This window comes from Variovorax sp. M-6, assembly GCF_052114385.1.
GTDB lineage: Bacteria > Pseudomonadota > Gammaproteobacteria > Burkholderiales > Burkholderiaceae_C > Variovorax.
In genome coordinates, this window is sequence record NZ_JBFREQ010000016.1 from 112390 (window position 1) to 166419 (window position 54030).

General features: G+C 64.6%; 59 protein-coding genes and 2 pseudogenes (2 of these 61 cut by a window edge). 23 read left to right on the forward strand and 38 right to left on the reverse strand.

Translation table 11 applies throughout. From position 1 onward, the window contains the following. The 4 genes from AB4Z46_RS18875 to AB4Z46_RS18890 form a co-directional block, all read left to right on the forward strand. Window positions 1–138 carry the 3' portion of an AAA family ATPase gene (locus AB4Z46_RS18875; protein ID WP_442285060.1) on the forward strand. It extends 1161 nt beyond the left edge of the window, so the window shows 138 of its 1299 coding nt (coding positions 1162–1299); the start codon falls outside the window, past its left edge; the stop codon is at window positions 136–138. A 40-nt stretch (window positions 139–178) separates the two neighbouring features. Beyond that, on the forward strand, window positions 179–1021 hold the full coding sequence (locus AB4Z46_RS18880) for a metallophosphoesterase (protein ID WP_442285061.1): 843 nt from the start codon (window positions 179–181) through the stop codon (window positions 1019–1021). After that, entirely contained in the window at window positions 1018–1428 is a 411-nt protein-coding gene (locus AB4Z46_RS18885; protein ID WP_442285062.1) for a hypothetical protein, read from the forward strand. The genes AB4Z46_RS18880 and AB4Z46_RS18885 overlap by 4 nt, the downstream gene beginning before the upstream one ends. 430 nt (window positions 1429–1858) lie before the next feature. After that, window positions 1859–2134 carry an OB-fold nucleic acid binding domain-containing protein gene (locus tag AB4Z46_RS18890; RefSeq protein WP_442285063.1) on the forward strand — a complete coding sequence of 92 codons (276 nt, stop codon included), beginning with the start codon at window positions 1859–1861 and terminating at the stop codon, window positions 2132–2134. A 66-nt stretch (window positions 2135–2200) separates the two neighbouring features. On the opposite strand, the gene AB4Z46_RS18895 is transcribed toward AB4Z46_RS18890, so the two are convergent. The 7 genes from AB4Z46_RS18895 to ku (AB4Z46_RS18925) form a co-directional block, all read right to left on the reverse strand. Beyond that, window positions 2201–2422: a hypothetical protein gene (locus AB4Z46_RS18895; protein ID WP_442285064.1), complete on the reverse strand. Its 222-nt coding sequence runs from the start codon at window positions 2420–2422 to the stop codon at window positions 2201–2203. A gap of 528 nt (window positions 2423–2950) precedes the next feature. Next, a complete protein-coding gene (gene ligD, locus AB4Z46_RS18900; RefSeq protein ID WP_442285065.1) occupies window positions 2951–5428 on the reverse strand; it encodes a DNA ligase D in 2478 nt (825 codons plus the stop codon). A gap of 269 nt (window positions 5429–5697) precedes the next feature. After that, window positions 5698–5943 (reverse strand): hypothetical protein, encoded by a 246-nt coding sequence (locus AB4Z46_RS18905; RefSeq protein ID WP_442285066.1) that lies wholly within the window; start codon window positions 5941–5943, stop codon window positions 5698–5700. A gap of 320 nt (window positions 5944–6263) precedes the next feature. Further along, window positions 6264–6509 carry a hypothetical protein gene (locus AB4Z46_RS18910; RefSeq protein WP_442285067.1) on the reverse strand — a complete coding sequence of 82 codons (246 nt, stop codon included), beginning with the start codon at window positions 6507–6509 and terminating at the stop codon, window positions 6264–6266. A 288-nt stretch (window positions 6510–6797) separates the two neighbouring features. Next, a complete protein-coding gene (locus AB4Z46_RS18915; RefSeq protein WP_442285068.1) occupies window positions 6798–6980 on the reverse strand; it encodes a DUF3606 domain-containing protein in 183 nt (60 codons plus the stop codon). Between the two features lie 235 nt (window positions 6981–7215). Next, on the reverse strand, window positions 7216–8019 hold the full coding sequence (locus AB4Z46_RS18920) for a tetratricopeptide repeat protein (RefSeq protein WP_442285069.1): 804 nt from the start codon (window positions 8017–8019) through the stop codon (window positions 7216–7218). A gap of 66 nt (window positions 8020–8085) precedes the next feature. After that, complete coding sequence (ku, locus tag AB4Z46_RS18925; protein WP_442285070.1) at window positions 8086–9021, reverse strand: non-homologous end joining protein Ku; 936 nt, start codon at window positions 9019–9021, stop codon at window positions 8086–8088. A 721-nt stretch (window positions 9022–9742) separates the two neighbouring features. Between ku (AB4Z46_RS18925) and AB4Z46_RS18930 the strand changes: the two genes are divergently transcribed. Then, entirely contained in the window at window positions 9743–9997 is a 255-nt protein-coding gene (locus AB4Z46_RS18930) for a hypothetical protein (RefSeq protein ID WP_442285071.1), read from the forward strand. A gap of 435 nt (window positions 9998–10432) precedes the next feature. Here AB4Z46_RS18930 and AB4Z46_RS18935 read toward each other — a convergent pair whose 3' ends face one another. The 3 genes from AB4Z46_RS18935 to AB4Z46_RS18945 form a co-directional block, all read right to left on the reverse strand. Beyond that, entirely contained in the window at window positions 10433–11440 is a 1008-nt protein-coding gene (locus tag AB4Z46_RS18935) for a Bug family tripartite tricarboxylate transporter substrate binding protein (RefSeq protein ID WP_442285072.1), read from the reverse strand. 40 nt (window positions 11441–11480) lie between these two features. After that, entirely contained in the window at window positions 11481–12581 is a 1101-nt protein-coding gene (gene add / locus AB4Z46_RS18940; RefSeq protein ID WP_442285073.1) for an adenosine deaminase, read from the reverse strand. A 95-nt stretch (window positions 12582–12676) separates the two neighbouring features. After that, window positions 12677–13633 carry a LysR family transcriptional regulator gene (locus tag AB4Z46_RS18945; RefSeq protein ID WP_442285074.1) on the reverse strand — a complete coding sequence of 319 codons (957 nt, stop codon included), beginning with the start codon at window positions 13631–13633 and terminating at the stop codon, window positions 12677–12679. Between the two features lie 362 nt (window positions 13634–13995). Between AB4Z46_RS18945 and AB4Z46_RS18950 the strand changes: the two genes are divergently transcribed. After that, the gene (locus AB4Z46_RS18950) at window positions 13996–14403 is read left to right on the forward strand and encodes a hypothetical protein (RefSeq protein WP_442285075.1); all 408 of its coding nucleotides are present in this window, start codon (window positions 13996–13998) and stop codon (window positions 14401–14403) included. Between the two features lie 381 nt (window positions 14404–14784). Then, window positions 14785–15093, forward strand: coding sequence for a hypothetical protein (locus AB4Z46_RS18955; RefSeq protein ID WP_442285076.1), 309 nt, complete (start codon window positions 14785–14787; stop codon window positions 15091–15093). Between the two features lie 14 nt (window positions 15094–15107). On the opposite strand, the gene AB4Z46_RS18960 is transcribed toward AB4Z46_RS18955, so the two are convergent. From AB4Z46_RS18960 to AB4Z46_RS18975, 4 genes are all read right to left on the reverse strand, one after another. Next, the gene (locus tag AB4Z46_RS18960) at window positions 15108–15347 is read right to left on the reverse strand and encodes a hypothetical protein (RefSeq protein WP_442285077.1); all 240 of its coding nucleotides are present in this window, start codon (window positions 15345–15347) and stop codon (window positions 15108–15110) included. Between the two features lie 59 nt (window positions 15348–15406). Further along, a complete protein-coding gene (locus AB4Z46_RS18965) occupies window positions 15407–15868 on the reverse strand; it encodes a tyrosine-type recombinase/integrase (RefSeq protein ID WP_442285078.1) in 462 nt (153 codons plus the stop codon). Window positions 15869–16331: 463 nt separating this feature from the next. Then, the gene (locus AB4Z46_RS18970) at window positions 16332–16706 is read right to left on the reverse strand and encodes a type II toxin-antitoxin system VapC family toxin (protein WP_442285079.1); all 375 of its coding nucleotides are present in this window, start codon (window positions 16704–16706) and stop codon (window positions 16332–16334) included. After that, entirely contained in the window at window positions 16703–16909 is a 207-nt protein-coding gene (locus tag AB4Z46_RS18975) for a type II toxin-antitoxin system VapB family antitoxin (protein ID WP_442285080.1), read from the reverse strand. The genes AB4Z46_RS18970 and AB4Z46_RS18975 overlap by 4 nt, the downstream gene beginning before the upstream one ends. 686 nt (window positions 16910–17595) lie before the next feature. On the opposite strand from AB4Z46_RS18975, the gene AB4Z46_RS18980 reads away from it, so the two are divergent. From AB4Z46_RS18980 to AB4Z46_RS18990, 3 genes are all read left to right on the forward strand, one after another. Then, entirely contained in the window at window positions 17596–17949 is a 354-nt protein-coding gene (locus AB4Z46_RS18980) for a DUF2934 domain-containing protein (protein WP_442285081.1), read from the forward strand. 540 nt (window positions 17950–18489) lie between these two features. After that, a complete protein-coding gene (locus tag AB4Z46_RS18985; RefSeq protein ID WP_442285082.1) occupies window positions 18490–19095 on the forward strand; it encodes an isochorismatase family cysteine hydrolase in 606 nt (201 codons plus the stop codon). Continuing rightward, the gene (locus AB4Z46_RS18990; RefSeq protein WP_442285083.1) at window positions 19092–21170 is read left to right on the forward strand and encodes an NAD(+) synthase; all 2079 of its coding nucleotides are present in this window, start codon (window positions 19092–19094) and stop codon (window positions 21168–21170) included. Before AB4Z46_RS18985 ends, AB4Z46_RS18990 begins: the two co-directional genes overlap by 4 nt. Window positions 21171–21270: 100 nt before the next feature. On the opposite strand, the gene AB4Z46_RS18995 is transcribed toward AB4Z46_RS18990, so the two are convergent. Next, on the reverse strand, window positions 21271–21552 hold the full coding sequence (locus tag AB4Z46_RS18995) for a c-type cytochrome (RefSeq protein ID WP_442285084.1): 282 nt from the start codon (window positions 21550–21552) through the stop codon (window positions 21271–21273). A 33-nt stretch (window positions 21553–21585) separates the two neighbouring features. Between AB4Z46_RS18995 and AB4Z46_RS19000 the strand changes: the two are divergent. From AB4Z46_RS19000 to AB4Z46_RS19010, 3 genes and pseudogenes are all read left to right on the forward strand, one after another. Next, window positions 21586–21892, forward strand: a pseudogene (locus tag AB4Z46_RS19000) (FdhF/YdeP family oxidoreductase); the annotation flags it as partial. Between the two features lie 190 nt (window positions 21893–22082). Beyond that, window positions 22083–22193, forward strand: a pseudogene (locus AB4Z46_RS19005) (formate dehydrogenase accessory sulfurtransferase FdhD); the annotation flags it as partial. Window positions 22194–22297: 104 nt separating this feature from the next. Beyond that, the gene (locus tag AB4Z46_RS19010; protein ID WP_442285085.1) at window positions 22298–22570 is read left to right on the forward strand and encodes a formate dehydrogenase accessory sulfurtransferase FdhD; all 273 of its coding nucleotides are present in this window, start codon (window positions 22298–22300) and stop codon (window positions 22568–22570) included. Between the two features lie 163 nt (window positions 22571–22733). Here the strand turns inward: AB4Z46_RS19010 and AB4Z46_RS19015 are convergent, their stop codons facing one another. From AB4Z46_RS19015 to AB4Z46_RS19035, 5 genes are all read right to left on the reverse strand, one after another. Then, the gene (locus tag AB4Z46_RS19015; RefSeq protein ID WP_442285086.1) at window positions 22734–22985 is read right to left on the reverse strand and encodes a hypothetical protein; all 252 of its coding nucleotides are present in this window, start codon (window positions 22983–22985) and stop codon (window positions 22734–22736) included. A 28-nt stretch (window positions 22986–23013) separates the two neighbouring features. Further along, window positions 23014–23292: a hypothetical protein gene (locus tag AB4Z46_RS19020; protein ID WP_442285087.1), complete on the reverse strand. Its 279-nt coding sequence runs from the start codon at window positions 23290–23292 to the stop codon at window positions 23014–23016. Between the two features lie 358 nt (window positions 23293–23650). Then, window positions 23651–26080 (reverse strand): catalase, encoded by a 2430-nt coding sequence (locus AB4Z46_RS19025; protein ID WP_442285088.1) that lies wholly within the window; start codon window positions 26078–26080, stop codon window positions 23651–23653. A gap of 815 nt (window positions 26081–26895) precedes the next feature. Further along, entirely contained in the window at window positions 26896–27255 is a 360-nt protein-coding gene (locus AB4Z46_RS19030; RefSeq protein ID WP_442285089.1) for a hypothetical protein, read from the reverse strand. Then, complete coding sequence (locus AB4Z46_RS19035) at window positions 27242–27628, reverse strand: phage holin family protein (RefSeq protein WP_442285090.1); 387 nt, start codon at window positions 27626–27628, stop codon at window positions 27242–27244. Before AB4Z46_RS19035 ends, AB4Z46_RS19030 begins: the two co-directional genes overlap by 14 nt. Before the next feature lie 189 nt (window positions 27629–27817). Here AB4Z46_RS19035 and AB4Z46_RS19040 point away from each other — a divergent pair, with 189 nt between their 5' ends. Further along, the gene (locus AB4Z46_RS19040; protein ID WP_442285091.1) at window positions 27818–28033 is read left to right on the forward strand and encodes a DUF3606 domain-containing protein; all 216 of its coding nucleotides are present in this window, start codon (window positions 27818–27820) and stop codon (window positions 28031–28033) included. A 1238-nt stretch (window positions 28034–29271) separates the two neighbouring features. On the opposite strand, the gene AB4Z46_RS19045 is transcribed toward AB4Z46_RS19040, so the two are convergent. After that, a complete protein-coding gene (locus tag AB4Z46_RS19045; RefSeq protein WP_442285121.1) occupies window positions 29272–29772 on the reverse strand; it encodes a hemerythrin domain-containing protein in 501 nt (166 codons plus the stop codon). 226 nt (window positions 29773–29998) lie between these two features. Next, window positions 29999–30142, reverse strand: coding sequence for a hypothetical protein (locus AB4Z46_RS19050; protein WP_442285092.1), 144 nt, complete (start codon window positions 30140–30142; stop codon window positions 29999–30001). 308 nt (window positions 30143–30450) lie between these two features. Here AB4Z46_RS19050 and AB4Z46_RS19055 point away from each other — a divergent pair, with 308 nt between their 5' ends. Beyond that, window positions 30451–30879, forward strand: coding sequence for a serine/threonine protein kinase (locus AB4Z46_RS19055; protein WP_442285093.1), 429 nt, complete (start codon window positions 30451–30453; stop codon window positions 30877–30879). A gap of 398 nt (window positions 30880–31277) precedes the next feature. On the opposite strand, the gene AB4Z46_RS19060 is transcribed toward AB4Z46_RS19055, so the two are convergent. From AB4Z46_RS19060 to AB4Z46_RS19070, 3 genes are all read right to left on the reverse strand, one after another. After that, complete coding sequence (locus AB4Z46_RS19060; protein ID WP_442285094.1) at window positions 31278–32237, reverse strand: hypothetical protein; 960 nt, start codon at window positions 32235–32237, stop codon at window positions 31278–31280. A gap of 1049 nt (window positions 32238–33286) precedes the next feature. Beyond that, window positions 33287–33547: a hypothetical protein gene (locus tag AB4Z46_RS19065; protein ID WP_442285095.1), complete on the reverse strand. Its 261-nt coding sequence runs from the start codon at window positions 33545–33547 to the stop codon at window positions 33287–33289. 41 nt (window positions 33548–33588) lie between these two features. Then, window positions 33589–34047, reverse strand: coding sequence for a hypothetical protein (locus AB4Z46_RS19070; protein ID WP_442285096.1), 459 nt, complete (start codon window positions 34045–34047; stop codon window positions 33589–33591). Window positions 34048–34441: 394 nt separating this feature from the next. Between AB4Z46_RS19070 and AB4Z46_RS19075 the strand changes: the two genes are divergently transcribed. After that, window positions 34442–34720 carry a hypothetical protein gene (locus tag AB4Z46_RS19075; protein WP_442285097.1) on the forward strand — a complete coding sequence of 93 codons (279 nt, stop codon included), beginning with the start codon at window positions 34442–34444 and terminating at the stop codon, window positions 34718–34720. 329 nt (window positions 34721–35049) lie between these two features. Here the strand turns inward: AB4Z46_RS19075 and AB4Z46_RS19080 are convergent, their stop codons facing one another. The 9 genes from AB4Z46_RS19080 to AB4Z46_RS19120 all read right to left on the reverse strand — a co-directional run bounded on the left by AB4Z46_RS19080 (window position 35050) and on the right by AB4Z46_RS19120 (window position 42051). After that, window positions 35050–35283, reverse strand: coding sequence for a hypothetical protein (locus tag AB4Z46_RS19080; RefSeq protein WP_442285098.1), 234 nt, complete (start codon window positions 35281–35283; stop codon window positions 35050–35052). 286 nt (window positions 35284–35569) lie between these two features. Then, entirely contained in the window at window positions 35570–35695 is a 126-nt protein-coding gene (locus AB4Z46_RS19085) for a hypothetical protein (RefSeq protein WP_442285099.1), read from the reverse strand. Window positions 35696–36786: 1091 nt separating this feature from the next. Next, a complete protein-coding gene (locus AB4Z46_RS19090; RefSeq protein ID WP_442285100.1) occupies window positions 36787–37194 on the reverse strand; it encodes a hypothetical protein in 408 nt (135 codons plus the stop codon). Between the two features lie 743 nt (window positions 37195–37937). Beyond that, window positions 37938–38114 carry a DUF3606 domain-containing protein gene (locus tag AB4Z46_RS19095; protein ID WP_442285101.1) on the reverse strand — a complete coding sequence of 59 codons (177 nt, stop codon included), beginning with the start codon at window positions 38112–38114 and terminating at the stop codon, window positions 37938–37940. 1151 nt (window positions 38115–39265) lie between these two features. Beyond that, window positions 39266–40126, reverse strand: a complete 861-nt coding sequence (gene ku / locus AB4Z46_RS19100; protein ID WP_442285102.1) for a non-homologous end joining protein Ku — start codon at window positions 40124–40126, stop codon at window positions 39266–39268. 7 nt (window positions 40127–40133) lie between these two features. After that, the gene (locus AB4Z46_RS19105) at window positions 40134–40307 is read right to left on the reverse strand and encodes a DUF3606 domain-containing protein (protein WP_442285103.1); all 174 of its coding nucleotides are present in this window, start codon (window positions 40305–40307) and stop codon (window positions 40134–40136) included. Between the two features lie 131 nt (window positions 40308–40438). Then, a complete protein-coding gene (locus AB4Z46_RS19110; RefSeq protein ID WP_442285104.1) occupies window positions 40439–41314 on the reverse strand; it encodes a hypothetical protein in 876 nt (291 codons plus the stop codon). A gap of 66 nt (window positions 41315–41380) precedes the next feature. After that, window positions 41381–41689, reverse strand: coding sequence for a plasmid stabilization protein (locus AB4Z46_RS19115; RefSeq protein ID WP_442285105.1), 309 nt, complete (start codon window positions 41687–41689; stop codon window positions 41381–41383). 134 nt (window positions 41690–41823) lie between these two features. After that, entirely contained in the window at window positions 41824–42051 is a 228-nt protein-coding gene (locus tag AB4Z46_RS19120) for a hypothetical protein (protein ID WP_442285106.1), read from the reverse strand. Between the two features lie 267 nt (window positions 42052–42318). Here AB4Z46_RS19120 and AB4Z46_RS19125 point away from each other — a divergent pair, with 267 nt between their 5' ends. Beyond that, the gene (locus AB4Z46_RS19125; RefSeq protein WP_442285107.1) at window positions 42319–42552 is read left to right on the forward strand and encodes a hypothetical protein; all 234 of its coding nucleotides are present in this window, start codon (window positions 42319–42321) and stop codon (window positions 42550–42552) included. Between the two features lie 233 nt (window positions 42553–42785). Then, window positions 42786–43184, forward strand: coding sequence for a nuclear transport factor 2 family protein (locus AB4Z46_RS19130; protein ID WP_442285108.1), 399 nt, complete (start codon window positions 42786–42788; stop codon window positions 43182–43184). 216 nt (window positions 43185–43400) lie between these two features. On the opposite strand, the gene AB4Z46_RS19135 is transcribed toward AB4Z46_RS19130, so the two are convergent. After that, complete coding sequence (locus AB4Z46_RS19135) at window positions 43401–44345, reverse strand: DMT family transporter (RefSeq protein ID WP_442285109.1); 945 nt, start codon at window positions 44343–44345, stop codon at window positions 43401–43403. Window positions 44346–45399: 1054 nt separating this feature from the next. Then, on the reverse strand, window positions 45400–45777 hold the full coding sequence (locus AB4Z46_RS19140; protein WP_442285110.1) for a response regulator: 378 nt from the start codon (window positions 45775–45777) through the stop codon (window positions 45400–45402). A gap of 836 nt (window positions 45778–46613) precedes the next feature. On the opposite strand from AB4Z46_RS19140, the gene AB4Z46_RS19145 reads away from it, so the two are divergent. Beyond that, window positions 46614–47375: a hypothetical protein gene (locus tag AB4Z46_RS19145; protein WP_442285111.1), complete on the forward strand. Its 762-nt coding sequence runs from the start codon at window positions 46614–46616 to the stop codon at window positions 47373–47375. 303 nt (window positions 47376–47678) lie between these two features. Here the strand turns inward: AB4Z46_RS19145 and AB4Z46_RS19150 are convergent, their stop codons facing one another. Further along, on the reverse strand, window positions 47679–48107 hold the full coding sequence (locus tag AB4Z46_RS19150; RefSeq protein WP_442285112.1) for a serine/threonine protein kinase: 429 nt from the start codon (window positions 48105–48107) through the stop codon (window positions 47679–47681). Between the two features lie 287 nt (window positions 48108–48394). On the opposite strand from AB4Z46_RS19150, the gene AB4Z46_RS19155 reads away from it, so the two are divergent. From AB4Z46_RS19155 to AB4Z46_RS19165, 3 genes are read left to right on the forward strand one after another with little or no spacing between them, the layout of a single operon-like run. After that, window positions 48395–49729: a C4-dicarboxylate transporter DctA gene (locus AB4Z46_RS19155; protein ID WP_442285113.1), complete on the forward strand. Its 1335-nt coding sequence runs from the start codon at window positions 48395–48397 to the stop codon at window positions 49727–49729. A gap of 8 nt (window positions 49730–49737) precedes the next feature. Continuing rightward, window positions 49738–50436, forward strand: coding sequence for a GntR family transcriptional regulator (locus AB4Z46_RS19160; RefSeq protein WP_442285114.1), 699 nt, complete (start codon window positions 49738–49740; stop codon window positions 50434–50436). Window positions 50437–50485: 49 nt separating this feature from the next. After that, complete coding sequence (locus AB4Z46_RS19165) at window positions 50486–51559, forward strand: AI-2E family transporter (protein WP_442285115.1); 1074 nt, start codon at window positions 50486–50488, stop codon at window positions 51557–51559. Here AB4Z46_RS19165 and AB4Z46_RS19170 read toward each other — a convergent pair. Then, window positions 51551–52462, reverse strand: a complete 912-nt coding sequence (locus AB4Z46_RS19170; protein WP_442285116.1) for a LysR substrate-binding domain-containing protein — start codon at window positions 52460–52462, stop codon at window positions 51551–51553. The genes AB4Z46_RS19165 and AB4Z46_RS19170 overlap by 9 nt on opposite strands. A 110-nt stretch (window positions 52463–52572) precedes the next feature. Between AB4Z46_RS19170 and gcl the strand changes: the two genes are divergently transcribed. After that, window positions 52573–54030, forward strand: partial view of a glyoxylate carboligase gene (gene gcl / locus AB4Z46_RS19175; protein ID WP_442285117.1) — the 5' portion only. It continues 336 nt past the right edge of the window; the window shows 1458 of its 1794 coding nt (coding positions 1–1458); the start codon lies at window positions 52573–52575; the stop codon falls past the right edge of the window.

Consider the following 54030-nt stretch of genomic DNA (forward strand, 5'->3'; position numbering starts at 1 on the left):
CTCACGCCTCGCGCTATCCGGAAGGCTGTACAGGGCGCAGTGGCGCGCGCCGTCGTCAACGACCGTAGGTACCTGAAGGCCTCGGATTTGCCCGCCGATGTGCTCGACGAAGATGGGCCGAAGGTGGTGCTGCACTGACGTGTGGGAAGAGCATGAAGTCAACCGCTCAGGTGAAGCCATGAAAGCGTTGGTCCTTTCCGACCTGCACCTCGAGTTCGAGCCCTTCGAGCCGCTTCCGAAAGAAGAGTTTGACGTGGTGATTCTCGCAGGGGACATCCACATGCCCGGTCGACGCGGCATCGAATGGGCTGAGACGCTCTTCGCCGGCAAGCCGGCGATCTACGTTCCCGGGAATCACGAGTACTACGGCAGCCGGATGGACCTGGCGCAGTCGGAGGCCCGAGCTGTGGCGACTGGCGGCCAGGTGCATCTGCTAGATGGCGGCGAGGTCGTGATTGACGGGGTGCACTTCCTCGGCTGCATGCTCTGGACGGACTTTGAGTTGGCGATCCAAACACCCGAGGGTCGGCGACGAGACGCCGGGCTGGCGATGAGGAGAGCGACCAACCTTATGAACGACTACACCCTGATCCGGACCGCCGACGAACTCGCGAAACCAGGTACTTGGCGCAGCCGTCAAGGGCGAAGGCTGAGGGCGGAAGACACGCTCAGGTTCCATCAAGGCCAGCGAACCTGGATGAGAGCGAAACTCGCGGAAACATTCGCCGGACCCACCGTGGTCGTCACGCACCATCCACCGCATCGTGACTCGCTCGCGAAGCGCTACGCCGACGACTGGGTTTCGGGCGCCTTCGTCAATGAACTTCCCGAAACGTTCTTCGACATACCAGTGCTCTGGGTTCACGGGCACACACACCAGAGCTTCGACTACCGCATCCGCTCGTGCCGCGTCGTATGCAACCCCCGTGGCCACGTCAATTGGAGCGGCAGGACGGAGAACCAGACGTTTGATCCCGGTCTGGTACTCCAATTGCCAGACTGCAGTGGTGGGCTGGCATGACCAAGGATCTCTACGCCGCGGTCTCAGAGACAGAAGCCTTGCTTCGCGAGGGGAAAAGGTACCGTCACGAGCGCTTGCAAGCGGCTGACATGATCACCGTCACCGAGGCTGCCTCGCTCCTGAACGTGGATGCTTCGACGATTGCCACGTGGATCAATGGCCGCCGGTGCATTGGGCTGGCCGGCCTCGACGGAACGCTGAGGATGCCCCGTTGGCAATTCGAGCCGTCTGTCTGGTCAGCGATTCAACTCGTCGGCGGAGCTCTGGGCACGGAGGAGCCGTGGCCGATCCTCGACTTCCTTGAGACGCCGACTCCTGCGCTGGAAGGATTGACACCGCGAATGGCCCTCGAAAGAGGTACCGCGATCGAGCGTGTCCTCGCCGCGGCTATCGACGACGCGCACTGATCAATGATGAAGCTTCTGATCCTTTCTAATCTTCATGCGGAGTTCGAGAGCTTCGAGCTGCCGAAGGGCCTGGACTACGACGTGGCCCCCGACAGGCACTTGAGGTCGTGGGCATCGACCTTGAAGAACTCAGGCCGCATCTCGTTGACGGGCCGCGCTGATGCGTTGCTCGGCCTCGCCGGCCGGCGGCCCGATGCGGTGTGGGCCGCCAAGGGCGTGGACACGCGCCCGACGAAGATGCTGCGCGAGGCGCGCACCTTCGAGGATGAGATGCGGCTCCCGACGCCGGAGGAGGGGTCCGAGATTGCTGATGACTACGGCTCCTTGGGCTTGAGCCTGCGCCGGCACCCGCTCGCGATCAATCAAGCTCACCGAATGGGGCATCAAGAGCTCCGAGGATCTGCGCGTTCGCGCGAAGGATCGCCAGAAGGTGCGCGCCAGCGGGATCGTCACGCAACGGCAGCGCCCGAGCACCGCAAAGGGCGTCGTGTTCGCGACCCTCGAGGACGAGACCGGCACGGTCAACATTATCGTGTGGCCGCAGGTCGCGGAGGAACAGCGCACGGTCCTGCTCAGCGCCAAGCTGCTGAGCGTGGAGGGCACCTGGCAGAGCGAGAAGGGCGTCCAGTCCCTGGTGGCCGCGAAGCTGGTCGACCACACGTCTTTGGTGGGCACGCTGCGCACGTCCAGTCGAGACTTCCGCTGAGGGGAAGCCGCCGTCCTGCTTATTTCACGCCCCCAGCCGATCCGAGCCGCGACGCTCCAACCGGCCCTATGCGACCAAGTGGCGGCCGCCCGACTCTGCTATGGCCGCCGCCGCCGCCGCCCAGGAAACCTTGCCGTTACGAACAACGAAGCTCACGCCTTGGCGGGCGCCCGGATTTGGCGTCACCAGAACGTTCACGCTATAGCCAGCGACCGTCACAGCCATGCCGGTCTTGAGCACCTCGTTCTCGGCGTCTCGCAAAATCTTCAGCGCTGTATCTTCAGTCATGCTTCATTCTCGATGGTGCGGCTACGCATTGGTGTGCCAAGTGGCGAAGCTCCAACGATTGCTGCAAGGCAATGTGAGCAAGTGTGGAAGTTGTGCCGCCCCTGTACTGCGTTGGCGCACCGGTTTTAATCTGCGACAGCCGGCGACCGGGCGTCGAGCAGAACCAGATCAATGACTTGCAAGCGGTTCAAAGCTCGAGCCGTGAATTTTTGTCTGGACATGCGCGCGATGAGGCTCCTCAGCAAGCCTTTCAACTGGTAACGCATCCACACACTGCCAAGCGTATCTGAGTTAAATCAGACGGCCCGAGCCAAGTCATGGCCCGTTGAAGAAGCTTCGACTCATCCATCGCCGAGCGTCTTGCTCTGGGCCACACGGACTGTTGGCGCTAAGGGCGAACAGAGACCTGCCGGGCTCGCCACAGTGCCGCCACCACAGTGCCTCGGTTCCGTCCCGCCCTAAGCATGAAGCGTGAACACCCATTGAAGCGCTCCCACCCCGAGAATGGCCGGATGGGGACAGGTGCATTCAATCCCGAAATCCCAGCGCGCGCATCGCTCGGGTCAGTGCGGCTGCGGACATGCTGTACCCACGCCACGGCTCATTCCCCTTGTCCAGGCGCATATGAATGTTCCGTACGTTCCATTGCGTCCCACCTGCGACCTTCGCCAGTTCATCCCACGTGATCGGCACTGATACGCCCAGCCCCGGCCTTGCGCGCGCCGACCAGGCGGAGGCCGTCGTGGCGCCGAAACCGTTGCGCAGGTAGTCGATGAAGATCCGGCCCACCCGGTTTTTGGGCCCGCTCTTGGCCACGAAAAGCTGGGGGAGCGTCCGCGCCAAGTGCATGACGATCGCCTGGGAGAAGTCCTTGACGGTGTCCCAGTCGTAGAGCCGCTTGACCGGCACCACCACATGCAGACCCTTGCCGCCGCTGGTCTTCGCGAATGAGGCCAGGCCAAGTTGCTCCAGGAAGACGCGCACCAGCTCGGCGGCCTGCTGAATCTGCGCCCACTTCACGCCTTCGCCCGGGTCGAGGTCGAAAGTCATCCGGTCCGGTTTCCCGATCGCCGTCTTGACCGCGTTCCAAGTGTGGAACTCGATCACGTTGAGCTGGGCGGCTTCGAGCAGTCCCTGAGCAGTGGCCACCTCGAGCAGTTGGCCGTGCCCGGGGTAGAGCGCCGGGTCAAGCTGGCGCACGCCGGGGATCTCGCCCTTGTCCAAGTGCTTCTGGAAGAACAGCTCGCCGGTGATGCCCTCCGGCGCTCGTACGAGCGACACAGGACGGTTTTTCAGGTGTTCGAGGATCAAGGGCCCGACCAGGCCGTAGAAGCGCACCAGCTCGATCTTGGTGACGCCGGTGGACGGGTCGATCACGCGGTCAGGGTTCGAAACCCGGAACTTGGCAGGCAGTGTGTGCTGGACCCCGGCGCGGGCGGCCGGCCGCAGGTGAAGCGGCACTTCCCGAACGACTGCCTTGGCAGGCTTGTCCTCGCGCAGGCCATGCAAGACGGGGCCCCGGACGTGGCCGCTCTTCGTCCATTCCGCGAAGCTCACCTCGACCACGAGCTCCGGCTTCACCCACTGCGCCCCGCCGGCGGACACGTCGATAGCACCCTTGAACGGGCTGGCAGCCGCGGCCAGGGGGGCCAGCTTCCCCTGGAGCAGGTCCACCAGCTTGCCGCTCAACCCAGACCCGGCGCTGCCTGTGTAGACCAAGTCGCCGGCGTCGTCGTGCACGCCCAGAAGCAAGGCGCCGATGCCGGCCCTGGTGCCGCGCTGGTAGGTCCACCCGCCGACCACGAACTCCTGCCGCTGACGGCACTTGAGCTTGATCCAGTCGGGGGAGCGGCTCGATGTGTATGGGCTGTCTTTGCGCTTACCGATGATGCCCTCCAGCCCCAGCTTGCAAGCTGACGCCAGGATGTCCCGCGGCGCGCCCGCAAACGCCTCGCTGAACCGCAGCGAGTCTGGGGCGTCTTCGAGGAGCTGCTTCAGCCGCGCGCGCCGCTCGACTAGCGGAACCTGGCGCAGGTCCAAGCCGTCGTGGTGCATCAAGTCGAACAGGTGGTAGGTGATGTCCTTGGTCTGGGCGTTGTCGAACCCAGCCTGGAGGGCGCCGAAGTCGGGCAGCCCTTGCTCGTTGAGCATGACGATCTCGCCGTCGAGCCAGCACGGCGCCAGCTTCATCGCAGCGATGTCCCGCACCAGGTGCGGCATCTTCTTCGACCAGTCGTGGCCATTCCGAGTGAAGAGCCGCACACCAGCCCCATCCACCCGCGTCAGCATCCTAAAACCGTCCAGTTTGACCTCCATCACCCAGTCGTCGCCAGTGCTTGGCGGCCCGTCGGCCAGGGTGGCCAGCTCGGGCGCGATCTTGGCGGGGAGGGCGCTCTTCTTCGCCCCGACCAGGCTGCCCGTCGAGTCGGTGGGAGCTGCCGCGCCGGCGGGCGGCGGCAGCCCGGCCACGCTGTCGGGCATCTCGTCGACCACGCTGAACTCGCTGGCCGGCCGCACGAACTGGTCGCGCTCCTTGATCAACAGCCAGGCGTCCTGCTTCTCGTCCTTGCTCTTGATCCGCACGAGCACCCATCTGCCCCGGAGCTTGTGGCCATAGAGCTCGAACTTGAGGTCGCCGCCCTTGAGACCCTTGTGCGGGTCGCCGACTGGCACCCAGATGCCCTTGTCCCAGATCACAACCTTGCCGGCGCCGTACTGTTTCGGGGGAATCGTGCCCTCGAAGGCGTTGTAGCTGATCGGATGGTCCTCGACGTGCACAGCCATGCGTTTGTCGGCCGTGTCGTAGCTGGGGCCCTTCGGCACGGCCCAGCTGAGCATCACGCCGTCGAGTTCGAGGCGGAAGTCGTAGTGCAGCCGGGTGGCCCAGTGCTTCTGGATCACGAAATGCAGGCCGGCGGCGGCGGACTCGCCGCCCTCAGCCGGCTCGGGCGTGACCGCGAAGTTTCGCTTCGCCTTGTACTTTGCCAGCGGAGGTGCGGTTGCCATTGGCGAAATGTACGGGCGTCGCGCCCCTGGTGTGAAGGCCAATGCCGTCTTGTCGAGTGGGCTGCTCAAATGCTGGGCTAGGCGGTGGCGGCATGGGCGGACCTAGACGCTCGGCAGGCTCCTACGTCGCGGCGACTGGTCTGGATGGAATCTCCAGTTCCGAAAGGAGACGCTACCAGTACCCGCGTGAAGCAATCCGCCCCGTCGTGCAAGCCTTTGAAGTGGGGCGCGGCGGCGCCCTAGCCGCCCGGGCCCGGCCGGACGCCAGGTTACTGCCTGGCGCTGTCGTCCCCTGCGGCTTCCTCGGTTTGGGCCGCATCGGTGCCAATGTCCGGCGTGCCGGGAAAACCGGATTTCTTGTTCGCCTCGCGTCCCATCCGGCTGCCCTCAGACGGAGGGTCCTGCCCGATCTCGTGGCTCTGCTCGATGTTTTGCCCGGAGGCCGGTCCTCGGTCGCCCAGCCTTGCCTCTTGGGCCGGCGGGGGTACTGCGGTGGGGCGTTTGGTGTCAGTCACGGAGAGCTCCTTGTGCAAAACCATAGCGTGGCCATGACGCGATTGATCGGGAGGTGGATGTTCGCCCACCTCAATGTAGGTGAGCACCGATTTCTGCGGCCCGGCGGGCGGTCTGCCACGCATCCAGCAGCCTCGCAGGTAGCGATCACCTCCGCTCGATCGCCGTTTCCGTCGCGAACCCGATCCGGGCGTCTTTCAATGGGTGTTGATCGAGAGGACAGAGGATGCGTCGCTCGGGTGAACGCGACGGCCATATGGCCCCGCGGAAAAGTGGCTCTCGATGCTCCCACAGAGCCTCAACAGGCAATAGTTGTTGCAGTTCATGCGCGAGGGAGCGAAGGCAGCGCTGCCGCGCCCCCTTCGTCGTCGGCAATAGGTCGCGCGAGGAGTGCGGTCATCGCAGCCATCGCCTCGTGAATGTCTCCGAACACAAATGGCAGGTTCTCGCCGTCGAGTCCGACGAGTTCATAAACCAACCTGCCGTCGACCTTCGCGACTTTGTAGACGCAGTAGCCACCTGCCGACGCAATCTCGTCGCCATCATGGACATGTCGGTGTTTTCTCATATCGAGCCTCCTCGGAAAGAACCGTCAGCATGAGCGCGCCACGCCTAAGGCCGTTCGTTCTGTGCAAGGCACGTGTCGCGGCGCCGATGAGACGCAGTAGACGCAGTTCCAGCGATGCGGCATCTAGCGGCGGGCCGAACTGCCAATCCAGCCGGCGCCGAGGGCAGCAAGGAATTGTCGACCTAGCGGGCTTGTCGCGCACCATGACCCTGACCCTGGGCTCCAAAGGCTGATTGCCACCTTCATGGAGTCGTTTGCCGTGTCAACCCCGCTTGTTCCGCCGGCGGATCACTCCTGCGACGCGAGATGTTCGCGCACGGCGGCGACGTGATTGCCGACCTTGGAAATGGTATCTCGCAGTTTCGCCTCAGTGCATCGAAGCTCCTTGCACCAGTACTGCAACTCTAGAGAATCTTCCTCAAGGATCCGACCCGGATCCAGTGGCCGGAAATTTCTCAGGTCATCAGGCATACAGCCTCCTCAGGCAGTGTGGCCGGACCTTTATAGGCTCAAGCGAACCGATCTGCAAGGCGGCGGACAGCGCGAAATCCTCCCGCCTGAGCGTCCGCTGCCGACCGCCACGAAGTTCCGCTCCGGGGCCCAAAGCTGACCTACAACAGACACACGCTCACTGCCGGAAAGCGGCCGATAGTCTCTCGCACGGGGACGGCTGAAGCATGGTGTGCCGTTTACCCCGTGACTGCTTCTACCTCGACAGTCGCCGGTACGCACTGTAGTGGCGAATCGCACCCTGTCTGTTGCCTAGCTCATCGTAGAGCCTGCCCACGTTGAAGTGCGCATCGGCAAGATTCGGATCGAGCTGCAGCGCCAGGTCATAACTCGCCAGGGCCTCCTCGAATCGATTCAGGTCCTCAAGTGCCACCGCACGGTTGAAGTAGAGGATGGGTTCCTCCGGGCGGTTCTCGATCCCCTTGGAGAACACCTGGACCGCCTCATCGCAATCGCCGCCGTCACAGAGGAGCGCGCCGAGATTGAGGTAGGCGTTGGTGTAATCCGGTGCGACGGCGATAGCCTCCTCGTAGAGCCGCCGCGCTTCCGCGGCGTCGACCGACTCGAGGCACTCCGCGCGCGTGAACAGGACCTCTGGCGAGGGCGTCGGCGCCGCGGCGGCGGGGCGGCGTGCGGCCGACAGATGCCGCACGACGGTCACCACACCGCCTTTCGGCTCGAGCTCGACGTCGAAATCCATCAGAAGCTGCCCGCTCTCAGCCTCCCATTGCGAGTTCCGATCGCGCACGGCGATGTCGTTGCCCACGGCGGTGATGCGAAGGCCGGACAACGGAGCCTCGGAAGGCAGCTGATCTCTCAGCCGGCGCAGCGATCGCAAGATCTTGGCGGTGGGGATGCTCGCGGAGCGAAGCTCATGAGCCGTGCGCAGCAGCATGACATCCTGGAACGAGAACAAGTAGGCTTGGCGCGGCCCGCGCGCGGGCTTGACGAAGCCAAGTTCGACCAGGCGGACGATCGCGTTCCGGGAGAGGCCGAGCATCTCCTGAACGCGTCGAAGCGTATGGGACTCCAGAGCTACCTCCCGCCAGCTTTGTAAGCCGCCAGCTTACTTCCTGGCGCGGGTGCGTGTCGGCTCCGCAGCGGTTTCCGCGGTCTTGGGAGCGCGACGAACACCTTTGCGCTTGGCTCCTATCTCTGCGACGTTGTCGGCGGCTCCGGCGGCGGCGGGCTTGGCCGCAGCCGGTGCCTTCGTCGCAGTGGCGGGCTTGCGCTTCAGACTGGCCATGAGCGCCTCGGTGAGGTCGATCACCTGGGCGCCAGCTTCCTCTCCAGCGTGCGGCGAAGCGACGACCTCCTTGCCTGCGATCTTGGCGTCGATGGCTGCCAGGATGCGCTTCTTCTCTTCGTCCTCGAACATGGTCGGATCGTAGGTGTCTTCCGAGATCTGGTCAATGAGCTGCAGCGCCAGCTTGAGCTCCGCCGGTGTCGGCTGGGTGTTCTCGATGTCGAGGTCCGCCAGCGAGCGAACCTCGTTCGCATAGAGCAGCTGCTGCAACACCAGGCCGTCTTCGGCGGCCCGGACCTGCACGACGTATTGTTTGCCCTTCCACGCCCACTTCGCCAGCGCGCAGCGACCGCTCTCGCGCATGGCAGCCCGCAGGAGGCTGTAGGGCTTGCCGCCGCGCTTGTCGGGCGCCAGGAAGTAGGCCTTGTCGTAGTAGATGGGGTCGACTTCCTTCTCGGGGATGAACGACACGATGTCGATCACATGGCTGGAGCCTTCCTCGAGGGCCTTCAGCTCCTCTGGCTGGAACAGCACGTACCGGTCCTTCTCGAATTCGTAGCCCTTGATCATCTCGTTGCGCGGCACCACCGTCTTCATGTCTTTCTCTGACACGTACTGCTGCTTCACGCGGCTGCCGTCCTTGGCGAGGAGGTTGAAGCGGATGGTCTCCGAGGACTCGGTCGCCGAGTAGAGCTTCACCGGGATCGAGACGAGTCCGAAGCTGAGAGAGAGCGAAGCGATGGAACGTGCGGCCATGGTTTCCCCATCAATGCGGCGCGATCCGGCCGCTGGAAGTGGAAACTTGCCACGTTTGGCACCGCTGCGGAAGAGGTGCGCGGCGCGCGAGTCACGTCATCCTCTGCCGTCTGGCAGGATTTCTGAGCGAAACGGAGCAAATGTCGCGAATCAGACGCCGTCAGCCGCAGCGTGCACTGGCGCCTGGGTCCTCGAGGTCAATCGCCTAGCCGAGGCAACCCAGTAAACGGCGCCCCCGCGTCCGGGTACGGTCGAAGGGTGTTCGGGTCGAGGCCCCGGCTCCGGTCGCAGTTCAGATCCTGTCCGCCTCCCGGGCCGATCGCCTGGCCCCCGCCGGGCTCAATCGAAAGTCCGCCGCCGGGCCCGATCGGACATGCCGCCATCTGGGCTAATGGATTGACCACCACCGGGGCCAATGGAGTCACAGCCGCCCGGCCCGATCGAGCCCGGCACGCAATTTCGCCAGGCCTGCGCCGACGCACAGGGACGCGACCGCGGCAAACGCCGCCGCTACCGCCAAGGTCCCAAGGGGTGAACGTCGCGCCATGTTGCTTCACCAGTGAGTCTCGATGGCGCAGCATACAGGCCGGGTACAACGCAGCCATGGCGCCGATGCAACGTCCGCGCCCCAGTTCCGAGCAGAACGTCACGAGGAGCCGGGGCGCCAGCATACGTGCGTGGCCCGATTCCGCCGAAGCCCGAACGGCCGTAGGATCCGTGCGTGAGCGCCACCGAAACCATCCCGTTCGTCTACGCGCCTGAAGACTTCGACGCTCGGATCTTGCGCGCCGTGCGCACACCGGGCGTGGAGGGAACGGCCGTCTTCGGGCGGACAGCCGACGGCTGCACTCGGGTGGTCGTGACGATCACTGGCGAACCCGAGCCGATCCGAATCGCCCGCGCCAGCCTGCCGTTGGAAACCCAAGCCCTCGGCGGCGATCAACCGAAAGCGATCAGGCCCCGACCGAAGACGTGACCGTCAGTTCGAGATCTTGCTGGCGGCTTCGTGAAGCCAATTGAGGATGGGTTCGGCCAAGGGCTCGACCGGGCCCGTCCAGATAGCGGCGCGTAGCGGAGTCAAAGTTGGATGGCCGGACGACAACCGTGCCTTGCGCGATTGCTGTCGAGCTTGCTATTTTGATATGCATGTAACTCGCATTCGACGACCCCTCGTCTCGTGAGTGACCGCCCCCATGTTGCGGTGCCACTTCCGTTCCGGTGGTCTTGCTCGATCACGTTGTTGAGCTACTTGGACGATCGCCGCTAGGTGGTGTTTCAACGACAGATGATGAATGTGGACAACCTGGCATTGCCGAGTGCTTCCACACCGAGGCGCTCCACGGATCAGAGCCCATCGGACATGACGCTCGGCAGAAGCTCGGCCCTCCTCGGCCGACCCCGACCGACCCGGCTACTCGGCCTTGATGTTTCCCTTGGCGACAATCGCGCCGAACTTGCTCTCCTCATTCTTGAGGAACGCAGCGAATTCCCTCGGTCCGGCACCGATTGGCGTGACGCCACTATCCTGAAAATTCTTCCGCACGCTGGGGTCAGTCAACACTTGGCCCAGCGCGGCATTTAGCTGCTCGACAATCTGCGTCGGCGTGCCCTTCGGCGCGAAGACACCCTGCCAAACCGTCACGTTCGCTCCGCGCCAGGCTGGCACGCTGGTCAGTGGTAGCACCTCGGGCATGGCCGGGGACGGCTTGTCCGACAACACGCCGTACACGAGGATCTTTCCTGCGCGAGCCTGCTGCATCACCATAGACAAAGGCAGCACAGCCAGGTCTAGCTGACTACCGCTGAGATCGTTCACGATCTGCGTGCCGGCCCGATAGGGCACGTGGAGCATGTCGACGCCGCCTTGCTGCTTGAGCAGTTCGCCGCCCAGGTGCAGCGAGGTGCCTATGCCGGAACTTGCGTAGGTGTATTTGCCCGGCACAGCCTTCAGTTCTGCATAGAGCGCCTCGCTGGTCTTCGCTTGCATAGTGGGCTTGCCCACGAGCACCAGGGGCTGTGACCCCAGTAGGGTGACAGGCATCAGATCAGCCAGCCCGTCGTAGCGGACGGTAGAAGGCGTGACCATCTTCGCGATGACGATAGTGCTTTCCACCGACAGTAGGAGGGTATAGCCGTCGGGCTTGGCGCGCACAACTTTTTCCGTGCCGATGACGCCAGCAGCGCCCGAGACGTTCTCAATAACCACTGGCTGCCCGAGACGCGCTGACAGCTCGGGTCCGATCCAACGCGCCATGACGTCCACGTTGCCGCCGGCAGCGTAGGGCACTATGAGGGTGATCGCGCGCGCGGGCCATGCGCTCTCGGCCATGATGGGCGGCGCCGAGCACGCGAGGGCAGCGAGTGCAAGTGCCGCTACCAATTTGCGGCGGCGGGTTTTTCCAGCAGTTGGGAGTCGCATCACAGATCCTTGCTTTCGGCTTTGGTTTTTTTGGCGGGGGTCACTGGGTTGTGGACTGCGTGGCTTCGAGCACGGCGATCTCGCGCTCGAACTCGGCGCGCAAGGCCCTCTTGGACGATCCGTCGAGCCAGCATGCGTCCACGCCAGCCAGACTGAAGGCACGTGCCTGCGCCCACCCCCAGCCGCAGCCCTCGAGCACGGTCGCGTAGGAGTGCGAAAGGTCGGTGTGGAACATCGCAGGGTCGTCAGTGTTGAGGGTCAGGGGCAGGCCTGCGTCGACCATGCGTTTCACGCCTTCTATGCGCTGGCGCTGGCGCCGCACGACGCTCGTGACCCCGCACACGCAGAAGTACACGCCGCGATCGCGCGCGCGGCGCAAGCCATCTTCGCTCGCGAGCAGGTTGTAGCCGTGGTCAAGCCGGTCGCAGCCCAAGTGCTCAATGCACGCGTCGACATTGGAAGGCGGCGCCTCCTCCAGTGTCTGGTTGTCCTCGCAGACATGGGCCGTTCGGCGCAGTCCGGCCTGTCCGGCGCGCTGGAAGAGCGCCGCGAACTGGGCAGGCGGCCCTTCGCGCTCCGGGCCGTCCAGGCCCACGCCAACCACCAGGTCCGAGCGCAGGCCGACTATGTCGTCCATAGCGCGCTCGGCGCTGTCAAGTGGCAGGCCGCGATCGAATGAGGCAATCAGCAGGCCCGAGCAGCCGAAGTCGCGTTGCGCGGCATGCAGGCCGGCAGTCAGTCCCTCGACCTGCACCCGGTAGGGAACGGCAGTGGGCATGAAGTACTGCGGGTTAAAGGACATCTCGATATGGCGCGCGTTGCTGCTGCGCGCCGCATCCTCCACGGCTTCGTAGGCCACGCACTCGAAGTCGGCGCTGCTGCGCACGGCCTGCGCGGCGATGCGCAGCACGCCGATGAAGTCGTAGAAGTCGCGGTAGGTGTACAGCGTCTGCACGGGCCGCGGCAGAGGCAGGTCGTATTTGCTCGCGAGCCGCGCAAGCGTGGCCGGGCGCATTGTGCCGGCCATGTGGAAATGTAGATCGACCTTGGGAAGCCGAGCGACACGGGCGAGTAGCTCGGTCGGAAGCGGCGTGGCCGAAACACCGTGTGGAATGGTGACGTCGGAAACGAGGGGGGACATGGGCAGCAGCGTCGGTTGGAGTGTGTGCCGCCACCTTATCCACGCCTGCCGCCGACACCCAGCGCTGCGGTGTGTAGCGGGTTATGACGCCATTGTCATGACCTTGGCCGGTGGGCGAGTTCGCGCGCGGCGGCAATCAACTCGTTGCGCATCCAGCTCATAGCCTGGTTCTTGTGCGTGCGCTCGTGCCAGACCAGGCGATAGCGATGCGGTTTGATCTTGGCAGGGAACGGCACGAGCGCGAGCGGGTACCGCTCGGCAAAGTCCTCGGCCAGCAGCCGACCGGTAGAGAAGATGAGGTCGGAACGTGTGAGGATGGCGGGTGCCATGCTCAGAAACTGTGTGTGCATTGCCGTGTGTACCGACACGCCCAACTCCGCGAGCTGCGCATCGAGAATGGTGCCCTGCCCCGGCACGTGCTCTAGCGAGGCGAGGTGCCGCGCCCGGCGATAGTTTTCGAGTGTCAACGGTTTACCCAACAGCGGATGGCCCCTGCGCATCAGGCACACCATCGGCTCGGTCAACAAGCTTGCCGCGCGCAGATGGTCCGGGAGCTCGGGCCAGATGGTGATGACCATGTCGACCTCACCGTCCGCGAGCTGCCGGTAGTGCTCGAACCGAGAACCCAGGCCGCGTACGACCACGTCGCACTCGGGCGCCTGACGGCCAACCCGCTCGATGATGTCCGCGAAGAACCAGTGCGGCAAGAAGTCGTAGGTCGCGATGCGAAAGCTCTGGCGCATCTTGCCGGGCTCGACTGGCTTGGCCTCTGAGGTGAGCAGCGACATGTCTGCAAGAATGCGGCGGGCTGGCGCAACCAGGGCCTGCGCCCTTTCAGTGAGCACCATTCGGTTGCCCACGCGGATCAGCAGTTCGTCGCCGGTCAACTGGCGGAGCACCTTGAGGTGGCGGCTGAGCGCGGACTGCGCAACGCCCAACTTCGCGGCAGCCTGCGATACGCTGGCTTCTGCGAGCAGAGCATGGAGGGAACGTAACAGCGGTTCATCCAGCCGACGGTCAGTTTCGCCAATTTCAAGGGGCACGATGCTCACGCGAAAGAAGTAGGGGCCGCTCGAAGTGCGGACGGGCCCTCGATTTTGCCTGCGGATTCATGCAACACACTGATGACTGCCGTAGGCAGACGGAGCGTTGCACCGACCGGTTGAGCAACCGGGCGAGTGCCGCCTTGCGTTGCGCAAGGCCCGGTGGGCTGTCCCGCAGGAAGGCATGGCGCTGCCGTTGCAGTGCGGCTAAACCGTCGGTGTTCAACGGGCTCGAGTCCTCAGACATGCGGGTCTCAGGGTTTGTCGATCACTCGTCGCGACCCGGGTGCAACAGCGTGGGCGCGGAAAGCGCGCTCTGGAACGCTGGCACGTACTCATACTACACCGGCCTTCCCAGATTCAAGGACTTGATGAACTGGACAAGCTGCCTTCGCCCAAGCGGAGATTTGCAGCTTCGGCGCTGCGATAGGCGCGAATCGGAAGATCGGTCGGAAGATCTCTTCCTGAAGGATGGCAGCGTCATCAGCGGGATCGCGATGACAAGCACCGACGACATCGCGGGTTTCATGCGCGCCTTGGGCAACCAGGTGACCGAATCGAACCCATTCGAGATCCCGCTACGAATCGTGCCAGGCGACCGCATCGAGTCCCCTTATGTCTCCCGATTGCGACTCATGTGGGCGTCCATGCACGCCGAGGTCGTCAGCACCTTCTCGCGGGAGGAACCGGGCCTCCCCAGGGACGTTCCTACGGTCATGCAGGCGATCGAAGACACCGATGCGTACCACTCGCTTTCCATCGGGTCACACCTGAACTGATCCGCCGCGTTGCCGCCGGAGCCTGGAACGAAGACATCCACGAGCAGGACCGACAATCAGGAGATGCAATGGCGGCCCACGGCTATTGGCTCGCGCACAACGAAGTCACGGCGTCCCTTCAGAAAATCTTCGCGGGTGCGAACGCAGGCGACGTCCTCAAGAGCGATCACAGCAGTTGGTTCCGAGCCATGTTCTCGCCGAGCGTCACGGCTGGACTTCTGTCGCCGCGCGACCTCGCAGGCTACCGCGGCCATCAAGTCTACATTCGCAACGCCCAGCACGTGCCGCCGCCACGTGAAGCGGTGCGGGAGATGATGCCCGCTATGTTCGAGCTACTGCGCGACGAGCCATCAGCCGCGGTGCGTGGTGCTTGGCCACTTCATGTTCGTTTTCATCCACCCGGACATGGACGGCAACGGGCGCCTTGGGCGATTCATCATGAATACGATGCTCACCTCCGGTGGATTCCCGTGGACAGTACTGCGTCTCGAAGATCGCGACCGATACATGGACCCGTTGAACGCCGCGAGCGGCAAGAGCGACGTGAAGCCGTTTGCGGCATTCGTTGCCCAGAGCCTGGCCGCGGCAAAGAACATGCAGGCCGAACCTCCGTTCGATGCTGCCTTGGACACCAGCATCGAGGAGGTCCGATCCGCAGAGCCCGCGCAGCTGAGGTTATTCTTATGCTAGCTCGCCGGAGCCTTTCAAGCGTCCCCGCGCCCGTCGCCTGCTCGCTCGTTGGCCCATTTCATTGCAAGCTCTTTCGCACGTCCAAGCGCCTGCTGCGCTGTGTCAAATCTCTCGGGGCCCAAAACGAGGGTCCGAATGTCGTTGCAAGGTGGCGCCTTGTAGCGAACTGTCGCCTGAAAGGCTCCTGAGGGCAGCTGCTCGCCGCTGCACAGGAAATGCCATCCCTGGAAGTCGAGGGTTTCCATCTCGTCCATCTTTCCCTCCGATCCCATTGCTTAATGGATGAAGCTTCGCCGAAGGCAGCCGAGGGCCGCTAGATGTCATCCGGACTCGGCTTTCCCGAGTCCATCATGCGCGCCAGCGCGCTCGTCTGCGCAGCGCCCGCTCGGAAATAGCCGGACACGACGTCCACGCTACGGTGACCGGTCATGGCCATGGTCTCCTGCAAGGGGAGGTTCCGCCGCCCGGCCTCCGTGACGAAGCCAGATCGCAGCGAGTGGGCCGAGAAGTCATCGCCCACGCCGGCGAGCTTGCAGCGCGCCTTCACGATGTCGCGGATGGCCGTGCCGGTGAGGGCATCCTCGCCCAGGCGCCCGGCCTTGTTGATCCGGCGGAAGAGGGGTCCTGAGGTGATTCCACTGGCCTTCAGCCAGGCTTCCATGGCTTCCGCGGCCATGCCCACCACCGGCTTCACATCCTCGGGCTTCACCTTTCCGGTGTGGTTGGTCTTCGAGGCCGCCGGACGACCAGGCGAAGAGGAGGAGGGCGCGGTCACGCTTTCCCTTGAGCGAGTCGTCGCAGGTCTCCAGGACCGCCTCGAGCGGCTCCTTGGTCAGGGCCCGCTGCTTGTGAGGGGTGGCGTTGCGCTTGGCGTAGGCCTTTCGCGTCTTGCTCAGAAGAGCCTTCACCGCCGAGTCGGTGCAGGGGTTGGTCTGCTTGGCCAGGTGCACGGCCAAATGGCCCATTTGGTGTCCTTTGTCGTCGGAACTCATCCGCCACCTCGCAGCGCACGTTCCAGCAATGAATCCGGCGCGGGCGTGCGCTCCGGCCTCACACTCGGCAGTGCCAAGGTTGCGCTTGCCCGGTTCCACCAGGATCTCCCTACAGGCGAGCCCTGTCGCGCTCGTGAGCTCCCGCGCGGTCATGATCCCGCCAGCGTACCGCGCCAGCAGCAGGTCCAGCTGCGTTGGATTCTGCGAGGGAATTGGCTTTAGCAATTCGGTTGCCATGTCGGGCTGTCAGTGGAGGCCATGTGCGACGTCGAATCGCTGCGCAAGTTCCAGCAGGCGCCGGTCACGGGTCCATAGCCGTGCGCCTGGGGTGATGAGGGTCGACGCAAGTAGCGCCATGTCGACCAACCCGCACCCGAGTCCGTAGAGCTTTTCGCGCTCGATCAATTCGAGCACTTCGTCCAATGTGGCCTGATTGCACGACCTCAGCAGGCTCAGGCTGCCAAGCGTTTGCTCTCGCGGAGAGGGCGGGGTTCCACACGCCAGTTCAACGATCACCATTGGATGGGTCAAGGCGAGGTCCAAGCCCACCAGGTTTGCGAGGGCGGCGTTGCCGCTACGGAAATGGTCGATCCAAACGGAGGTGTCGACGAGCACGCTCATGGCGAGATCAACTCGCCTTGACGGCGCGGGACGTCCTTGATGTCGGGGGAAGTGCCTCCGAGCGCAATGAGGCGCTTGCCCGCCTGAACACGAACGAACGTGCGGATTGCCTCTCGAAAGATCTCCGCCTTGTCCATTTCGGGATCGGCCAATTCAAGGGCCTTCTCGAAAAGTGAGTCTTCGATGGTGACGGTGGTACGCATGGCTAGCCCTGAATCACTGATGATACTATTTTGCATCAATTTTCGCATCTTTGCTCCAAACCCCTTAGACCTAAGCGCGGGCCGTCCTTGGCGGCTGGACGCTCGAGCTAGCTAGATGCGTTTCGGATCGGCAGGGCGGAGCATGCAGTTCTGGACTTCGATCCTCCCGAGGCAGCACCGCTACGACATGACGAAGGGAAGAGTGCACTCGGCCGCAAGGTGAGGGGTCCACACACCCGTGCAGCCACGCGCCGACCGGATTCCGCCGCAAACGAACACAGCGCCGAAACGCCGTGCGTCGGCTGCTTCGATTTTTTCGACCTGCGCGATCATGAACGTAAGCGAAATCTGAGAGCGGCAGCTCGCTTGCGGCGAGGCCGTTTTTAATGATTGCATCCAGCTACGGACGGGGCTAGTTCTACCGTCGAGCAGGGCGCTTGCCTGGTCCGCTCGGGACCTGCGTTCCTCCTGCTGCCGTAGGCGCAACACCGACTACGTGCGAGGGCTGCATTGCTTTCGGGTGCAGGCGGGGCGATGGCGCTCCATACCCGACCCGGGAGCGATGCGCGCGGGACAAACCCAACATCCACACGCATGATGATCCGAATTACAACGGCAACCGCAAGGGCTTCTGCTGCAGGGGTACCGTAGTCGCGGCCACCTCTCACTTCCCTTAGGAATTTGCCATGAACCCGCAAGACCTGCAGAACCGCGCCGAGTCGGAGCGCGAGGCCGTCAAGAACAATATGAAGCGAGCCACCGAGACCGCGCCGGCAGAGTTTCGAGACGAGGCAAACGAGAACAAGGTCGTAGAGATCGGCGACGACCTGACGAACAGCCCGATCCAGGGCATTGACCCGCACCTCGACGCTTCACGGTTAGGTATGGCGGACGCCGACGCCGATCGCCAAGCGCGCATCCGGGCGGCAGCTTATGCCGTGTGGGAAAGGCACGGCCGGCAGGCTGGCCATGAGTTGGAGGACTGGCTCGAGGCGGAACGGTCGCTCGATCCTAGGGCCAACGATCAGCGCACCGACTAGCCAGCTCAGCATGGACCGCGACCGCCAGGGTACCAACGTCCGGCCTTCAGCCCCCGCTGTCTAGGTCGGACCTTCGCTCGCTGCGTCTATCGACGCGGCTGCATGGCCGAAATGAGCTCCAGTCGCCCGACGCACGTCATCGAACTGGCCCCGCCGACTACCACGCCCGCGCCTCCCGGTTGATCCCGATCGCGCGACACCGGCGTGACGAGGCGAGAGAGTGATGCCATCTCGCGCCCCATGCAAGAGTGCTACCAAGCTCGGCGCCGTGGGAGACGCTCAGCGCGAGGTTTGGACCCTCACAGTGGACCCCATCCCGGCACCGCCGTGAACCAGATCAGGCGAGCAGAAGGTGCTCACGATCGCCTAGGACGCGTGCTGCGCTTCCCCAGATGCCATGGGCCATGAGTGGCGGACAGGCGTGAGATTCACTGGATGGCGACCCGCGCTGCGTATGCGTGTTTTGCGCGTGAGCGCGCGATTCCTACACCGGGAGGCCCACGCCGGTGATAGCGTAAACATCCGACAGATGCGAGCGCCATGATGTCTTCCGAACAGCCTCCGCCCATCGCCCCGGAGACTGCCGCCGGTGGGATGGCGCTGCTGGTGATCGACATGATCAGTTGCTGGGATTTCCCCGACGCCGACAAGTTGCTTCCTGGTGCCCGGCGCCTCACGGCACCCATCGCCGCGCTGACGGCGCGCTGTCGCAAGTGCGGCGTGCCGGTGATCTACGCGAATGACAACCGGGGACGCTGGCGGTCGGACTTCCCGGCGCTGGTCGGCCTGTCGATCGAGTCCGGCGGCCCGGGAGCCACCATCACCCAGGCGCTCGAACCGGCAGGCGAGGACTACTTCGTGCTCAAGCCCAGCCAATCGGCATTCTTCGGCACGCCGCTCGAGCTGCTTCTCCGGCACCTAAATGTGCACCGCATCGCGGTCACCGGCGTGGCCAGCGACCAGTGCGTATTGGCCACGGTGCTGGAAGCCCGGATGCGCTCGCTCGAAGTGGTCGTCCCGCGCGATTGTGTCGCGACCCAATCGGAGGCGCGCAACCGGCTCGTCCTGCGGCAACTGGAAGAGGTGCACCGGGTGCCCACCACGCCGGCGTCTCGCATCCGTCTCGTCCGAAGGCCATTGCCATGACCACCGAATTGTCTGAATTCCTTGATCCCCGGAGCCATGGGTTCGTACGCGTGGCCGTCGCGGTGCCGCGCAATCGCATCGCGGACCCGATATTCAACACCGGCGAGACTATCGAGCTCTATCGAGCGGCGAGTGCGGACGGCGCCATGGTCGTGGCGTTTCCCGAACTGGGTCTGTCGGCCTATACGTGCGATGACCTGTTCCACCAGGCCGCCTTGCTAGACGGCTGCGAGGGCGCCCTTGCAAGCGTGATGGCCGCCTCCCAAGGGCTCGCGGCGTTGGCGATCGTGGGGCTGCCGCTGCGGGTGGACCATCGCCTGTACAACGTTGCAGCCGCCGTGGCCGGCGGCCGGCTGTTGGCCGTCTGGCCCAAGACCTACCTGCCCAACTACGGCGAGTTCTACGAGGCGCGGCAGTTCAGCGCCAGCGCCAGTGTCTTGGCGACCGAGATCGAGTTGTGCGGCCAGCGCGTTCCCTTAGGCACCAACTTGCTGGTGCAATGCCGGCAACGGCCATTGCTGAAGCTTCATGCAGAGATCTGTGAGGACGTCTGGGTCCCCATACCGCCATCGAGCTACGCGGCGCTCGCGGGCGCCACCGTGCTGGTCAACCTGTCGGCTTCCAACATCACGATCGGAAAATCCGAGTATCGCCATCGTTTGGTGAGCCTGCATTCGGCGCGCTGCCTGGCTGCCTACCTGTATTCCTCGGCCGGCATCGGAGAATCGACGACCGACCTCGCGTGGGAGGGACAGGCGCTGATCTACGAAAGCGGCGAGATGCTGGCCGAGAGCGAGCGCTTCAGCAATCGCTCCCACCTGATCGTGGCCGACGTCGATCTCGAGCGACTCTCGCGCGAACGCATGCGGCAGAACTCCTTCGGCGTCTCCGCGGAGCACCACCGGCAGGCACTGGCGGGCTGGCGCACGGTGGCGTTCGATGCTGCAGAGCCGGCGCCCCTGTCGCGTCCGGCGCTGCAGCGCGCCGTCGAACGCTTTCCCTATGTGCCGGCGGATACGCGCAACCGGGATGAGCGCTGCATGGAGGTGTTCAACATCCAGGTCCAGTCGCTGGTGCAGCGCCTCGAGGCGGCTGGAATTTCCAAGTTGGTGATCGGCGTCTCGGGCGGGCTCGATTCGACCCATGCGCTGCTCGTATGCGCGCAGGCCATGGATCGTCTGAGGCGGCCGCGCGCAGACCTCCTGGGCTTCACGATGCCCGGCTTCGCGACCACTGGGCGCACACTGGGGCAGGCGCATGCGCTGATGAATGAGATCCGCTGCAGCGCGCGCGAGATCGACATCCGACCGAGCTGCCGGCAGATGCTGGCCGACCTCGGGCATCCGTTTGCCGACGGCGTGGCGCAATACGACATCACTTTCGAGACCGTGCAGGCGGGTGAGCGCACCAGCCATCTCTTTCGCCTGGCCAATCACCAGGGCGGCATCGTCGTCGGGACCGGGGACCTGAGCGAGCTCGCGCTGGGCTGGTGCACCTACGGTGTCGGCGACCATATGTCGCACTACAACGTCAACGCCAGCGTGCCGAAGACACTGATCAAGCATCTGGTGCGCTGGGTCGCGGAGAACGGGCAGGTCGGCCGGCCCGTCAGCGACGTGCCGCAGGCGATCCTTGCCACGGAGGTCAGCCCGGAGCTGGTCCCGGCGGAGGACGTCGGCGCGGAGCAGCCGGGGCAGAAGACCGAGGACTTCGTCGGGCCCTACGAGCTGCAGGATTTTCATCTTTACTACACGCTGCGCTATGGTTTCAAGCCGAGCAAGGTGGCCTTCCTCGCCTACACGGCATGGCACGACGCCTCGCTGGGCCGCTGGCCAGACGCATCCGGCGAGCATCACGCGTACTCATTGGCCGAGATCCGCAAGCACCTCGGCACCTTCCTCCTTCGCTTCTTCAAGACCAGTCAATTCAAGCGCTCCTGTGTCCCGAATTCGCCCAAGGTGGGTTCGGGCGGATCGCTCTCGCCACGCGGCGACTGGCGTGCGCCGAGCGATGGCGAGGCGGCCGTCTGGCTCGCGGATCTGGCGCGGATTCCCGACGACGCTCCGCCGCCTTGAAGCGCGTCGCGCAGGGGCCCGCATCGTCGGATTCGGCAACGCGATCGAGGGCCGCACGGTTCGGTGCCCCACCGGCGCGCAGGCGGGGTGGAGGAAGGTCTCATTTCTCGAGCTTTCGGCGCAACGTGGAGACATCGTTGGTCGTCACCGGGCAGGCGTCGTTACCCCAGCCCTGACGCACGAACGTGAGTATCTGGGCCATCTGCACATCGGTCAGGGTTCCCGCGACTGCCGGCATGCGTTGCGGCGCCGGACCCTTCGCAGTCTGCGGGCTCGTCCCACCCTCGATGGTGATTCGGATCAAGGAGGTGGCATCCTCGCTGAGGAGCGAGGGATTGCCAGCCAGCCGCGGGAAGGTGTCGGGCGCACCGCGCCCGTCCATCCGATGGCACTGCGCGCAGAAGACCCGGTAGGCAGCGACGACCAATTCAACACGACGATCTACAGCCTGGACGATCGCTTCCGCGGCATCCACGGAACTCGCATGGTGCTGCTGGGGAACCCGGACGACGTGCTGCGACTCGGGCTGGCCGAAGGAGGATCCGTCCCGGCCCGAACGGCCGTCGACGACGGCATGGTGCGGGAGTTCCGGGGGCTGCGGGTGACCCCCTCCGACATTCCGCGCGGTTGTCGGTTGTGTTGCGGGTTACTACCCCGAATGCAATCCGCAGAGCAAGGTGCCGGCGTCGAAGTCGGTCCCGGTGCGCTTGCGGCCGATGTAGGAGGCGACATGATCGACGAAGCCGAACTCGCCAGCGCGCGCGTCGGAGCGCCACCCGGTGGGCGCGACGGGGGCTGGCGCGTTGTTCGGCCATTCCGGGGCGTGGCTTCTGCGCGGGGCCGCCGCGGGAGGAAGCGGTCATCGAAGAGACGCCGGTCGCCTTCGTCTACAAGGGGATCTCCCATGCGGTGATGCTCGCCTCCCCGACGCATCTGGAGGACCTGGCGATCGGCTTCAGCCTCACCGAAGGGATTGTTGCGTGCGCCGGCGATATCTACGACAACGAGGTGCTCGAAGGGTGCGGGGGCATGGAACTGCGCATCGACATCGCAGCCGGCCGCATGGCGGCGCTGACGATGCGGCGCCGCGCGCTCGCGGGGGCGCACGGGCTGCGGGTTTGTGCGGCGTGGAAAGCCTCGCGCAAGCCATCGAGCCCATCCGAAGCGTGCGCTCCGGCGGCCATGTCGGGGCCGACGCGCTGGACCGCGCGTTTGCGCAACTCGATGAGCGGCAGGAGTTGCACTGCGCGTCGGGCGCGGCGCACGCGGCCGGGTTCGCCGACTGGCAGGGCCGCCTGTGCCTCGTGCGCGACGATGTCGGGCGCCACAACGCCCTCGACAAACTGGTCGGCGCGATGGCGGCGGCAGGACAGCGGGCGACGAGGACATCGCGCTGGTGACAAGCCGGGCGAGCTACGAAATGTGCACAAGAATCGGCCTCCTGGCGGTGCGCGCCAACGCGCAGGCGGGCATCACCCTGGTGGGCTTCGCCCGGGCCCTGCAACCTGGTGTACACCCACCGGGGGCGGACGGACTGCCGGTGAACGCCGCGACGCGCCCGCCTCAATGAGGTGCCGCGATCGACTCCACCGTCGTCCAGACGTCCACCTTGGCTTTGGCCAGGCAACGCAGGCGGTCGCGCACTTCCTTGGACCGGGCGCGGGCACTCCCGAGAGAAATCCGGCCCTTGAACTGGTCCTTCTTGAAGAGATCGGCATGACCAAAGACGTGAGCACCTGCCTTTTCGACCTTGATCGCGATGGCAACGTCGCGATAGACGATGGGCTCTGAAGTTGCTTTCATTGCTTCCTCCATCAAGAAATATGCGGGGCGCCGGACGACTCTACCCTCCAACGGAATATCCGCCCCCGGCGTGCGGCGTCGGTGGGGTCTCCCCTGGCAGAGAGAAGCGCGCAAGTTCCTCCCGGCCCTTCTGCGTGATGGCCAGCACCTGGGCGGCTTCGGCTGTGGTCGAAGAGCGGGAGGCGTTCGGTGCTGGAGGAGTGAGCGCGATCACCAGGCCGGCAGCGCGCAGAAGCCTGATCTTGTCGATCTCCGGGGGCGTGCGGAAAGTGGCGGGCAAGGGCGAGAGCGAAAGCTCTCTGAGCAGGTCCATGGCCATTTCGGGGTCCTCCTTTCACGATGACCAAAGCGAGCAAGGCACTAGATAGAACCCGCAGCGCCATCCGTCAAGAGTCGGAAACCGCCCGACAAGAATCTCGCAATTTGTAGCATGACCACCACCTTTCGGAAGTCCCGGGGAAATCCCCCGTACAGGCGAAGGCGCGCACAAGTTCTTTCACTCCGCCTGCTTCATCTTGGATTGAGATGGCCAGGCGCCCCCAATGAAGAGACAGACCCAATGCTCGACGACAGCTCGCTACTCTCCCGTGCATCGCTTCGCGGCTGAGCAGTTCAGATTCGTCAGCGTCGGCGAGTTCCTCCATAGGCGCGGAGAAGGCTGAAGCATCTCGCTGGATTCAGGTTGCTGGCTTAGGCGGATTGTTCTCGCGTCCGAAGTGCCGGGGCATGCCGATCGCGCGGATGAAATCGGCGATCGCAGCGTCGGAATCTGCGGCGTCGGCCAGGATCAACCCCGGGTCTGCGCCGCCGTCGGGCAGCGTCATCGGAATCTGCGCTTCAGAAAGCAACGCCTGCGAGGCGCCGAGGGCCAGGATCGTCTTGCAATGCCAGTATTGGGTACGCACGAATTCCAGCGTGTGGGCGTCCGCGTCCAGCGCTTCCACCGCGCCTGCGCCATCCGGGAGCACCAGGGCGTCGAACAGGAAGCCGGGCGCGTTCTCCATCGTCGCATCCGCCGCGAAATTCTCGCCCCCGATGCCGACACAGGTTCCTAGCCGGGCGCTGATGAGGCGCGGCACGGCGCCGGCGGCCACCAGTGCCGACACCACTTTCCCGAGCGATGCGCCTTCGACGCCCTGGGCGATGAGCACCGCGACCTTGCGGGTGCGAATACTGCCGTCGCCGGGCCGCGCCAGGAGCGACAAGGCGGGGGAGCTCCGGACCTCCGGGGTCGCAGGGTGTTCGAGAGCCTTGGGCAGCGGGGCCGGAAGGTCCATCCCCAGGTCCTGCGCCAAGCGGGCGGCCAGCTCGGGCGAGGCGTTGATCAGGCTGGCCACCATGCGCTCGCGAATGGCGGGCACGGTGACCTTCGAGAGTTCGAAGCGGAAGGCGTTGCCGATATGTGCCTTCTCGGCCTCGGACTGGCTCTCGAAGAAAAGCCGGGCCTGCGTGTAGTGGTCGGCGAATTTCTCAGGCTTGATCCTGAACTTGTCGGCGCTCGCCTTAGCATCGATGCGCCGCGCCACGCTGGTGAAACCCTGGGCGGCGCCGGCCTGGAACGGACAGCCGCCGGCCAGTGAATTGGGCTCGTAGGCGACACGGCCCCGGTGGATCGCCTGGCGATGCATGCCGTCGCGCTGGTTGTTGTGGACCTGGGCCACCGGCGCGTTGATAGGAAGCTCGTGGAAGTTGGGTCCGCCGAGCCGACTGATCTGCGTGTCGACGTAGGAGTGAATGCGTCCCGCCAGCAGGGGATCGTTGGTGAAATCGAGTCCAGGCACGATGTGCGCCGTGCAGAACGCCACCTGCTCAGTCTCAGCGAAGAAGTTGTCGGGATTGCGGTTCAGTACCATGCGGCCCACCAGCTGCACCGGCACCAGCTCCTCCGGAACGATCTTGGTCGCGTCGAGGATGTCGAAGCTGAACTGTTCGGCTTGCTGCTCCGTGAAGACCTGCAGGCCCAGTTCCCATTCCGGGTATTCGCCGGCCTCAATGGCCTCCCACAGATCGCGCCGATGGAAGTCCGGATCGGCGCCCGAGATCTTCACGGCCTCTTCCCAGACCTGGGAGTGCGTGCCGAGCTTGGGCTGCCAATGGAACTTGACGAGGACCGACTCTCCATCCTCGTTGACCATCCTGAAGGTGTGGACGCCGAAGCCTTGCATCATCCGGTAACTGCGCGGGATCGCGCGGTCCGACATCAGCCACATGAGCATGTGCGTGGACTCTGGCATCAGCGAGACGAAATCCCAGAAGGTGTCGTGGGCGCTGGCGGCTTGCGGCATCTGGTGGTGCGGCTCGGGTTTCACGGCGTGGACCAGATCCGGAAACTTGATCGCGTCCTGGATGAAGAACACCGGCATGTTGTTGCCGACCAGGTCCCAGTTGCCTTCGTCGGTGTAGAACTTCACGGCGAAGCCGCGCACATCGCGCGCCGTGTCCTTGGAGCCGCGCTCGCCCGCCACGGTCGAAAAGCGCACGAACACCGGTGTGACCTTCCCCGCTTCCTTGAATGGCGCGGCCTTGGTGAACTTCGTGAGCGGTTCGTAGCATTCGAAGAAGCCGTGCGCGCCGGAACCACGGGCGTGCACGATGCGTTCGGGGATGCGCTCGTGATCGAAGTGGGTGAGCTTCTCGCGCAGGATGAAGTCCTCCAGCAGGGCGGGACCCCTTGCACCGGCCTTGAGCGAATTCTGGTTGTCGGCGATAGCGACACCCTGGTTGGTCGTCAGCTTCTGCCCGGCCGAATCGACCCGAACGCGATCGAGCGTGTCGATCGTCGCGTTGACGCCTTCGAGTGCGGCCGTTCCGGTCTTGCCCGAGAAGTTCTGCTCGGACAGCGTGCTCACTCCAGTCAACCTCGAAGGCGGAGACACCGTGACGCCCACCGGGGGAGTGGCTGCATGGGCCTCGCCATGTTCCAAGGGCTTGTTCGCGTTCGACTTCATCCCGGCCACCAGCGCCTGGGTGTCGACAGCCTTGCGGGTCGGCGGATCGCCTTTGCCGGCGGCAGCGGGTGCGGGCGTGGCCGGACCGCTGTCAGTATTGCGCGCCGCGGAGCGGGCCGCGTCGAGTTCGTGGGAAGGGGGCGGTGCTTTCTTGGCCATGGTCATCCTCTGGAGGTGGGACGGGCAGGCTAGGCTTCGAGGCATGTTGGCCCTGTAGGAGACGAGCGAATCCAATCGTCCCGTTGGTCGACGGCACTGCGCCTCGATTCCGCGCATGGAAAGCTCTGAATTGCGACCATTGGCGCTGGTCACGGGCGCCTCGTCCGGCATTGGCCTGCAACTCGCGCGGCTGGCGGCGCAGAACGGATTCGATCTGATCATCGCAGCCGACGAACCGCTGAGGGCGCCAGCGCCCAGCTGCTTGCACCGGGCGTGGAGGTGAATGTTGGAAGGCGTAGACCGGGTCATCGCTGCCGCTGGCGATCGCAGCATCTATGCCCTCTTCGCGAACGCAGGACACGGGCTTGCAGGCGCGTTCCTCGGTCACGAGCTCGACTGTAGATGGTGCCCGCGACGGTTCGTGTCAACCACATGCTGGACCTGAGCGAAGCCTTGGTCCGATGCTTCCAGGCCGTCTACAACGCCACCAAGGCGTTCGTCGATTCGTTCTCGCTGGCGCTCCCCAGAGCTCACGGGCACCGGCGTCACCGTGAGTTGCCTGATGCCGGGCGTTACAGACATTCATTTCTTTGAACGTGCCGACGTGCTCGACACGAAAGTGGGCCAGATCGAAGAACAAGGCCGACCCCGCTGATGTCGCGAAGATCGGTTTCGCGAGCCGGATGTGGTGGCCGACTGGAGAACAAGGTGCAGGCGGAGCTATCGGAAGGTGATGCCCAGCGACACGCTCGCGCAGAAGCACCGGGAACTCGCGCGCCAACTCCGCCTGATGGGAGAGAGGGCGTTTCGGCGCCTCAGGGCGCCGGCGTGCTCGGCGCCGCGGTCTTGGGAGACGCCAGCGTCTTGAAGAGCAATCCGGCGAGCGCCGCGGCCACGAGCAGGCGCCAAGGCATGAGAAGCACCAGCAGCGCGCCCGTACCCACGCCGCCCGCGACGAGACGGCCGGGGTGGACCTGGGCGTACCGCTGCAACCAGGGTGGCGCGAGCCGCAGTTGGGGTGGGGAATCTGCAGCTGTCGACAAGGGCGTCAACGGCTCGATGCGCTCCTCCGCGGGGCCTTCGAGCACTTCCCTGTAGCCCATGGCAGCAAGCAATTCGGCGCGTGAAAGCGCGAGTTTCATCTTGGCGGCCAGGGGTCCTTCATTGTCGGTCATTCGCTGCCTCCGTTCGCACATGGCGAAGCAGGTCGAGGTCGGCTTCGACCTGTTCGCGGACCTCCCCGGCTTTTGGCTGCACCGTCGCGCGGATGGCGGTCAGGGCGCAGGCGATGAAGATGAGCCACGCGAGGCATGGCACCGCGATCAAGGCCCAGTGAAATCGTTCGACCACGGCTAGCATGATCGCGGTAGCGCTCAGGCCGAGCGCCAGCGGCAGCGACACGCCTGCCCCCAAACCGGCCACGGCCTTGAGCACCAGGGCGCGTTTTGCCTGCGCGAACTCCGCACGAACCAGTTCGGCATGGTTCGACAAGTGCCGCGCCAGGAGGTCGGGCCGCCGCAGGATGACCGAGAAGATCGGGTGAACCATGTGCAAAAGGGTTGCGACGCGCGCGGCTGCAGGTGGTGGGTCTTCTGCGCAAAGTGATGTAGGCCAAAACAGCGGCGTCGCGCACGGCCCTGCAGGCCCGCTCCTACCGCCGTTGTCGCCGATCACCGAAGAATTCCCCCCGACACAGCGAGATAAGGAGCTATCAGACTTTTCTCGGAGGTGAACCCTATGAACAGCACGACCGGCGAAGACCGGGTCGATCTCTCTTCGCCCGAGAGCGTCGCCCGGTGGACACGTGAACTCGACGTCACGCGCGACCAACTCGAGGCCGCTGTGCGTGCGGTCGGAGACCTGGCCGCGGATGTCGAAATGCACCTGAAGGGCAGCCGAGTCTCGACGAACGCGGACAAGACGCTCAGCGGAAACCAGGAACGCAACGACTGAGCGCTTGTGCGTAGGGGGAGCGCAACCATCGGCGGCCATTTGAAAGTGGTCGAGTTGGAACGTCAGGTAGAAGGCCCTGAGGAACCGGAGCAGGTCGCTATCCAGTGGGATGCCGGCCGAGCGGATACGTCTACCAGGGTCCGCTCCGCCGCCGCCGAGCGAGTGAACTCGACGCACGCGCCGGCCACGTCCCGTTCGACATCTTGGCAGCCGATCGAATCGTGGCCCGCGTGATGGTCCACGGCATCGGTCTTGAGGAAAGTTCCGCCCGCAGCGAGCCACTCCCACGCATGCATGCAGTTGTCCCTCTCGACGCGCCGCACCCGGGCTTCCAGGTCACGCACGCGTGGGTGCCAACGCTCCCAGGCGTGACCCGCCGATTCGCCCATCGCTTCGTCGTGTTGTGCCGACCCATTTCGAGCAATTGACCGAGCGATGCGCCGCGGCCTTCCGGCGCTGCGAAGTGGCGGGCACGAAAGCTCAGATAGGCCGCCGCTATCCATGCCACGAGCCGCGAACGCATGGCGCGGGAGATGGGGACGGGAGGCGGGCGCACACTGTCGTCCCGCCAGCGCTCGACCAGGAAGCCATAGCAAAGTCCGGTGCCTCCGGTGAAAAGCCGGCGGCACCGAGCGCGCGCGCCCGCGCCCAGGCAAGTTCCCCATGGGCCGAGCCCCGCGAACTTGACAAGCCAGCGGCCCTGGACAGAGCTCTTTCGGCGTCTCCGCGGAGCACCACCGGCAGGCACTGGCGGGCTGGCGCACGGTGGCGTTCGATGCTGCAGAGCCGGCGCGCTGTTGCGTCCGATGCTGCAGCGCGCCGTCGAGTCGCTGGTGCAGCGCCTCGAGGCGACCGGCATTTCCAAGTTGGTGATCGGCGTCTTGGGCGGGCTCGATTGGACAAGGCCGCCTGCGTGGGGAAGAGGGCATCTCATGAGCCGGATCTCGAGAAACAGGACTGTGCGAGATTCCGCTCCACTTCGTCTGCTATGTAGGGCTTGCGCAGCCACGACGTAGCTGCCGGGAGTTCGCGTGCGGTTGGACCGGCTCCGCTGGCGAAGCTAACCGGCAATCGTTCGCGGTGGCGCAGCCTTTCCGCCAACTCCAGGCCTGAGACACCCCGGTAGGTTCAATTTGATGAAGAGGACATTGCGCCCTCGAGGAAGCGGCTAGTCGTCGCCTCGGCGGACCTGACGCCGGTGGCCCAGTGATCGAGGATTCCAGCAACTCGTAGGCTGGCTATGAAGCTGTCGCACCCGCCGTCTCTGCCATCAATTCTTCCTTGCGGGCTTGGAGTTGCTCGCGAATGTCTAACAAATCGAGGCCGCGTGCCGCGCGCGCCTTGACGAAGATTTCGTTGCGCTCTTCCTTGACGTGGTGGTCGACGTACTCGCCGAGCACGATCACCTTGGCGTCGAACTTGTCGTCCACCTCGGTCGCTTCGTCGATCTGGGCAATCAGGTCCTTGGCGCTGGAATGCTCGACCTCGGCTTCGTCCAGCAGATCGGTGTCCTTGATCGCCTCGCGGACGGCGGGGTAGAAGATCTCTTCCTCGATCTGTGCGTGGATGGTCAATTCCATGCAGATCCGATTCGCGAGCTCGCGCTTCTTCTGGGAGGCGCTGGTGGATCGGGAGCTGGTGAGCTCCTCATAGGCCTTGAACAGCTTCTTGACATTGCGATGGTCGGCGTCCAGGAGACTGCAGGCATCGGGGTCGGCGCGTTTGGTGGTTGAAGCCATCGTGATCTCCAGTAAATTTGAGGGGCACAAGACTGGATCGACAGGCGCTGGCAGTGCGTAGGAAAAAGCCGTTCGGGCCTGGCAGCAGAGAATGACGCACCGTGCTTGCGTGCTGGCGACGACTCGCGGAAACTTCGCCGCCTTCCGCATCGCGCCGGTGATCGCGCTCTCAGCCGCGACCAAGTCTCGAGCGCCTCGGTCACTGCCTCCAGGGAGACGGGCTTGCTCAGGTGTAGATTGAAGCCTGCGGCGGGGGCTTCTCCAGATATTCCGGCCAGCCGAATCCGGCGACAGCGATAGCCGGCCAACGGCGCACATGCGGCAGCTTGTGCAGGCGAGCGATCAGCTCGAGCCCGTCCTTGCCAGGCATGCCGATGTCGGAAACCAGAGATCGAAGTCGGCTTGTCTCGCCTTTCCAGCGCTGCCTCGGTGCCCCGGGCGGTCGTGCTCCTTGCCCCCCTCGGCCCGCTTGCGACAATCGGCCTGACGTCGTCGACGGGCCCGAGGCACCGGCTGCAGCGCAAGCGGCCGCCGTATCGTTTCCGCGGAAGTGCCATTGGGGCCTCGAAGGTAGATGAGCCGGCCTACAGGCAGCGGCCCCAAATACCGACACGTCGCGGGCTCCAGGCTCCTAGATTCCGAACTACCTCGATTCGAGGCCTTCTATCGGGAGACACCATGAAGCAGGGAACACTCATCACCACCATCGCGCTGGCCGGATTGCTCGGACTGTCCTCTGCCGTGACGGCCCAAACAACGGCGGTCCCCGCCGCACCTGATCCCGCCAAGGGCGGACAGGCCAGCACCAAGACCCCCGCAGGCGTCGCGAACCCGACGCAGCGGCCCGATGGCAGCAACCCGGCCTCTCGCGCCGTCGTGAAGTCTGAGGCCCGCTCAGAGAACCGAAGCCCTGCCAACACCATGGTGCCGAAGGGCGAACCCTCGACCATGACGAACGACCAGCCGAACGCCTCCCAACCGACGGGGGAACTGAGCCGCGCAGAAGTGAAGCCCACGAAGAACGAGCTGAAACCTCAGGCTGGCATGAAAGGTGAGCGGCCGGACGTGCCGACCAATCCCAAGGAAAAGACCGGGACGCCGCAGTAAAAGACAACGCGCGCATCACTTGAACTGTCAAAGGCAGCGTCTTTGCGCCCCCAGATCCCCGGCGCGGACTTCAGCCTCCCGGGGCGGGGCGGTGTCCAAGGGGCAAATAGGGCAGTCGCTGTGGTGCATGCCCTCGCGGCGGAGCCGCCGTGGACGCCCTAGGGGCTTCGTGAATGGCCTGGCCGTGCCTCGACAACGGTCATGGTTTGGGGTCCGTGGTTACGGATCGGCCCTCAACGTTTGAACTTTGATCCTGTCTCGCGAGGTCATGAGCGGGTTCGCCAACCACGGACGCAGCCTCCGATTCGAGGCATATGAGGCGGTACCAGCTTTTCCGCGCGTCGCTTGACGGGCATGCGACGACTGCCCGCGCCAGCCGCCGGAGAATCCCGCTTAGTTCAAAGGTCCCGCTGACGACCGCCGAGCGTCGCGCAGTAGGAGGCAACAAGGGCTCCCATCACCAAAGACAGGAAGATCCAGAGCGATCCATACGCTGTCGACCTACGCGCTGCATCCGCCATCGCCTTCGCCTTTGTCTTGCTCTCTTCCAGCGTCGCCTTGGCGCGAGCGTAGACGTCGTTGACGCGCTTCTCCGCGTCCTGTTGACTCAGACCGGTTCGCTGAGCGACTACCTGGCTCGTGTAGCGACTGTCTTCGGGTGAAAGCGTTCCAGCTCGCAGGGCATTCGCAAAGATCCGCCCCACCTCCGCAGTCGTAGCCCTGTCCGCCAAAGCTGTTGCTGTCTCGCCTGTGCCCGATGAAGCCGGCGCCGCGCCTGGATCTTTCCGGAACAGAGCGTCAGTCATGTACGCCATGGGGCCGCTGCTTGCATCGTCGCCGGCTCGGCTCGCGGCCGCTCCTGTTGCCGTCGTCGCCGCGCCACCGGCCACCATGGTGGCCACACCCATCCCCACCCTGGCGCCAGCGCTCACGGCCGATCCGAGGGCAGAGGCGATCAGTGCGAAGGTGACGAGGGTTGCCACGGCCCACGAAAGAATGCCGTGCGCGGTGTCGCGGAACCGCGCCTCGTCGGTACGAATTCCGGTCCACTTCGTTCGCAGGCGCCCGGCCAAATATCCGCCCAAGCCAGAGGCAGCCAGCTGCGTGAAGGTAATCCAGAAGATACCGGCGATGCCGATCGTTTTCGCTTCCGCGCCTTCGCCTTCCCACGGGGAGGCCAAGCCAAGGCCCATGCCCGCGCCCAGGACCATCATGATCAAAGTGAGCGCCGCGGCCACGGCCGCACCCGCGAACACGGCGCCCCAGGACACCCCCGATTGCGGCGCAGCGTCGAGTGCGGCCGAGTCAGGGCGTGGGCCAATGCCCGGCAACGATGATTCTTGAACGAAAGTGGTCATTGCGCGTCCCTTCACTCAGTGTGTGCACGTGCAATGGAACGAGCCTCACAGGGACATTCGTGTACGCAAGTTTCTATCTTGCAGGTAGGCAATGGCCCGATCCGGATGACTTCTATCGCGGCAGGCTCCTCCGCCGCGCAGTAGTGACCCGGTGCCAGGTTGTTTTCCCCAAGGAGATATCCATGCCAGACCCAGCACGAGCGGGAAGCAAGCCAACGGGATCAACCCCCCTTAAGGAGGCGGCGAAGTGGGACCGGGCGGCGGGGAATGGTCCGTACGCATGACGGTCGGAACATCATGAGGGCATTGGGCTGCGCCTCCCCTCTTTCACGCAAGACGAAGGGCCCTCTGGCGACTTTTGGTCTTTCCAGAGGGCCCTTGCAGCCTCGGAGTACCCGACGGGTTTTGCCGAAGCCGTTTCGGCACGTTGAACGATCTGCGGGCACTCCCGCGTCGGCGGTCGGCTGTCCTGAACGCCGGAAATTTCCTATGGTGTGGGTATGCCGCGAGGCCGTACTGGTCCCACCTTGATCATTTCGGTGCGGGGTACCACGGTCTTCATGTCCTCCTCGGACACCTACAGGTGCTTCACGCGGCTGCTGTCTCATGAACACTGCTCGAAAGCGCTCATGCACGCGTCGCTACGCAATCGCCATCGCCATTGATGTGTCCTTGAGAGGGTCGCAGGGAGCCGCAAGGTGCGCTGCCTATCTGCGTTCATCCACTCCGCTGCTGGTGATCGCGTTCGACTGCCTGGGGGGGAGCCGCCTTCGACCATGCGGTCGCAAGCGATGCTAGCGTCCGCTTCCTTGTGGATGTGGCGCACGCGATGGGTGAGGGAGCGCATCCGGTGCGCGCCTGGCGAGATCATCGAGGTCTGACGCAAGGCGCCCTGGCCACCGCCGCCGGTGTGAGCAACCTTATGTCTGCCAGATCGAGCGCAGGAGGCGCGAAGGCTCGACGACGACCCTCAAGAAGCTGGCCGGCGCTCTGGGCGTGTGTCGCTTGATGCGTTGACGTAGTGCTCGAACGGATGTGGAGACGTTTCTCTAGATGTCGACAAAGTGCGAGTCGCCATTGAGGCGTTTCGTACGCCATTCGTCGATAAAGGCGCGCGATCGCTCGGACAGAGAAGCGATCGCGCTGGCTCCGTTCTCATGCTTGCCTGCCAGGGCTATCCGGCATCTGTGGCCGTCCTTCCAATGAAGATCCGCGTGCCCGGAGATGATCCCATCGAGCGTCGAACCGTCCAACTCAACCATCACCTGCCAACCGTCGTACTCGAACCGATGAACTGCAGAGTTGTTCATTGCCAGAACCTCCAAGTCGCTCCCTCGCTCCTCGGTGAATATCAGTTCATGCGCTCCAGCAACAGAGGGGCCACGGCGCGCAGGAACTCAAGTTCAGCCGGCGTGACGTCGCGGTGTTCGACGTCGAAGTGGCACAAGTTCCCGGCAATCGGCCCGGACAGAGGGCCTACCGCCACACCGCAATACGTCACGATCGGCCCGCCGAGCGAAAGCAGGCGGCGATCCGTCCGGCAATCGGCACTGACAAATTCGCCGTTCACRGCGGTCAGGCAGCACAGCGTCTCCACGACAAAGGCGCTYCGCGCATACGTYCGGTCTTCTCTGAAACGATCGAACACACAAATCGGACGCACGGTGCGATTGACGAACGCGTGCATAGCTGTGTACCGATACGGGGTTCGACCATTCAGAAATTCGAGCGCAGCTGGMAGTCCTCGCTGCGCCAAGCGCTCTCTGAACACCGACAACTGTTCCTCGAAAGGGAGGTCGAGGGAAATCACTTGAGGGCCTCGATTCTTCGAAAAACGCGGACCTGCGGAGGTCTTTAAGTATAGATAGATCGCCTATCAATGCTAGTTTTGTGCAGGTCCGCTAGCCGCCGGAATTGGGGCGTGCGATGTCGTCCGGCCGACAGGGACAGCGCTGTCTTACGTGACGTGCAATGCTGAGGTCGCACGCTCTACGCGTTCGATCTTAACGCAGAGTTGCATGGCCGACGATCGAGGTCGGCAGTGCGGCAGGGACGTGGGTCGAGGCGCAAATACTTCGGAAAGTAACAAGAGAAAAGGACGGTCGCGGGCGCTAGTAGGGGAGTGCAACCTTGCGTGGAATCTCCGTGGCAGTCCCCAATGCCGGCGACCGTCCGCCCGACTTGCAACATTGGGGAGATCTGTCATGTCGATGGAACTGCTCCAGGCACTCGCCGATGCGGAGATGCCCCTTGAGATCGTCAACCCGGCGGTTCACGAGGAGCTCAAGATCCTTCACGCCGCTGGGCACATCATCTGCAGCTTTCCCCCGACCGGGACCATCCAACCTGCGCAGGTCCACATGGTCACGGCGCTCGGTCACAAGGCGCTGAGTGGCCGGGTGGGGGCGTTGCATGAAAAAGCCCGCCGAAGCGGGCAAGAGCAAGTTGGTCGAGAGAGGAAGGGGACGTTAGATCCATGCTAGAAGATTCAGATCGGACAGAACCTGAATCACCATGCGCGCGTCGAGGTGTTCGATGCCGGCTCGATCACGGCTCTGGGCTAGACCCAATCTCTCGCCCGTACTCCTCTTGCGCGACCTCCATAGGATCGCGGTCGCCTGATCGGGTGAAGGCGTCGTATGCCCATTCGGCCAGATCTTGGGCGTCGATTGCGCCCCGAACGAGTCGCAGCATCTCCTCGGAGAACGCAACGACCCAGAGCCGCTGTCTGCCACCGACAGGGTTGGCTGCAAGGTCTTCGGGATCCGGTTGCCACATTCCGCCAGCATAGCGGCACCCGGTCACTTCGTCCCTAGGTCGAGGTGAGGTTGTCAAGCAGCCCCGGCAGGCACCACCAGGTTTGTCGCGTCGGCAGTTTCCCTGAATGCTGCTCCAAGCCGCCCAGCAGGATGCCGCGGTCGATCTTCAAAACCTTGACTCTGTCCATTTGGTCGACCAGTCGCCCGCCTTCAAAGAACTGTGCAATTCCAGTGTTCAGGTCGGAAAGACAGGCGTCCGGCTTGAGGTCGCGCCTTGACCTCGTCATCGGGCAGCTTTCTCACCCCAGCGGCGAAGGCGATTCCGGCGGTCCTACCTTCGCACAAGCACGTTGGCCAGCTTGGCCTCGACCGCGACGCCGCCGGCGTCGCGCAGCACGCCGTTCCCTCTCCCTTCGCGTCGAGGAGGACGCCGTCGCGCGATCGGCGTAGGTCCCTTGAGGCACGCCGCAGGCGACGACCGGGAGGCCCAGCGTAACCGCGACGCCGACCTCGAACACGATTTCCGAATCAGGCTCGGGGCCGGATTCGTTCCGCTGGCGCCTTCGACCGAGATCATCGCCTCCAGCCGAGTGCGTGGCACGCCTGCGCCAGGGCCTGCAGGTGGGCTTCGGCTTCGGGGCGGAACACGTCGGGCCCGGCGAGGTAGACGCGCGGTCCGGGCGGAGGAGTCTTGACCAATGTGCGGCTCCAGGCCGGGTCTCCTTGCAGGGCGCCAAGATCAGCAAGTTCCAGCTTTGATGCCACGCCCCGCTCAGAGCTCCGGGACCCCTGAGACCGAAGGCCATGTGCTTTGGCCCGACTGTGGAATTTCCGCTATCGCGCTGAGGTCTGTTTGCAGTCCGCGGCCGAACCCCTGCAGTCGTCCTGACGCGAGCGTGCCGAAGGATCGAAGCCGGGCTTCACTCGATCGCCCGGGCGTCGATTTGCCGGAGGGCGCTCGACCAAGCCCGGATCGATGTGACGCGGGGCAGGGTCCGCCATCTTGGAGTCGCCCGACGGTGGGGGCCTCACGACCATCGCTGGGTCGGTGCCCGATCGCTGGCCCTCCGACCCGGGTGGTGCGTACGGCTCGGGAACTGGCTGTGCGGCCACGAGACTGATCGACAGCAACATTGCCGCCACGCCAAGCAGGACGCAGGCGCGTTGGTGGGTGGTTGGGAAAGAACGCCAAGTGCCGCCCATCTCGAATGCACCAATGAACATGCGAAGTCGCTCCTTTGAATGAAACTCCCGCTCGCACTCCCTCGCAATCCCTTCTTCTGCAAAACACGACGCTGGCGATGTAGGCGCCCCATGCGGATGAGGGTAGGCCGCGTCTGGCGGCTCGTCATGGGGAATTGGGCGAAGCTGCAATCTGACGGCGTAGGTCAGGTTCCGGACGCGGTCGTTGGCACCGGCTGACGCCCCGAGCGCTCCGAGGAAGAATAGAAATCATTCTCAAGAAACAGAACGCCGGGCTGTAGCCTCCCTACCGCCGCTCGTGATGGCCACCAAAATCAGGATGGGACCGCCGTATGAACCTGCTAAGCGTCGCCCTGGACCAGAGCGCCACCGATCCGGAGAAGTTTCTGGCGCTCCCGGCTGGAGTGGCCCCCCCCGAGGTCTGGGTCCGTGGTCTTCGACAAGGGTTACGCCCAGATCGTGCGATACCACGAGGCCTTCGAATTCAATCCGGCCCGAACGTAGCCGGCGTCAACGCCGAAGACATCCTGACCGTGAAGTGGGCGACGTTCAACCGCACCGCCTCGGACAGCGCCAGTTGCCTTCGGTCACCGCGCCCGGCGGATGAGAAGCACGAGCGCTGCGGACAGCACGGCGCCGCCGATTGCCGCCATTTTCACGGCGCGCACCGGGTTCTCATGGATGTATTCGGCAGCGCTCGACTTGGTGGTTTCGAACTGTGTCTTGACTGCCTGCAATCTGCGGCCGGCCGCATCGACGGCGTCGTTGGCGTAGGCTTTCGTCGCATTGACAGCTTGCACGCCGGCGCGCTGGATCTGCTCGGCTGCGTTCGCGACGGACTGGCGGGTTTGGTGTGTCACATCGGAGACCGCCTCCTTCACGGCCGGTCCTGGCTCGGCCGCCGCTGGCTTGAACCCGACGGCCATGGGGGGATCCGGAAGCGTGATACCGCTAGTGGTGCTCGGGGTTTCCGAGGAGCTTGCTTCGTCGTTCATGATGACCTCCAAAAAACTGCTCGACTGGACATGTCATCTTGGGAGTTTCCGGAGCCGGCCATGTCTGCGCTCATCCCCTCATGCTGTAGGTCCGGACGCGCGCCTTTGACTCTCGCCTCAACGTGGATGCGACGGTTCCACTTGGTCTCGCCGGTGGCCGTGGGGGTGGGCTGGCCGTGCCACCGAGAGAAGACCTTCGTGAGGACATCCGGCGGGAAAGCGCCCTTCATGGAGTCGTCGCAACTGAACTTGGCTTGGGGAGGGATCACTGGATCCCGCCGCCACCCCCGCCGCCTCCGCAAGCCGCTAGGAGCACCGGTACGGCAAGCGACACGAGCATGGCCGATGTCGCGTCGGACGCTGAAACCATGAAGTGCGTCGGCCGCCTGCTGGTCATGGCGCAAGAGGTCGATCCACTCGACCCAGTGCGACAGCGCGCAATCGTCGTAGCCGCTGGCGTACATCACGTTAGGTCTTTGAGGCTGGAGATTTTGGACATGACTGCTCCTTTCGAACGGCAGACCAGTCTGCGCCGTCCGGTCCGGAGCTGTGTAGGCGAAGGCGAGATTCCGAGTGCAGTCCATGTCCGGCGGCCCATGGGTTTTCGGGCACGCCCGACGCGCCTGTCGCCCAACGCCGCCGATGAGCGCCTGCATCTTCACCGGCTACCGCCCGCGTGAGCTGATCTGGAAGCCGGTCAACCGCAAGTTCCTCCGATGCGACCGTTCGACCTGTCGACTGGATCAATTCTTCCGAAGGTACTCGCGCACCTTCTCCGCCGAATTGCCTACCGCGGCGACGGCCGCCCTGAGCTGTTGCTCGGTGACGCCAATCGACTCGGTCCAGCGGCGCATTTCGTGGGGTTCGCTCAGAGAGATCAATTCCCAATCCAGGCCGATTCTCCTCAGGTAGTCCGACATTGCGGTCTCCTTTGGCGGGGGCGTGGCGCGCCGAGCTTTCCAATCGAACGCGTGGACATATTCGAGATACTCGTCCCATTCTTGTCGTGTTGTCATCGGCTTTACCTCTCGGAATCCTGATATCGCGATCTCCCTGACACCTCACGCACGAAGACCTTGCAAGGGCGTGCTACCCCAACAAGGTCGGATTGCGCCGCGCCTCGTCGACCCGCCGCTGCCGCAGCGCTTCGCGGCATTCACCGAAGCGCGAGGCCCCTGGCTCGGCGCACCGGGCGTTGACACAGACGGCACGTGCCAGGAAAGTTCGACTTCTGCATGCTGCCAGCGGATCTGGTTCCAGACGGGCCGCTCTAAGACGATGGGAGGATTTCTGCGGCGAGAGGGTTGGCGCAGCAGAAGGCCTGGCAACTGGCTCATCGTCATTCTTGATCTGCGGTTCTTCGAGCCTCGGTTGGGGTTTGACGTCCAAGGAGATGGCGCCCGCGTCGACYACGGCGACTCTCAAGGGGATCCCCTTGGACGAAGGTGCCGCGCGTGGCACGACCGACGCGGCCCGAATCGACATGGTCGARGCCGAAGRCTCGTATCGCGTCCTCGATTCCGTGCGAAACGCATACCAGGAAGCAAACGCCACAAAGAGCACCAACGATGGCCCCARCGTCAGCCGGAGAACGCTGCGCAGCGCGTTCGCCTCTGGAAAGCTGGCCTTGTCGGACGCATCTGGCGCTGGCGGGTCTTCGATCTTTTCGTCGATCCTGGACGGCATCGACGCGCCGCAAGCGCGGCAGTGGAGTACACGCCCGCGGTTTACCGTGTGGCAGGAGGGACAAGTGGGGCCCACCACGTCCGTTCGACGGAGAAGCATGCGGACGTAGTCGCTTACCTGCAGGTAAGCAACAGGTTCCTCGGGCCTTTCGGGCCAGCCAGATACAGCAGGGATTTGGCTATTCATCTTGAAGCCTTTGTGCTCCCGAGCGCCCGGAGTCGGCGGAAAGAATCCGAACACCTTGCCGGCCCGGAAAATTGCGACAAGGGGGGACTTGATCAACTCGGGGCGCCGGCGCTTGTAAGACGGCGTCTAATTTTTTGTAGGGAGAATGGCCAGCAGCCGGCCTTTCCGGTACGCCGCAGCGGCTGGCCCGCGGGATGCCTCAAGCGACCTTGCGGGCCTTCTTCGCGGGGCTCTTGCGCGCCGCTTTCGTCGCCGGGCGCGTGCCGGGCTTGAGACTGCGCGCCAGAAGTTCGGTCAGATCGATGATCTCGGCGCCTTCGGGCGCTTCTTCCTCGGGCTGGATCACGGTCTCGGTGTCGCCAGCCTTGACCTTCAGGTCGACCAGCTTCATGACCTGGCGCTTGAATTCGTCCTTGAACGCCGCAGGCTCCCAGGGACCGCTCATGTCCTCCACCAACTGTTCGGCCATCTTCAACTCGGCGGCGCTGATCTTGGCGGCCTTGCTCCCCTCGGCCGGCAGGTCGAGGCCCTCGAGTGTCTTCACCTCGTCGCCCCAGCGCATCAGGTCCAGCACCAGCGCCCGGCCCGAGGGAACGAGCACCGCCAGGTGCTGCTTGGTAGCGATGACGACCTTGGCGAGCCCCACCTTGCCGGTTCTTGCCAGCACCTCGCGCAGCAGGGCATAGACCTTCTGACCGCGGTTGATCGGTGTCAGGTAGTAAGGGCGCTCGAGGTAGACGAAAGGAATCTCGCCGCCCTCGACGAAGCGCAGGATCTCGATCGTCTGGGTGGCCCGCGGATAGGCAGCCTCGATCTCCTCGTCGGAGAGGACCACGTACTTGCCGTCCTCGTACTCGACGCCCTTGACGATGTCCTCATGGTCGATTTCCTTGCCGGTCTTCTTGTTGATGCGCCGGTAGCCGACCGGATCCATGCTGCGCCGGTCCAGCCAATCGAAGTCGACGCCCTGTTCAATGCTCGCAGTGTGCAGGCCCACCGGGATGTGGACCAGGCCGAAGGTGATCGCGCCCTTCCAGAGCGTCCGGCTGGCGGAAACCACGGGCCGCTCACCGGACGCCGAGACGTTCCGCGACCTGCTCGGCCGAGACGCCGACATCGGCCACGGTCTGGCGCAGCACCTGTTCGCTCACGCCGAGGCGCTCGCACCAGTACTGCACCTCGCTGGCCTTGTTGATATCGATCGAACTGCGCTCGTCGCGGGCATGAAGGTCGTCGGACATGGCTTCTCTCCATTGGGGGATGCCACAAGCGTGGCCGTCGGCGGGCGCTCGCCATGGTGGAAAAGCGTCCATCTTCATGAAGGACGACGCCTCGCGCCGGCCCGAGTGGGGACAACGTAGTCCCAAGCCGCTCAGGCTGCCTGCACGGCAACGAGCCAGAGCTGCGCGCCTTGCTGCGGCGTCGAGGTCCAGGTCACGTTGAAGGTGCCCGCCACGCCAACCTGCCTGACGGCAACGGCGCACTGCACCAATGCCCCGGCGCTCAGTACCGAATCGACCACCGTGAAGTCGTTGTCGGGAACGGCCGTCTTGTCCAGGTCGACACCGGCATCGCCCCACCACCATGCGACGAGCAGCGCGGGCCCTGTGGTGGTGATGCTGGCACTGGTCGAGGGTTGACCCGACAGCACCTCGCGCCACTGCACATCGCGCACGGCGCCACCACTGGTGACCTCGACAACGCTCAGAGTCGTTTCGTCGGTGGCCTTCGGCTTCGCCACGCTGACAACGTGACCGGCCACGCCTTGGGCCTTCTCGCAGGCATACAACGCCGTTCCGGAGCCTGGCCAGTGCGTGTAGATGTGCGGCACACCGAGCTGGACGAAAACATTGCCCGCGTTGTCCGTCGGTGCGACGGCATCAAGCAAACCTCGCCCGACGCAGGTCAAAAGCGTGCTTCCGCTCGCGCGCGTGGACATGTCGGAAGTGGACAGGGACGAGGACGACACGCCGTCACGGTTGAAGACGATCGCATGGGCGCCGAGGGATGGCGCCGCGGGCGGCGGAGCGGCTTCAGGCGCTGGTGCGGGCGGCACGGATCCCGGGGCGGGAGCAGTTCCCGCAGGCGGCAAGGAAACCTGCCCGCCACCGCCACCGCCACCGCAGGACGCAAGCATGGCGCTTCCGGAAGCCAGCCCGGTGGCCGCAAGGGCCGTCATGCGGCACAGGAGTTGCCGGCGGCGTGCGTTCAGCACAGCCAGTTCCAAAGGATCGCGAGGTTCACTCATTTGAAGCTCTCGACCAAGGCCGCCCCGTTCTTGGGTTTTCCTGACCGCAGCTGTCCTGCACCAGGCTCAAGCAGCCGCTTCCCTGCGTTTGCGTGTGGCCGCTGCCTTTTTCGCCGAGGCGGAACGCTCTGCCGCGCTCCTCGATGCGCTGGCCGCACCGCCCAGCCGCCCGCCCTTGCGCGACGGCCCATGGTCTTCGGGGTGACCTCGACCGGAGCCGCTTTTCTTGCCGCCACCCGTCTCCTTGTTCACCGTTGCCCAGGCGCGGCGCTCAGCTTCGTCCCGGGGCGTGCCTCGACGCTCATAGCCCTCTTCAATGTGCTCCGCTTGGCGCTTTTGCTTGTCTGTGTAGGCTGACTTGTCGCCTCTTGGCATGGGTCGCTCCTTTCCTTCTGGACGTTGGAACGGCTCGGAGTTTGAGCGCCGCAGGAAGGCTGCGCGTAGGAGGCCGCCGAATCACGGCGTACGCGCCTTGGTGGCTGACCCGGGTCGACGAGGCGGCGACCCGTCTACGCAGCCATTCGACCTTTCAATGCCTCCCGCCCCTTCCGGGTGATCGCAAGCACTTGGGCTGGTTTCTGGCTCAGGGCGCCGTGCGGCAGGTGTTCGGGCGGCGGGAGGAAGGCCATGATCATTCCCGCAGCGCGCAAGACACGAAGATTGTCGATCTCGGCCAGGTCGTAGACCGAGCAGGGAAGGTCCTGTTCGGCAATGCGACGTAGACAATCCAGCGGCATTTTTCAGCTCCTTCTAGATGGTGGACGCCTAGATTTTTGCCATCGGACGCATCGCCGGGCAAGCACGAAACCCTGTCAAGCTTGGGCCTTCAGGCGATTGACAACGCCCCTGGGACAAGCTAGTTTTTCTATCGTCCACTGCCGATGGTTTGATGGGGCGGCCTTCGGCGCTGGTAGGGGATGCGCTAGGCACCGCTCCAGTCGGAGCGGTTTTCCCCGATGCCGGCGACCGCCCTCCGACTGGTTGCGAACCACGAGGAGCCTGCTATGCCGATGGAACTGCTTCAGGTGCTCGCAGATGCCGAGTTGCCGATCGAGATCTTGAGTCCGGCCGTGCAGCAGGAGCTCCGAATACTCCACGCCGCCGGTCACATCATCTGCAGCTTTCCCCCGACCGGGACGGTCCAACCTGCGCAGGTCCACATGGTCACGGCGCTGGGTCACAAGGCGCTGAGGCACTTCGGACCGAATTCTGCGTCCGGCCGGATCGGTGCTCCATAAGCAAGCCCGCCGAAGCGGGCAAGCCCCCTGGAGGGAACTCGCCTCTGAGCGGGACCTGAATTGCCTCGTGCACGAGGTGATTCAGGCTGAAATCGGGTTGACGCTTGTCGGGATGCGAGCCGATCAGCAGGCTCAATGGGTAAGAGACGCCCTACTTCGCTCGAAAGCGCCGACTGACACCACTGTCCAGCTCCTTTTCCAATGCTCGAAGTCCCGAAAAATGGAGTACGGAAATGCAAACTGCAAGCAAAACGCTGATCGGCCTCGAGACAAGGTTTTGGCAGTCCATCGTCGACAACGACGCGAACGTCGCTATCGATCTGCTCACCGAGCCGGCGATGATGGTCAGTTCCCACGGCGCGATGAAATTCGATCACGCGGGCTATCGCAAGATGGCCGAGCAAGGCTCGATGGTTGTCAGGTCTTTCGAGATCAAGGAAGTTGAGGTCGTTTTTCCGACGGACACCACAGCGGTTCTTAGCTATCGCGTAAGGCAGGGCATCTCGCCGCGCGGAAAGAAGGACGTTGTCACGGAGGACATGAACGACACATCGACGTGGGTGCGGGACGGCGAAAAATGGCGCTGCGCAATGCATACGGAGACGCCGGTTGCGCAGACCACGGCGCATTGACAATCCTCTGAGCCATCATTCCCGTCTGATTGGATCGGAGAAGTAGACGGGCTCCCGCCGGGCGCGCACCGCGCCCCGTCAACGATCGCATGCGCCACGTCCGCAGGGAAGCGGACACCATCATCGCGTTCGCGACCGCGCGTTCTTGATGAAAGGGCCGGCCCCGAGGTCGCCCGGCAGCGTGGAGTATTCGGAGCTCCTGCTGCACGGCCAGACTCAAGATCTCGATCGCCTGAAGGCGCAGCCTCGATGGGTGTGCAGCGTCATGGCCGTGACGCCAACTATGGTGCAAGCAAGACCAAGCCATGCCGTGGTGGAAAGCCGTTCGCCAAGGAACATCGCACCGATTCCCACGCCGATCGGTATCCTCAAGTAGGCTTGCGCGGCTGTCGACATGGGTCCCAGCGTGTGAATGAGTCGGAAGTAGATAGTGAAGGCCAATGCCGTCGAGAGCACCGCGAGCGCCAGCACCGCAACTACCGATTCGGCAGCAGGCACCAGCGTCCAGGGCTGGTCGATCGCCAGGCTAGCTGGCAGCAGCAACGCCGCGCCGCTTAGCAACGAGCCCGCTGCCGGCACCATGGGATCGAGGTCCTTGAAGACGCGTCCGTACATCGCCGCACAGCCATAGCAGACGGCAGCGGCCACCAGAGCCAGTTGCGCAACCAAGGAATGCCCGAGCCCGCCCAACGCTTCGACGCCTACGATCAGGCAGATGCCCGCCAGCCCCGCACCAACGCCGGCCAGTCGTAGCGGCGAGGATTTCTCCGCGCCACCGAGTCTCCTGCTCAACAGGAAAATGAAAATCGGCGAAGTAGAACTGAGGATGATCGCGAGGCCCGCATCCACGCTACGTTCGGCCCACGCGATCAGCGTGAATGGCAGGACGCTGTTGAAACACCCCTGCAGCAAAAAACTTCGCCAGTTCGCCGGATCGCGAGGGAGCCGCACGCCGCGCAGTTGCAACACAGCCAAAAGCAGCATGCCTGCAACAAGGGTGCGCGCCGCCATCAACGTCAGTGGTGGGATGGTCGTCACCCCGATCCTGATGAAGGTGTACGAGGCGCCCCAGAGGGTGGCAAGTAGCGCGAGCAGCGCCCATTCGGTGACCGGCAGAAATGGGTACGCGTCAGGGGCAGTTTCGAGGGTTTTGATCCGCATGGTGCGCAAATGATCGCCCGCACGGACTTCCTACACTTCGCCCGTGAGCGAAGCGTGGAATGACGCCAAGCCCGGCACGGCCATTCCGGCGCCACGGAAGGCGGAAGGCGCCCAGACCCAGCGACTCCCGGGTTGTCCACCAGGCTCGTGGACAGCCCTGTGGAAAACTGCATGCGAAACCTCGGGATCCACGAGGTCGCGGTCGAGCTCTACGAAAAACAAGGCGAGCGCGACCCTGTCGAGGTTGCCCGCGAACTGTTCGGACCTACTTGATCAGCCCCTGCGTCGAACACCAGTTGGGTTCGCTGGCGCACAGACCCCCCATCTGAAGCGTGCTACCCTGAATACCCTTCGGAGGCCAATCTTCGTGCTTTTGGCCTGGCCCTAACGCCTTTCCGTCTTGTCATCGCACACTTCCCGTCAGCCAGGTGCAATGAACATCTATCCGGTTCCCACCACGTCGCCCTCGGCCCCCCCTGAATGGACGATCGAGTTTTGCTACGAAAACTCGGGCACTATCTCCCAGTGCATCTGTGTCATCTTGCGAAGCGGTGAGGAAATGTGCCGGCTTTCTGTGGCTCGCGACCAAGATGAATGCGCCCAGGCGCAAGTGGCGGAAAGCGCGAGAGCTTGGATCGCCGAATTCCTGGCGCGTCCGGCCGATTACATACCGGAGAGCCACCCCACGCCTCGGCCGAGCGCAACGGCCGCCCCATGAATGAGGTAGCGGTCAGCTCGCCCCATCGCCGCGCGCCTCGCCGAAGCCCGACGACGTCGCCCTGATCTCGAAAGCCCTGGACGATCTCGAAGCGCAAAGTGGCAACACCCAGCTGGCGGCAGCGCGGCGGGCCCTGCGTCGGCTGGATGGGCTGGCCAGGCTGAAGACGGGCGGCTGACGATCAGGGCCGAGATAGGCCAGCACTGAGCGGGGGATCGGCCGTGTCGTCCAGTTCGAGTTGGGCCTTCAGGGCTTCGGCTTCGCAAAGCGGGCTATGCGTGCGGGAGGCTCGAAGGGCGGTGCCACTCATCGCCAATTGGGTCGACGGGAGCCGATCTATGGGTTGCGAAGCCGACTGAGGCAGTACTCGAAGAATCCCTCGAGTTCGGTGGACTTGTCGAACAAGCGATCCGCCCCTGCATCCTTGCAAGCGATGCGTGTCGCCTCCGTCGCAAAGTTGGTGAGCACGACCACGCGCTGGTTGGCTTCGCGTCCGTTGCACCATTGGACAACGCCGAGGCCGGTTCCTTGCTTCAGAAAGAAATCGACGACAGCGAGATCCCATTGCCCCTTGTGCTTCGCCAGCCACCCGATGGCCTCGCCTTCGGATTCGGCGGTGGCCATGACGCTCGCTGAGCCCAAATCCGCGAGGGCAGGAATCAAGTTTTCGCGAACCGTCTGATTGTCTTCGACGAGAAAAACGGAGATAGGCACGTCAGATCCCGTGATTTGTTCGTTTCAGACTAGCGCGCAGAGGAAAGAGGTCAGTGAGCGGCCAGGCTGCTCTGGAGTAGGAGGACGACGCACATGAAATTCATTCCTGTCTCACCCTCTTGAAGAAATCCCTTTTAGAGGGATCGCTATCGCGGCCCCTGGTCGAAAGTTCCGTCCTGATGGTCCACCAACACTGTCACACGGTCGCCGTCATGGATGCGGCTTGCCACTTCGTGCGGCGTGCCCGGCGATCGGCTGTGGGTGCGCGAGACGCACTTCGCCTTCGGCCGCTGGGAGACGCGTTATAGCGCGAAGAAGCGCCGCGACGAATGGCACTTCGTGGACATGACGCTCGAGTGCGGCAGGCCTACCTCTACGAGGACGACCACCCGCGTCCTCAGCCGCTCGCCGGGAGGCGCGATGGCGGCGTCACGCCGAAGTGGTGGAAGCGGCCGCCCCACGGCTCCTAGCTCGCGCGACTGTGACTGTTGCCGAGGTCCCGCGCGACCGACCCGGACAAGGCCGTAGGCGCACGACCTACGTGGAAACGCGAGTCGAGACGACCGGAGCCGAATTGCGCGAAGGCCAGATTCCCCAAACCACAACAAGGACTGGCAATGACAGACTACAGAGACACTGCGGCCTTGGCGCGAGGTCCCAGGATTTCCGATGCGCAACCTGACCCCGTCGCCACAGGAAGCGGCGTTTCCTGGGGAGCCATCCTGGCAGGCGCAGCGGGAGCCGCTTCGCTCTCGCTCATTCTCTTGCTGCTGGGTACCGGCTTGGGCCTCTCCTCGGTCAGCCCTTGGACAAATCAGGGTGCTAGCGCCACCACCATGGGCGTCGCCACCATCCTCTGGATCACGCTCACACAGATCGCGGCGTCGGGCATGGGCGGGTACCTTGCCGGTCGACTCCGCACGAAATGGGCGGGTGTCCACACCGACGAGGTGTACTTCCGCGACACGGCGCACGGCTTCCTGGCCTGGGGTGTCGCCACGCTGGTCACCGCGGCCGTGTTGACTTCAGTCATCGGATCCATGGTGGGCGCAGGCGCGCAAGCTGGCGCATCAGCGGCAGGTGGAGCTGCCACGGCCGCCACGGCTGCAGGTGTTTCAGGGGCCGCGGCAGGCTCCGCCGCGAACCCCGGGACGGCGGCGGGCCCGATGAACTATTTCATCGACTCCCTGTTCCGCCGAGATCCGGCCAACGCCGCGCCGGCTGGCGGTGCCGGTTCATCATCGAGCGAGCAGAGCTCGCCGGACCGCGGCCATGCGGCCACGGCCGCTGAGGTGGACCGCATCTTCTTGAACAGCATTCGCACCGGTGCATTGCCGCCTGACGATGCCAAATACGTCGCCCAGGTGATCTCGCAAAGCACTGGCCTTGCCCCTCAGGATGCGGAGAAGCGCGTCTCCGAGACGTACGCAAAGGCTCGCGCTGCGCTCGAAGAAGCGCAGACCAAGGCGAAGGCCGCGGCCGATGCTGCTCGCAAGGCATCGGCATATGGCTCCTTGTGGCTCTTCATTTCGATGCTGATCGGCGCCTTTGTGGCCAGCCTGGCCGCGACCTATGGCGGCCGTCGCCGCGATCTGTGATTCGCAAAAAAAGGAGAACCCACCATGCGCTCGCTCTTGCTTCTTTTTCTTGGCGTCCCGATCCCAATCATCATCCTGATCGCTCTTTTCTTCAGATAAGGCGCGGCGCCACTGATTCACTGTTCATCGCGCGTCGACTCATTTCCACGACCACGGAATGCGTCCAACATCTCCAAGCGCTCACCCGCTAGGAACGTTCACCAACCTGCTTGACACGCAAGCGGTAGCCCCCAACTGTGAGATGCCTCCGCGGCGTCCACCGCCCCGACGCGCCTCCGTTGGAAGCGCGTCGGGCGCGCGCCTTTACTGCGGCGTGCCGGTCTTTTCCTTCGGATTGGTCGGCACGTCCGGCCGCTCACCCTTGATGCCGGCCTGAGGTTTGAGTTCGTTCTTCGTGGGCTTCACTTCCGCGCGGCTCAGTTCCCCTGTCGGTTGGGGAGCGTTCGGCTGGTCGTTGGTCATGGTCGAGGGTTCGCCCTTCGGCACCATGGTGTTGGCAGGGCTACGGGTCTCGGAGCGGGCCTCGGACTTCACGACGGCGCGAGAGGCCGGGTTGCTGCCGTCGGGCCGCTGCGTCGGGTTCGCGACGCCTGCGGGAGTCTTGGTGCTGGCCTGTCCGCCCTTGGCGGGATCAGGTGCGGCCGGGACCGCCGTGGTCTGGGCCGTTGCGCCACCGGACAGCCCGAGCAATCCGGCCAGCGCGACGGTGGTGATGAGTGTTCCCTTCTTCATGGTGTCTCCCGATAGATGGACCACCTCGGATCGAGGTCGTTCCGAATCTAGGAGTCTCGAGCGCGCGACATGTGGGAATTCGGGGCCGGTGCCTGTAGGCCGGCTCATCTACCGAGGCCTGCCGACGCAGCCCCGCCACTGTTTGCGAATCTATTGACCCCTAACACAAACAACAGCGCGTTACGCAGTTCCGGGAATACCCTCAGCGCATTTCGGCGAACCTTGCCTACATTGCTTGTATGCAAGACAACGTGCAGCTTGCATGCAAACCTACACGGGGAACCTCCATGCCACGTTTCGCCAAATCGCTCTTCGGTCAGGTGGTCATCGCGCTGGTGCTCGGCGTGGTCGCGGGCCTGTTCTTTCCGGACTTCGCCGTCAAGCTCAAGCCGCTCGGCGACGGCTTCATCAAGCTGATCAAGATGATCATTCCGGTGCTGGTGTTCTGCGTCGTGGTGCACGGCATCGCCGGCGCGGGCGACCTGAAGCGCGTCGGCCGCGTCGGGGTCAAGGCGCTGATCTACTTCGAGGTGCTGACCACCATCGCGCTGGCCCTCGGGCTGGTGCTGGCCTTCGTCTTCAAGCCCGGCGTCGGCATGAATGTCGATCCGTCGAAGCTCGACCCCGCGGCCATGAGCGCCTATGCCTCGAACGCCGACAAGCTGACCAGCGGCGGCACGGTCGAGTTCCTCATGAAGCTGATCCCGACCACCGTGGTCAATGCCTTCGCGACCGGCGACGTGCTGCAGGTGCTGCTGTTCGCGGTGCTGTTCGGCTGCGCGCTGTCGCTGCTCGGCGAACGCGGCCGGCCGGTCGGCGCCGTGGTCGATGCGCTCTCGCTGGTGCTGTTCAAGATCATGGGCATCATCATCAAGCTGGCACCGCTGGGCGTGCTGGGCGCGATCGCGTTCACGGTCGGCCAGTACGGCATCGGCTCGCTCAAGCAGCTCGGCATGCTGGTCGCGCTGTTCTATTTCGCGGTGCTGTTCTTCGTCTTCGTGGTGCTCGGGCTGGTGATGCGCTTCTCGGGCTTCAGCCTGGTCAAGCTGCTGCGCTACCTGCGCGAAGAACTCACCATCGTCTTCGCCACCACCTCGTCGGACAGCGTGCTGCCCCAGATCATGGCCAAGCTGCGCCACATGGGCATCCGCGACTCGACCGTGGGCCTCGTGATCCCGACCGGCTACTCGTTCAACCTCGACGCCTTCTCGATCTACATCACGCTGGCGGCGGTGTTCATCGCCCAGGCCACCAACACTCCGATCTCGATGGCCGACCTGCTGACCATCCTGGCGATCGCGCTGGTCACCTCCAAGGGTGCGCACGGCGTGCCGGGCTCGGCGATCGTGGTGCTGGCCGCCACGCTGCACGCGATTCCGGCGATCCCGGCCATCGGGCTGGTGCTGGTGCTGTCGGTCGACTGGTTCATGGGCATCGCCCGCGCGCTCGGCAACCTGGTCGGCAACTGCGTCGCCACGGTCGCGATCGCCGCCTGGGAGGGCGACATCGACCGCGAGCGGGCCCATGCGGTGCTCAACGGCACCCACTCGCCCGAGGACGAGCCGCTGGCCGAACCGGGCTCGCCGGCCGCCGTCTCGGTCGCCGCCTCGGTGGCCCATTGAGCAAGCCGATGACCGATGTCACGCCCACCCACATCGCCGAACGCGTGGTCGAGGCGATCCTGGCGCAGAAGCTCGCGCCCGGCGAGCGCCTCGGCGAGCAGGCGCTGGCGGAGAACTTCGGCGTCAGCCGCACCATGGTGCGCGAGGCCTTGATGCAGCTGCAGGCGCGCGGCTTCGTGGAGGTGCAGTCGCGCCGGGGCTGGTACGTGGTCGAACCCTCGGCCGAGGAAGCGCGCGACGCCTTCGCGGCCCGCCGCATCGTCGAGGCCGGCATCCTGGCCGAAGCCGGGCGCCCGCTCTCGAAGGTGATCCGCAAGCTGCGCGAGCACATCGCCGACGAGAAGCGCGCCATCGCGGGCGCCGACGCCGCCACCCGCGCCTTCCTGCTGGCCGACTTCCATGTCTGCCTGGCCGACCAGATGGGCCACCGGCTGCTGTGCGACGTGCTGCGCGACCTGACGGCGCGCACCACGCTGGCGGCCACGCTGTTCCAGTCGAAGCACGAGGCCGCCGAATCCTGCGCCGAGCACGCCGCGATCGTGGCTGCGCTGGAAGCCGGCGACACGCCGCGCGCCCGGCAGCTGATGCTGGACCATATCGGCAACGTCGAGCAGGCGCTGCAGGTCGAGGCGCCGCCGCTGCCCGACGCCGACGAACGGCTGCGCAGCACGCTGGCGCCGGTGGCGCTGCCTCGCGGCATCCGCTGACACGTTTGGCCTCAATGGGGGCGGCCGTTTCGGCTACAGTCGATCCGGCATGAATACCCCAGCCCTGCAGCGCGGCACCTTCCTCTTCCTGCTGGCGGTCGTCACGATCGCCTTCGGCTGGATCCTCTTCCCCTTCTTCGGTGCCGTGATGTGGGGCCTCGCGCTCGCGATCCTGTTCACCCCGATCTACCGGCGGCTGCTCAAGAAGATGGGCGGGCGGCGCAACCTGGCCGCCATCACGACGCTGCTGATGGCGATGGTGGTGGTGATCATCCCGCTGGTCGCGGTCAGCCTGTCGCTGGTCGAGGAGGTGTCGCTGCTGTCGCAGAAGATCCGCTCCGGCGACATCAGCTTCGCCAACTACTTCCAGCAGGTGGTCAACGCCATCCCGCAGTGGGCGCTCAGCCTGCTCGACCGCTTCGGCCTCGGCAACGTCGAAGGCCTGATCAAGCAGGTCTCTCAGGCGGCCGCCCGAGGCAGCCAGGCGATCGCCACCCATGCGGTGGCGATCGGCCAGAACACCTTCGAATTCATCATCAGCTTCGGCCTCATGCTGTACCTGCTGTTCTTCCTGCTGCGCGACGGCGCCGAGTTGTCGAAGACGATCCGCGCCTCGCTGCCGCTGGCCAAGCCGCACACCCACTACCTGCTGAACAAGTTCACCACCGTGATCCGCGCCACCATCAAGGGCAATGTCGCGGTGGCTGCGGCGCAGGGGATCATCGGCGGCGTGACCTTCTCGCTGATGGGGCTGCAGGGCTCGCTGCTCTGGGGGGCCCTGATGGCCTTCCTGTCGCTGCTGCCGGCGGTCGGCGCGGCGCTCATCTGGGGGCCGGTGGCGATCTACTTCCTGGCCGTCGGCGCCTTCGGCAAAGGCCTCGGCCTGATCTTCGTCGGCGTCTTCGTGATCGGCCTGGTCGACAACATCCTGCGGCCCCTGCTGGTCGGCAAGGACACCCAGATGCCCGACTACGTGGTGCTGATGTCGACGATCGGCGGGATCGCGCTGTTCGGCATCAACGGCTTCGTGATCGGGCCGGTGATCGCGGCGCTGTTCATGGCGGCCTGGGACCTGTTCGCCTCCTCGAACGAGGAAAGCGCCAACGCGCCGCCGCTACCCTGAGCGGGCGCTCCACCACGCCTCGCCGAAGCGCCCCTGGAGAAAAGCCACGAAGCTCGACACCTTGCCCGGCACCAGCTTGGGCGAGGGGAAGACGGCATGGATCTCCTGCTCGGGCAGCGCGTGATCGGCCAGCACTTCGCACACCTGCCCTGACGCCAGCGAATCGCTCGCCACGTAGCGCGGCATCAGCGCGATACCGAGGCCGGCACGCGCGGCGGCCAGCACCGCCGAGACGTTGTTCGAGCGCAGGCGCCCCGAGACCGGCACCGTGACCGGCTCGCCGCGCGGCGTGTGCAGGTGCCAGACGTCGTCGCCGACCACGCTGCTGTAGATCAGCGCCACGTGGGCGCTCAGGTCCTGGGCCTTCCTGGGCGTTCCGTGCTTCTTGAGGTAGGCCGGCGCGGCCACCATGACCCAGGGATTCATGCCCAGGAAGCGCGCGCCGAGCGACGAATCGGCCAGCTTGCCCATGCGGATCGCGACGTCGATGCCCTGCGCCACCAGGTCGACATAGCGGTCCTCGAAGCTCAGGTCGACCTGCACCTGCGGGTGGCGCGCCATGAATTCCAGCGCCAGCGGCACCACGATGCGGCGGCCGAAGGCAGTCGAGGTGCCGATGCGCAGCAACCCCTGCGCCTGCGACTGCCGCAGCTTGACGATGCTCTCGGCCTCCTCGGCGTCGCGCACGATGGCCTTGCACTTCTCGTAGTAGAGCGCGCCCGATTCGGTCAGGCTGACGCCGCGGGTATTGCGGTTCAGCAGGCGCGCCTTCAGGCGCGCCTCGGTGGCCGCGACCTGCTTGGTCACGGTGGGCTGGGTGGTGTTGAACTCGCGCGCGGCCTTGGAGAAGCTGCCGGTCTCCACCACGCGCACGAACATCTCCATCGCCAACAGTCGGTCCATGGTCGGATGCTACCCACTTATTCCACCCAGGAATAGGCTTTATGGTCCAGCGCCCCCTTCTACCGACAGGCCCGAATTCCTACAGTCGAGCTCAACCCAAGGAGACTCGCATGGCAAAGATGACCGCGGCACAGGCCGCCGTGCTCGTGATGGAAAAGGAAGGCGTGACGCAGGCCTTCGGCGTCCCCGGCGCCGCCATCAACCCGTTGTATTCCGCGCTGCGGAAGCAGGGCGGAATCGCCCACATCCTGGCCCGCCACGTCGAGGGCGCCTCGCACATGGCCGAGGGCTACACCCGCGCCGTGGCCGGCAACATCGGCGTGTGCATCGGCACCTCCGGCCCGGCCGGAACGGACATGATCACGGGGCTCTACTCGGCCTGGGCCGACTCGATCCCGATCCTGTGCATCACGGGCCAGGCGCCGCGCGCCCGGCTCTACAAGGAAGACTTCCAGGCGGTGGACATCGAGTCGATCTCCAAGCCGGTCACCAAGTGGTCGGTCACGGTGCGCGAGCCCGGCCAGGTGCCGCAGGTGTTCCAGCAGGCCTTCCACCTGATGCGCTCGGGCCGCCCGGGTCCGGTGCTGATCGATCTGCCCTTCGACGTGCAGATGGCGCAGATCGAGTTCGACATCGACACCTACACGCCGCTCGCGCCCTACAAGCCGGCCGCCACGCGCGCCCAGATCGAGAAGGCCATCGCGATGCTCAACGCGGCCGAGCGCCCGCTGATCGTGGCCGGCGGCGGCATCGTCAATGCGGATGCGAGCGACCTGCTCGTGCGCTTTGCCGAAGCGACCGGCGTGCCGGTGATTCCGACGCTGATGGGCTGGGGCACGATCCCCGACGACCATCCGCTGATGGCCGGCATGTGCGGCCTGCAGACCAGCCACCGCTACGGCAACGCGACGATGCTCGCGAGCGACTTCGTGCTCGGCATCGGCAACCGCTGGGCCAACCGACACACCGGCTCGGTCGACGTTTACACCAAGGGACGCACCTTCGTGCACGTGGACATCGAACCCACGCAGATCGGCCGCGTGTTCACGCCCGATTTCGGCATCGTGTCGGACGCGAAGGCCGCACTCGAGCTGTTCGTGCAGGTGGCCGAGGAGATGAAGGCCCAGGGCCGGTTGCCTGATCGCCACGAATGGGCCGGCCAATGCCGCGACCGCAAGAAGACGATGCTGCGCAAGACCAACTTCGCGGACGTGCCGATGAAGCCTCAGCGCGTGTACCAGTGCATGAACAACAACTTCAGCCACGACACCTGCTACGTCAGCACCATCGGGCTGTCGCAGATCGCGGCGGCGCAGTTCCTGCACGTCTACAACCCGCGCCACTGGATCAACTGCGGCCAGGCCGGCCCGCTGGGCTGGACCATTCCGGCGGCTTTGGGGGTGCGCGCAGCCGACCCGACGCGCAAGATCGTCGCGCTCTCGGGCGACTACGACTTCCAGTTCATGATCGAAGAGCTGGCCGTGGGTGCGCAGTTCAAGCTGCCCTACATCCACATCGTGGTCAACAACTCCTACCTCGGGCTGATCCGCCAGTCGCAGCGCGGCTTC

Coding starts and splice junctions, on each gene's coding strand:
- AB4Z46_RS18880 (WP_442285061.1), top strand. CDS start 179: ATGAAAGCGTTGGTCCTTTCCGACCTGCACCTCGAGTTCGAGCCCTTC.
- AB4Z46_RS18885 (WP_442285062.1), top strand. CDS start 1,018: ATGACCAAGGATCTCTACGCCGCGGTCTCAGAGACAGAAGCCTTGCTT.
- AB4Z46_RS18895 (WP_442285064.1), bottom strand. CDS start 2,422: ATGACTGAAGATACAGCGCTGAAGATTTTGCGAGACGCCGAGAACGAG.
- ligD (WP_442285065.1), bottom strand. CDS start 5,428: ATGGCAACCGCACCTCCGCTGGCAAAGTACAAGGCGAAGCGAAACTTC.
- AB4Z46_RS18910 (WP_442285067.1), bottom strand. CDS start 6,509: ATGAGAAAACACCGACATGTCCATGATGGCGACGAGATTGCGTCGGCA.
- AB4Z46_RS18915 (WP_442285068.1), bottom strand. CDS start 6,980: ATGCCTGATGACCTGAGAAATTTCCGGCCACTGGATCCGGGTCGGATC.
- AB4Z46_RS18920 (WP_442285069.1), bottom strand. CDS start 8,019: ATGCTCGGCCTCTCCCGGAACGCGATCGTCCGCCTGGTCGAACTTGGC.
- ku (WP_442285070.1), bottom strand. CDS start 9,021: ATGGCCGCACGTTCCATCGCTTCGCTCTCTCTCAGCTTCGGACTCGTC.
- AB4Z46_RS18935 (WP_442285072.1), bottom strand. CDS start 11,440: ATGCGACTCCCAACTGCTGGAAAAACCCGCCGCCGCAAATTGGTAGCG.
- add (WP_442285073.1), bottom strand. CDS start 12,581: ATGTCCCCCCTCGTTTCCGACGTCACCATTCCACACGGTGTTTCGGCC.
- AB4Z46_RS18950 (WP_442285075.1), top strand. CDS start 13,996: ATGAACTGGACAAGCTGCCTTCGCCCAAGCGGAGATTTGCAGCTTCGG.
- AB4Z46_RS18955 (WP_442285076.1), top strand. CDS start 14,785: ATGTTCGTTTTCATCCACCCGGACATGGACGGCAACGGGCGCCTTGGG.
- AB4Z46_RS18960 (WP_442285077.1), bottom strand. CDS start 15,347: ATGGACGAGATGGAAACCCTCGACTTCCAGGGATGGCATTTCCTGTGC.
- AB4Z46_RS18970 (WP_442285079.1), bottom strand. CDS start 16,706: ATGAGCGTGCTCGTCGACACCTCCGTTTGGATCGACCATTTCCGTAGC.
- AB4Z46_RS18975 (WP_442285080.1), bottom strand. CDS start 16,909: ATGCGTACCACCGTCACCATCGAAGACTCACTTTTCGAGAAGGCCCTT.
- AB4Z46_RS18980 (WP_442285081.1), top strand. CDS start 17,596: ATGAACCCGCAAGACCTGCAGAACCGCGCCGAGTCGGAGCGCGAGGCC.
- AB4Z46_RS18985 (WP_442285082.1), top strand. CDS start 18,490: ATGATGTCTTCCGAACAGCCTCCGCCCATCGCCCCGGAGACTGCCGCC.
- AB4Z46_RS18990 (WP_442285083.1), top strand. CDS start 19,092: ATGACCACCGAATTGTCTGAATTCCTTGATCCCCGGAGCCATGGGTTC.
- AB4Z46_RS18995 (WP_442285084.1), bottom strand. CDS start 21,552: ATGGACGGGCGCGGTGCGCCCGACACCTTCCCGCGGCTGGCTGGCAAT.
- AB4Z46_RS19015 (WP_442285086.1), bottom strand. CDS start 22,985: ATGGAGGAAGCAATGAAAGCAACTTCAGAGCCCATCGTCTATCGCGAC.
- AB4Z46_RS19020 (WP_442285087.1), bottom strand. CDS start 23,292: ATGGCCATGGACCTGCTCAGAGAGCTTTCGCTCTCGCCCTTGCCCGCC.
- AB4Z46_RS19025 (WP_442285088.1), bottom strand. CDS start 26,080: ATGGCCAAGAAAGCACCGCCCCCTTCCCACGAACTCGACGCGGCCCGC.
- AB4Z46_RS19030 (WP_442285089.1), bottom strand. CDS start 27,255: ATGACCGACAATGAAGGACCCCTGGCCGCCAAGATGAAACTCGCGCTT.
- AB4Z46_RS19035 (WP_442285090.1), bottom strand. CDS start 27,628: ATGGTTCACCCGATCTTCTCGGTCATCCTGCGGCGGCCCGACCTCCTG.
- AB4Z46_RS19040 (WP_442285091.1), top strand. CDS start 27,818: ATGAACAGCACGACCGGCGAAGACCGGGTCGATCTCTCTTCGCCCGAG.
- AB4Z46_RS19045 (WP_442285121.1), bottom strand. CDS start 29,772: ATGGCTTCAACCACCAAACGCGCCGACCCCGATGCCTGCAGTCTCCTG.
- AB4Z46_RS19050 (WP_442285092.1), bottom strand. CDS start 30,142: ATGCCTGGCAAGGACGGGCTCGAGCTGATCGCTCGCCTGCACAAGCTG.
- AB4Z46_RS19055 (WP_442285093.1), top strand. CDS start 30,451: ATGAAGCAGGGAACACTCATCACCACCATCGCGCTGGCCGGATTGCTC.
- AB4Z46_RS19060 (WP_442285094.1), bottom strand. CDS start 32,237: ATGACCACTTTCGTTCAAGAATCATCGTTGCCGGGCATTGGCCCACGC.
- AB4Z46_RS19065 (WP_442285095.1), bottom strand. CDS start 33,547: ATGAACAACTCTGCAGTTCATCGGTTCGAGTACGACGGTTGGCAGGTG.
- AB4Z46_RS19075 (WP_442285097.1), top strand. CDS start 34,442: ATGTCGATGGAACTGCTCCAGGCACTCGCCGATGCGGAGATGCCCCTT.
- AB4Z46_RS19080 (WP_442285098.1), bottom strand. CDS start 35,283: ATGACGAGGTCAAGGCGCGACCTCAAGCCGGACGCCTGTCTTTCCGAC.
- AB4Z46_RS19090 (WP_442285100.1), bottom strand. CDS start 37,194: ATGAACGACGAAGCAAGCTCCTCGGAAACCCCGAGCACCACTAGCGGT.
- AB4Z46_RS19095 (WP_442285101.1), bottom strand. CDS start 38,114: ATGTCGGACTACCTGAGGAGAATCGGCCTGGATTGGGAATTGATCTCT.
- AB4Z46_RS19105 (WP_442285103.1), bottom strand. CDS start 40,307: ATGTCCGACGACCTTCATGCCCGCGACGAGCGCAGTTCGATCGATATC.
- AB4Z46_RS19110 (WP_442285104.1), bottom strand. CDS start 41,314: ATGAGTGAACCTCGCGATCCTTTGGAACTGGCTGTGCTGAACGCACGC.
- AB4Z46_RS19115 (WP_442285105.1), bottom strand. CDS start 41,689: ATGCCAAGAGGCGACAAGTCAGCCTACACAGACAAGCAAAAGCGCCAA.
- AB4Z46_RS19120 (WP_442285106.1), bottom strand. CDS start 42,051: ATGCCGCTGGATTGTCTACGTCGCATTGCCGAACAGGACCTTCCCTGC.
- AB4Z46_RS19125 (WP_442285107.1), top strand. CDS start 42,319: ATGCCGATGGAACTGCTTCAGGTGCTCGCAGATGCCGAGTTGCCGATC.
- AB4Z46_RS19130 (WP_442285108.1), top strand. CDS start 42,786: ATGCAAACTGCAAGCAAAACGCTGATCGGCCTCGAGACAAGGTTTTGG.
- AB4Z46_RS19135 (WP_442285109.1), bottom strand. CDS start 44,345: ATGCGGATCAAAACCCTCGAAACTGCCCCTGACGCGTACCCATTTCTG.
- AB4Z46_RS19145 (WP_442285111.1), top strand. CDS start 46,614: ATGGGCGTCGCCACCATCCTCTGGATCACGCTCACACAGATCGCGGCG.
- AB4Z46_RS19150 (WP_442285112.1), bottom strand. CDS start 48,107: ATGAAGAAGGGAACACTCATCACCACCGTCGCGCTGGCCGGATTGCTC.
- AB4Z46_RS19155 (WP_442285113.1), top strand. CDS start 48,395: ATGCCACGTTTCGCCAAATCGCTCTTCGGTCAGGTGGTCATCGCGCTG.
- AB4Z46_RS19160 (WP_442285114.1), top strand. CDS start 49,738: ATGACCGATGTCACGCCCACCCACATCGCCGAACGCGTGGTCGAGGCG.
- AB4Z46_RS19165 (WP_442285115.1), top strand. CDS start 50,486: ATGAATACCCCAGCCCTGCAGCGCGGCACCTTCCTCTTCCTGCTGGCG.
- AB4Z46_RS19170 (WP_442285116.1), bottom strand. CDS start 52,462: ATGGACCGACTGTTGGCGATGGAGATGTTCGTGCGCGTGGTGGAGACC.